66 protein-coding genes (2 of these 66 only partly in view) are annotated in these 56,350 nt (G+C 40.0%); 12 read left to right on the top strand and 54 right to left on the bottom strand.

The features are described 5' to 3' along the window. Both PASHI_RS10470 and PASHI_RS22010 read right to left on the bottom strand, forming a co-directional pair. On the bottom strand, nucleotides 1-202 hold the 5' end (the start) of the coding sequence (locus tag PASHI_RS10470) for a hypothetical protein (RefSeq protein ID WP_062565552.1). 218 nt of this gene lie to the left of the window's left edge; 202 of the gene's 420 nt are visible here — the first part of the coding sequence; the start codon lies at nucleotides 200-202; the stop codon falls past the left edge of the window. 100 nt (nucleotides 203-302) lie between these two features. Further along, the gene (locus PASHI_RS22010; protein ID WP_156426480.1) at nucleotides 303-470 is read right to left on the bottom strand and encodes a hypothetical protein; all 168 of its coding nucleotides are present in this window, start codon (nucleotides 468-470) and stop codon (nucleotides 303-305) included. A gap of 550 nt (nucleotides 471-1,020) precedes the next feature. Between PASHI_RS22010 and PASHI_RS22160 the strand changes: the two genes are divergently transcribed. Next, nucleotides 1,021-1,242 carry a phage integrase N-terminal SAM-like domain-containing protein gene (locus tag PASHI_RS22160; RefSeq protein ID WP_208855491.1) on the top strand — a complete coding sequence of 74 codons (222 nt, stop codon included), beginning with the start codon at nucleotides 1,021-1,023 and terminating at the stop codon, nucleotides 1,240-1,242. Between the two features lie 234 nt (nucleotides 1,243-1,476). Here the strand turns inward: PASHI_RS22160 and PASHI_RS21830 are convergent, their stop codons facing one another. The 15 genes from PASHI_RS21830 to PASHI_RS10545 form a co-directional block, all read right to left on the bottom strand. Then, on the bottom strand, nucleotides 1,477-1,878 hold the full coding sequence (locus PASHI_RS21830; protein WP_082710906.1) for a DUF4259 domain-containing protein: 402 nt from the start codon (nucleotides 1,876-1,878) through the stop codon (nucleotides 1,477-1,479). A gap of 124 nt (nucleotides 1,879-2,002) precedes the next feature. Beyond that, on the bottom strand, nucleotides 2,003-2,329 hold the full coding sequence (locus PASHI_RS10485) for a hypothetical protein (RefSeq protein ID WP_062565553.1): 327 nt from the start codon (nucleotides 2,327-2,329) through the stop codon (nucleotides 2,003-2,005). Between the two features lie 107 nt (nucleotides 2,330-2,436). Further along, nucleotides 2,437-2,889, bottom strand: a complete 453-nt coding sequence (locus PASHI_RS10490) for a hypothetical protein (RefSeq protein WP_062565554.1) — start codon at nucleotides 2,887-2,889, stop codon at nucleotides 2,437-2,439. Nucleotides 2,890-3,334: 445 nt separating this feature from the next. Further along, nucleotides 3,335-3,697 (bottom strand): hypothetical protein, encoded by a 363-nt coding sequence (locus PASHI_RS10495; RefSeq protein ID WP_062565555.1) that lies wholly within the window; start codon nucleotides 3,695-3,697, stop codon nucleotides 3,335-3,337. Between the two features lie 143 nt (nucleotides 3,698-3,840). Continuing rightward, complete coding sequence (locus PASHI_RS10500) at nucleotides 3,841-4,032, bottom strand: hypothetical protein (RefSeq protein WP_062565556.1); 192 nt, start codon at nucleotides 4,030-4,032, stop codon at nucleotides 3,841-3,843. Nucleotides 4,033-4,596: 564 nt separating this feature from the next. Next, nucleotides 4,597-5,100, bottom strand: coding sequence for a hypothetical protein (locus tag PASHI_RS10505; protein ID WP_062565557.1), 504 nt, complete (start codon nucleotides 5,098-5,100; stop codon nucleotides 4,597-4,599). 99 nt (nucleotides 5,101-5,199) lie between these two features. Further along, nucleotides 5,200-5,670, bottom strand: coding sequence for a hypothetical protein (locus tag PASHI_RS10510; RefSeq protein WP_062565558.1), 471 nt, complete (start codon nucleotides 5,668-5,670; stop codon nucleotides 5,200-5,202). Nucleotides 5,671-5,799: 129 nt separating this feature from the next. After that, nucleotides 5,800-6,156: a hypothetical protein gene (locus PASHI_RS10515; RefSeq protein ID WP_062565559.1), complete on the bottom strand. Its 357-nt coding sequence runs from the start codon at nucleotides 6,154-6,156 to the stop codon at nucleotides 5,800-5,802. Between the two features lie 116 nt (nucleotides 6,157-6,272). After that, on the bottom strand, nucleotides 6,273-6,923 hold the full coding sequence (locus tag PASHI_RS10520; protein WP_244269392.1) for a hypothetical protein: 651 nt from the start codon (nucleotides 6,921-6,923) through the stop codon (nucleotides 6,273-6,275). Further along, entirely contained in the window at nucleotides 6,896-7,216 is a 321-nt protein-coding gene (locus PASHI_RS10525; protein WP_062565560.1) for a hypothetical protein, read from the bottom strand. The genes PASHI_RS10520 and PASHI_RS10525 overlap by 28 nt, the downstream gene beginning before the upstream one ends. A 118-nt stretch (nucleotides 7,217-7,334) precedes the next feature. Further along, nucleotides 7,335-7,787 (bottom strand): hypothetical protein, encoded by a 453-nt coding sequence (locus PASHI_RS10530; RefSeq protein WP_062565561.1) that lies wholly within the window; start codon nucleotides 7,785-7,787, stop codon nucleotides 7,335-7,337. A gap of 262 nt (nucleotides 7,788-8,049) precedes the next feature. Next, a complete protein-coding gene (locus tag PASHI_RS10535) occupies nucleotides 8,050-8,547 on the bottom strand; it encodes a hypothetical protein (protein ID WP_062565562.1) in 498 nt (165 codons plus the stop codon). Between the two features lie 66 nt (nucleotides 8,548-8,613). Next, complete coding sequence (locus PASHI_RS10540; protein ID WP_062565563.1) at nucleotides 8,614-9,069, bottom strand: DUF4262 domain-containing protein; 456 nt, start codon at nucleotides 9,067-9,069, stop codon at nucleotides 8,614-8,616. An 89-nt stretch (nucleotides 9,070-9,158) separates the two neighbouring features. Next, complete coding sequence (locus tag PASHI_RS22080) at nucleotides 9,159-9,326, bottom strand: hypothetical protein (RefSeq protein ID WP_165385119.1); 168 nt, start codon at nucleotides 9,324-9,326, stop codon at nucleotides 9,159-9,161. 64 nt (nucleotides 9,327-9,390) lie between these two features. Continuing rightward, nucleotides 9,391-9,849 (bottom strand): hypothetical protein, encoded by a 459-nt coding sequence (locus PASHI_RS10545; RefSeq protein WP_062565564.1) that lies wholly within the window; start codon nucleotides 9,847-9,849, stop codon nucleotides 9,391-9,393. A gap of 327 nt (nucleotides 9,850-10,176) precedes the next feature. On the opposite strand from PASHI_RS10545, the gene rlmF reads away from it, so the two are divergent. Both rlmF and ltaE read left to right on the top strand, forming a co-directional pair. Beyond that, nucleotides 10,177-11,082, top strand: coding sequence for a 23S rRNA (adenine(1618)-N(6))-methyltransferase RlmF (gene rlmF / locus PASHI_RS10550; RefSeq protein ID WP_062565565.1), 906 nt, complete (start codon nucleotides 10,177-10,179; stop codon nucleotides 11,080-11,082). A gap of 10 nt (nucleotides 11,083-11,092) precedes the next feature. Beyond that, entirely contained in the window at nucleotides 11,093-12,100 is a 1,008-nt protein-coding gene (ltaE, locus tag PASHI_RS10555) for a low-specificity L-threonine aldolase (protein WP_062565566.1), read from the top strand. Here ltaE and PASHI_RS10560 read toward each other — a convergent pair. The 9 genes from PASHI_RS10560 to PASHI_RS10600 all read right to left on the bottom strand — a co-directional run bounded on the left by PASHI_RS10560 (nucleotide 12,083) and on the right by PASHI_RS10600 (nucleotide 21,232). Beyond that, on the bottom strand, nucleotides 12,083-12,667 hold the full coding sequence (locus PASHI_RS10560) for a thymidine kinase (protein WP_062565567.1): 585 nt from the start codon (nucleotides 12,665-12,667) through the stop codon (nucleotides 12,083-12,085). The genes ltaE and PASHI_RS10560 overlap by 18 nt on opposite strands. Before the next feature lie 108 nt (nucleotides 12,668-12,775). Further along, complete coding sequence (locus tag PASHI_RS10565; protein ID WP_062565928.1) at nucleotides 12,776-13,243, bottom strand: methylated-DNA--[protein]-cysteine S-methyltransferase; 468 nt, start codon at nucleotides 13,241-13,243, stop codon at nucleotides 12,776-12,778. A 2-nt stretch (nucleotides 13,244-13,245) separates the two neighbouring features. Then, nucleotides 13,246-14,595 carry a DNA-3-methyladenine glycosylase 2 family protein gene (locus tag PASHI_RS10570; RefSeq protein ID WP_062565568.1) on the bottom strand — a complete coding sequence of 450 codons (1,350 nt, stop codon included), beginning with the start codon at nucleotides 14,593-14,595 and terminating at the stop codon, nucleotides 13,246-13,248. 87 nt (nucleotides 14,596-14,682) lie between these two features. Then, a complete protein-coding gene (locus PASHI_RS10575) occupies nucleotides 14,683-15,294 on the bottom strand; it encodes a superoxide dismutase (RefSeq protein WP_062565569.1) in 612 nt (203 codons plus the stop codon). 15 nt (nucleotides 15,295-15,309) lie between these two features. Beyond that, a complete protein-coding gene (locus tag PASHI_RS10580) occupies nucleotides 15,310-15,816 on the bottom strand; it encodes a hypothetical protein (RefSeq protein ID WP_062565570.1) in 507 nt (168 codons plus the stop codon). Between the two features lie 122 nt (nucleotides 15,817-15,938). Beyond that, nucleotides 15,939-16,424 (bottom strand): GNAT family N-acetyltransferase, encoded by a 486-nt coding sequence (locus PASHI_RS10585; RefSeq protein ID WP_062565571.1) that lies wholly within the window; start codon nucleotides 16,422-16,424, stop codon nucleotides 15,939-15,941. 127 nt (nucleotides 16,425-16,551) lie between these two features. Continuing rightward, a complete protein-coding gene (locus tag PASHI_RS10590) occupies nucleotides 16,552-19,662 on the bottom strand; it encodes an efflux RND transporter permease subunit (protein WP_062565572.1) in 3,111 nt (1,036 codons plus the stop codon). Between the two features lie 9 nt (nucleotides 19,663-19,671). Further along, nucleotides 19,672-20,796, bottom strand: coding sequence for an efflux RND transporter periplasmic adaptor subunit (locus tag PASHI_RS10595; protein ID WP_082710907.1), 1,125 nt, complete (start codon nucleotides 20,794-20,796; stop codon nucleotides 19,672-19,674). A 58-nt stretch (nucleotides 20,797-20,854) separates the two neighbouring features. Beyond that, nucleotides 20,855-21,232, bottom strand: a complete 378-nt coding sequence (locus tag PASHI_RS10600; protein ID WP_062565573.1) for a hypothetical protein — start codon at nucleotides 21,230-21,232, stop codon at nucleotides 20,855-20,857. 169 nt (nucleotides 21,233-21,401) lie between these two features. Here PASHI_RS10600 and PASHI_RS10605 point away from each other — a divergent pair, with 169 nt between their 5' ends. From PASHI_RS10605 to bfr (PASHI_RS10630), 6 genes are all read left to right on the top strand, one after another. Next, nucleotides 21,402-22,262, top strand: coding sequence for a cation diffusion facilitator family transporter (locus PASHI_RS10605; protein ID WP_062565574.1), 861 nt, complete (start codon nucleotides 21,402-21,404; stop codon nucleotides 22,260-22,262). Between the two features lie 64 nt (nucleotides 22,263-22,326). Then, on the top strand, nucleotides 22,327-23,397 hold the full coding sequence (locus PASHI_RS10610; RefSeq protein WP_062565930.1) for a PepSY-associated TM helix domain-containing protein: 1,071 nt from the start codon (nucleotides 22,327-22,329) through the stop codon (nucleotides 23,395-23,397). A gap of 28 nt (nucleotides 23,398-23,425) precedes the next feature. Beyond that, nucleotides 23,426-23,761 carry a DUF3703 domain-containing protein gene (locus PASHI_RS10615; protein WP_062565931.1) on the top strand — a complete coding sequence of 112 codons (336 nt, stop codon included), beginning with the start codon at nucleotides 23,426-23,428 and terminating at the stop codon, nucleotides 23,759-23,761. A 221-nt stretch (nucleotides 23,762-23,982) separates the two neighbouring features. Further along, a complete protein-coding gene (locus tag PASHI_RS10620; protein WP_062565575.1) occupies nucleotides 23,983-26,118 on the top strand; it encodes a TonB-dependent receptor in 2,136 nt (711 codons plus the stop codon). Nucleotides 26,119-26,327: 209 nt separating this feature from the next. Continuing rightward, nucleotides 26,328-26,801 (top strand): bacterioferritin, encoded by a 474-nt coding sequence (gene bfr / locus PASHI_RS10625; protein ID WP_054552096.1) that lies wholly within the window; start codon nucleotides 26,328-26,330, stop codon nucleotides 26,799-26,801. Nucleotides 26,802-26,812: 11 nt separating this feature from the next. Continuing rightward, on the top strand, nucleotides 26,813-27,277 hold the full coding sequence (gene bfr, locus PASHI_RS10630) for a bacterioferritin (protein ID WP_062565576.1): 465 nt from the start codon (nucleotides 26,813-26,815) through the stop codon (nucleotides 27,275-27,277). 57 nt (nucleotides 27,278-27,334) lie between these two features. On the opposite strand, the gene PASHI_RS10635 is transcribed toward bfr (PASHI_RS10630), so the two are convergent. Further along, a complete protein-coding gene (locus PASHI_RS10635) occupies nucleotides 27,335-27,808 on the bottom strand; it encodes a mechanosensitive ion channel family protein (RefSeq protein ID WP_062565577.1) in 474 nt (157 codons plus the stop codon). Between the two features lie 58 nt (nucleotides 27,809-27,866). Beyond that, nucleotides 27,867-28,322, bottom strand: coding sequence for a hypothetical protein (locus PASHI_RS10640; protein WP_062565578.1), 456 nt, complete (start codon nucleotides 28,320-28,322; stop codon nucleotides 27,867-27,869). Nucleotides 28,323-28,506: 184 nt separating this feature from the next. Between PASHI_RS10640 and PASHI_RS10645 the strand changes: the two genes are divergently transcribed. Then, nucleotides 28,507-28,938: a hypothetical protein gene (locus PASHI_RS10645; protein ID WP_062565579.1), complete on the top strand. Its 432-nt coding sequence runs from the start codon at nucleotides 28,507-28,509 to the stop codon at nucleotides 28,936-28,938. A gap of 310 nt (nucleotides 28,939-29,248) precedes the next feature. On the opposite strand, the gene PASHI_RS10650 is transcribed toward PASHI_RS10645, so the two are convergent. The 7 genes from PASHI_RS10650 to hutH form a co-directional block, all read right to left on the bottom strand. Continuing rightward, a complete protein-coding gene (locus PASHI_RS10650) occupies nucleotides 29,249-29,806 on the bottom strand; it encodes a YbhB/YbcL family Raf kinase inhibitor-like protein (RefSeq protein WP_062565580.1) in 558 nt (185 codons plus the stop codon). Between the two features lie 75 nt (nucleotides 29,807-29,881). Then, entirely contained in the window at nucleotides 29,882-30,694 is an 813-nt protein-coding gene (locus PASHI_RS10655; RefSeq protein ID WP_062565581.1) for a helix-turn-helix transcriptional regulator, read from the bottom strand. A 176-nt stretch (nucleotides 30,695-30,870) separates the two neighbouring features. Next, nucleotides 30,871-31,233, bottom strand: coding sequence for a hypothetical protein (locus PASHI_RS10660; protein WP_062565582.1), 363 nt, complete (start codon nucleotides 31,231-31,233; stop codon nucleotides 30,871-30,873). 26 nt (nucleotides 31,234-31,259) lie between these two features. Beyond that, nucleotides 31,260-31,652, bottom strand: coding sequence for a hypothetical protein (locus PASHI_RS10665; protein ID WP_062565583.1), 393 nt, complete (start codon nucleotides 31,650-31,652; stop codon nucleotides 31,260-31,262). A 290-nt stretch (nucleotides 31,653-31,942) separates the two neighbouring features. After that, nucleotides 31,943-32,353, bottom strand: coding sequence for a GFA family protein (locus tag PASHI_RS10670; protein ID WP_062565584.1), 411 nt, complete (start codon nucleotides 32,351-32,353; stop codon nucleotides 31,943-31,945). A 121-nt stretch (nucleotides 32,354-32,474) separates the two neighbouring features. After that, nucleotides 32,475-34,475 (bottom strand): urocanate hydratase, encoded by a 2,001-nt coding sequence (locus PASHI_RS10675; protein WP_062565585.1) that lies wholly within the window; start codon nucleotides 34,473-34,475, stop codon nucleotides 32,475-32,477. Between the two features lie 11 nt (nucleotides 34,476-34,486). Next, on the bottom strand, nucleotides 34,487-35,980 hold the full coding sequence (hutH, locus tag PASHI_RS10680) for a histidine ammonia-lyase (protein WP_062565586.1): 1,494 nt from the start codon (nucleotides 35,978-35,980) through the stop codon (nucleotides 34,487-34,489). A 120-nt stretch (nucleotides 35,981-36,100) separates the two neighbouring features. Between hutH and PASHI_RS10685 the strand changes: the two genes are divergently transcribed. Beyond that, nucleotides 36,101-36,997 carry a LysR family transcriptional regulator gene (locus tag PASHI_RS10685; protein WP_062565587.1) on the top strand — a complete coding sequence of 299 codons (897 nt, stop codon included), beginning with the start codon at nucleotides 36,101-36,103 and terminating at the stop codon, nucleotides 36,995-36,997. Here PASHI_RS10685 and PASHI_RS10690 read toward each other — a convergent pair. From PASHI_RS10690 to PASHI_RS10730, 8 genes are all read right to left on the bottom strand, one after another. Next, nucleotides 36,975-37,472, bottom strand: a complete 498-nt coding sequence (locus PASHI_RS10690) for a hypothetical protein (protein WP_062565588.1) — start codon at nucleotides 37,470-37,472, stop codon at nucleotides 36,975-36,977. The genes PASHI_RS10685 and PASHI_RS10690 overlap by 23 nt on opposite strands. Then, nucleotides 37,465-37,854 carry a DoxX-like family protein gene (locus tag PASHI_RS10695; RefSeq protein ID WP_062565589.1) on the bottom strand — a complete coding sequence of 130 codons (390 nt, stop codon included), beginning with the start codon at nucleotides 37,852-37,854 and terminating at the stop codon, nucleotides 37,465-37,467. Before PASHI_RS10695 ends, PASHI_RS10690 begins: the two co-directional genes overlap by 8 nt. Nucleotides 37,855-37,903: 49 nt before the next feature. Continuing rightward, nucleotides 37,904-38,320: a DUF805 domain-containing protein gene (locus tag PASHI_RS10700; protein ID WP_082665559.1), complete on the bottom strand. Its 417-nt coding sequence runs from the start codon at nucleotides 38,318-38,320 to the stop codon at nucleotides 37,904-37,906. A gap of 498 nt (nucleotides 38,321-38,818) precedes the next feature. Then, nucleotides 38,819-39,346, bottom strand: coding sequence for a DUF4240 domain-containing protein (locus PASHI_RS10710; protein WP_062565591.1), 528 nt, complete (start codon nucleotides 39,344-39,346; stop codon nucleotides 38,819-38,821). Beyond that, nucleotides 39,343-39,537: a YwbE family protein gene (locus tag PASHI_RS10715; RefSeq protein ID WP_036971837.1), complete on the bottom strand. Its 195-nt coding sequence runs from the start codon at nucleotides 39,535-39,537 to the stop codon at nucleotides 39,343-39,345. The genes PASHI_RS10710 and PASHI_RS10715 overlap by 4 nt, the downstream gene beginning before the upstream one ends. Before the next feature lie 59 nt (nucleotides 39,538-39,596). Further along, nucleotides 39,597-40,043, bottom strand: a complete 447-nt coding sequence (locus PASHI_RS10720; protein WP_062565592.1) for a hypothetical protein — start codon at nucleotides 40,041-40,043, stop codon at nucleotides 39,597-39,599. A gap of 2 nt (nucleotides 40,044-40,045) precedes the next feature. Beyond that, on the bottom strand, nucleotides 40,046-40,318 hold the full coding sequence (locus PASHI_RS10725) for a hypothetical protein (RefSeq protein ID WP_055199120.1): 273 nt from the start codon (nucleotides 40,316-40,318) through the stop codon (nucleotides 40,046-40,048). Beyond that, entirely contained in the window at nucleotides 40,311-40,517 is a 207-nt protein-coding gene (locus PASHI_RS10730; protein WP_054563817.1) for a hypothetical protein, read from the bottom strand. The genes PASHI_RS10725 and PASHI_RS10730 overlap by 8 nt, the downstream gene beginning before the upstream one ends. An 88-nt stretch (nucleotides 40,518-40,605) precedes the next feature. Here PASHI_RS10730 and PASHI_RS10735 point away from each other — a divergent pair, with 88 nt between their 5' ends. Further along, on the top strand, nucleotides 40,606-41,412 hold the full coding sequence (locus PASHI_RS10735) for an ion transporter (RefSeq protein WP_171037160.1): 807 nt from the start codon (nucleotides 40,606-40,608) through the stop codon (nucleotides 41,410-41,412). Between the two features lie 74 nt (nucleotides 41,413-41,486). Here the strand turns inward: PASHI_RS10735 and PASHI_RS10740 are convergent, their stop codons facing one another. The 11 genes from PASHI_RS10740 to PASHI_RS10790 all read right to left on the bottom strand — a co-directional run. After that, entirely contained in the window at nucleotides 41,487-41,867 is a 381-nt protein-coding gene (locus tag PASHI_RS10740) for a VOC family protein (RefSeq protein WP_062565593.1), read from the bottom strand. A 346-nt stretch (nucleotides 41,868-42,213) separates the two neighbouring features. Next, nucleotides 42,214-42,897, bottom strand: a complete 684-nt coding sequence (locus PASHI_RS10745) for a hypothetical protein (RefSeq protein WP_062565594.1) — start codon at nucleotides 42,895-42,897, stop codon at nucleotides 42,214-42,216. 302 nt (nucleotides 42,898-43,199) lie between these two features. Beyond that, nucleotides 43,200-43,634, bottom strand: coding sequence for a GNAT family N-acetyltransferase (locus tag PASHI_RS10750; RefSeq protein ID WP_062565595.1), 435 nt, complete (start codon nucleotides 43,632-43,634; stop codon nucleotides 43,200-43,202). Between the two features lie 63 nt (nucleotides 43,635-43,697). After that, a complete protein-coding gene (locus PASHI_RS10755; protein WP_167542017.1) occupies nucleotides 43,698-45,155 on the bottom strand; it encodes an EAL domain-containing protein in 1,458 nt (485 codons plus the stop codon). Between the two features lie 240 nt (nucleotides 45,156-45,395). Beyond that, nucleotides 45,396-47,354: a methyl-accepting chemotaxis protein gene (locus PASHI_RS10760; RefSeq protein WP_062565597.1), complete on the bottom strand. Its 1,959-nt coding sequence runs from the start codon at nucleotides 47,352-47,354 to the stop codon at nucleotides 45,396-45,398. A gap of 285 nt (nucleotides 47,355-47,639) precedes the next feature. Beyond that, on the bottom strand, nucleotides 47,640-48,251 hold the full coding sequence (locus PASHI_RS10765) for an FMN-binding negative transcriptional regulator (RefSeq protein WP_062565598.1): 612 nt from the start codon (nucleotides 48,249-48,251) through the stop codon (nucleotides 47,640-47,642). 61 nt (nucleotides 48,252-48,312) lie between these two features. Then, a complete protein-coding gene (asd, locus tag PASHI_RS10770) occupies nucleotides 48,313-49,455 on the bottom strand; it encodes an aspartate-semialdehyde dehydrogenase (protein ID WP_062565599.1) in 1,143 nt (380 codons plus the stop codon). 119 nt (nucleotides 49,456-49,574) lie between these two features. Beyond that, nucleotides 49,575-50,471 carry a lipid kinase YegS gene (gene yegS, locus PASHI_RS10775; protein ID WP_062565600.1) on the bottom strand — a complete coding sequence of 299 codons (897 nt, stop codon included), beginning with the start codon at nucleotides 50,469-50,471 and terminating at the stop codon, nucleotides 49,575-49,577. Nucleotides 50,472-50,841: 370 nt separating this feature from the next. Continuing rightward, nucleotides 50,842-51,165, bottom strand: coding sequence for a hypothetical protein (locus PASHI_RS10780; RefSeq protein ID WP_130167573.1), 324 nt, complete (start codon nucleotides 51,163-51,165; stop codon nucleotides 50,842-50,844). A gap of 159 nt (nucleotides 51,166-51,324) precedes the next feature. Continuing rightward, nucleotides 51,325-53,958 (bottom strand): TonB-dependent receptor domain-containing protein, encoded by a 2,634-nt coding sequence (locus PASHI_RS10785; RefSeq protein ID WP_062565602.1) that lies wholly within the window; start codon nucleotides 53,956-53,958, stop codon nucleotides 51,325-51,327. 78 nt (nucleotides 53,959-54,036) lie between these two features. After that, nucleotides 54,037-56,350, bottom strand: partial view of a hypothetical protein gene (locus PASHI_RS10790; protein ID WP_062565603.1) — the 3' portion only. 440 nt of this gene lie beyond the right edge of the window; the window shows 2,314 of its 2,754 coding nt (coding positions 441-2,754); its start codon lies beyond the right edge, outside the window; its stop codon occupies nucleotides 54,037-54,039.

The raw sequence follows: 56,350 nt of genomic DNA on the forward strand, positions 1-56,350 counted from the left end.
AAGATGAGTCGACTTCACCTACTTCGAAGATTATTTCATCCGAATTAGACTTGGGAAAACTAGACAAATTTTCTGCGAGATCACGCAGCGATTGAGCATTAAAATACTGCTCCGTTTCTCCTGCGAATCGCTCATTGCATGCCTTAACCCATATTTTGGATGGATCATCTTGCAAAAACTCGAGCTCTAATCTGGGTTGCATCTATATGTACACCTAACGCCCAGCACAGCGGCTGGCAAAGCTGGCACGTAATTGCGCAGCAATTTGAGTGACAGGTTTGACAGTCCGTTGCTGCTGCTTGTTAAGCATTTCTTGCTCCTGAAACTGGATAACCCCACTCGTTTTCTTTACGGACTATGAAATACCATAAATCCGAACCATTTTTCGGTGTTTTAGCTGATGAGGTGTAAATACACTCGCCATTTGAGCTTGTAGTTAGAAGCACTTGCTCGATAACTTCTTCTTCCATTCTCGATCCTTTAGAAATTATCTTCAACTCGAACAGTTCGTCATTCCATGGTTCTCCGAGAGGCCGAGATAGCTTAACCTGAATATGCAATCTAGATTCTGAATCCAATTCACAACTAGTTTCAGTGCTTGGCATCCAGTCCGGCCTTAATCCCTCAGAAAACTCCTTCCTTACCTGAATTATGGATGGTTCATAGCCTTGGTCAGCTTCAATTTCACCTATGCATCCCCAGCAATCACCACCACAATCGATCGATAATGGATCACCCTTAACTTCTAGTTCTCTATTGCAAATGTGACAATGTGAATTCATAGGACTGATGCTTAACATGTTTATAGCGAGCGAATCGCGCGTTTTTCTTCTATAGCATCGCTCGCTTTTCTTATTAGATTATTTTTAACAAACTTGTTAACTAATTGCCAGTGTTATTAAAATTTAGGAGTTCTCGCTTTTACCTCAGGATAAAAACGAGCGATTGGGTCGTTTTCTTGACTATACGAGCGACTGAGCTAAAGCTGTATATATACAAATTCATTTCAAAGGAATGAAAATGAAAACTCGTTCTCCTTATTTAAACTACATTGCAGACTATATGCTCACTCGTCAGTATTCATTAAGAACAATTAACGCTTATTTAGGTTGGATCGCAAAATTTATTCTCTTTCACATCAAACGTCACCCAAGCTCAATGGGAGATGCAGAAGTCAAAGCGTTTTTAGACCATATTGTATTAAAACGTAATATGTCACCTAAACACAAAGCGCAGCTTTAAATGCGCTGGCTTTTTTATATAAACATATTGTCAAAAATGAGCTTTCTTTAAACTTGAATTTTGCACGAAGTAATCGACAACCCAAGCTGCCTGTAGTGATGACGCCTGATGAAGTAAAGCAATCTCTTACTCACCTGCACATATTGCAAAGAGCGACTTTGTGTAAAAAAAATGAGCGCCATAACAGACATAAACAAAACGGGCGTAGCAGTATGTGTCAGGTGCAGCAATTTATTAGCCGTTTAAGTTTGACAATATACTTTCTATATTCCCCTTCCATGCAGGGTAATCTTCTTCATTTTCTAGCCACAACTCATTTAGTTCTGACTCTCCTGATAAAACTCTCCGCAGGCCTTCAGAAATATCAGACTTTAAATTTTCAATTCCTTCTTTTCCTTGCTTTGATAGCCATTCGTCATAGTCTTCGGTATTATAATTATATTTTGTACCGTTTAATATGTAGTCCATTATAGAAGCAGCAACAATAACTTCGTGGCATTCGTCGTATTCCAGATACTCCGCATCTTTATGGTTTTGTGCTTTTTTGATAAAGCTGAGAGCGTCTGTTTCCATAGCTTCATAAAGTAAGTCACAAGAAGTATCATCATCAAACACTCCCATTCCCCATGCACCCATATTATTTCTCCTTTGTTGATTTGATTTCTGCCAAAGCCTTTATAACCGGCAGACTGCCGCGAAGCTGCGTTTAGTCTGTCTAGCGACGCAGTGGCGGTGGCTGTTAAACTTGTTAGGTGACTGGCTACGCATTTTTTATTACACCAAATTCATACTCATATGCCGCCCCACCCTCATTAAACACCCAACCTTCTTCGATAGCCCCTTTAATAATATTACGAATGATATTTGGGGTTATTTGAGTTTGATGACTAGATAGCCAATTATCTGGCCGATCAATATTCAGAGTAACATATAAAACCTTGGGCATTTCACAGTCCAATTCTTGAATACCTATGGTCATTGGGCTTTGAAATGCCCCCTGAGTGTAAGTTGGCTTTGAACGAATTAACCAACCGTATGTATGCCCTTCATACTCAATTTTTCTAATTCCTTTTTTAGGTAGTGCCATTCAACTTTTTAACCTAACGCCGTAATAAACGGCACAAAATAGCAGGCTAAAATTGGCGACGAAGGAGCACAAGCCTGCTGTTTTGCGTCCATTATTTTATGGCTTTGTTAGGTAGCGAAAACCTCTGCTTTACCAATCACTTTTACAGTAGGGCTTTCTCGACAAACAACCTCTAAACATTCGTCAGAAGTAACTATTAAGTGAGACCATTCACCATCATTTCCCATAAAAAAAGTGAGTGGACTTTCTTTGTGCCAGCCGTGACCTCTTATTTTAAAAGTATTGAACTTTGGTCGTTGTTCGCTCCAAACTTCAGTCAACCCATGCTCATCAAGACAACGAAAGCCATTTACAGATTCAAATAATAGCTCGTATATAGTTTGTGATTCTTCGTGAAATACACGAGCAACAAGTTCATGGTATTCGTGTTTTGCGTCGCCTTTAATCAGGTACTTTACACCATTCGATTTCTCTAACGTCCACTCTTTGGTACCCCATGACAAATCAACTAACCACAAACTGCCATTTTCAAAAGGTGTTGGCCAACTCTGAAATTCCATCTAGCTACCTAACAATTCAATAGTGAGCGCGTCACGAATCTTTCTGCCAATGTCACGCTCATGTATTTAATAAATCTATTAGTAACAAATAACTTAAGGCATCGGCAACTCGTATTTTTAATCAATCCTAAAGGGTTTCAGAAAAATAAAATGCGCTCGTTGCTCATTTTTTAATATATGTGCGTACTACATAGTTTGGAAACAAATTAACTATTATTTTAAGCCAACCTCAATGTTTAGCTATCTCTGAAAATAGACATTTAGGGTATTTGCGTTAACTAATTACTGGAAAAAACATTTTAGAGAGTCGGATGTATTAGGTGAATTTCGCATAAACATTTCTATTGGCTAGCGCACCACTGAAGAGCTAGAAATAGCAACAAAGTGACGCAACCCATTTGTTAGCGCCTCAGCGAGAGTATTTAGTGGTTTGTTATAATCCGAACTAAAGCCCACGTTGCCATCGCTTTGGATAGATACCTTTAAATACGATATTATTAAGTTCTTGCCTATCGATATGCCCTTTCTTGCACTTAATTCCATAGTAAATAAAGGCAGTTAAAGCACAAAATGCGTATAGTGATAAACAAAGAATTAATAAGCATATTGTGAACATTACAGATACTGTACCAACATCGTAGCTACGTATTGGGATATCTGACTCAATACCAAAGCTCGAGGCAATTATAAAGAATAACGGGTACGCTGCTGAAAGCCCAAGCAGGCAACCAATACCACCAACTTTAGCAGACTGCGAGTAGAAATATGGTTTTAGTCTTCTCTGACTATTAATCGCTTGAATTAGCACAAAGCTTTCCTATGGTGTATAACGCCGCAATATGGGACGTATTAAGTTTGGCTGAAATTTGAGAGGAACGAGTGCCAGCCAAGCTTTAGACATCCATTCATTGATGCGTTTGTTATATTTACTATGCTACTGAAAGCATAAAATCATACCCACAATTCACCACCATTTTTCAGAGCCTTAAGTTTTTTTAAAACCTCTTCAGCGTGCTCCCAGTCTCTGCAAGGAATAGAAATTTTGCCTTTACTTTTTTTTCTATTCCAGATCAAAGGAGTTCCAGCTCTGGATTCAATAATTTCGCATTCACCAACATTTTTAGGAATTTGATATTTAGGCACAGATCGAATCCTTAAGTAAATATAATGCTTAGCTAACGGACACAAATTGTAGCGCGAAAATGCCAAAGGCGCGCCCCGTTTTTCTCCCAGTGAACGTGTTAAGCGTCTTTTATGTTCAAAGCAGGAATTTAATTCATTATCTCGAAAACGCTAAAACTTTCACAACGGTTATTTTTTATAGAAATAATTAAGGATAAACCCGGTCTCTGTGGTTTTGATATCTCTACGAAAACATGCAGCTCACTTTGATTTTTACCAAGCAAGCGAGCATACTTGAAATGTTTATTTTCTGAACTTGTTAGCTCATTTATCAAGTCAAACTGCTTTTTACTGTATTTGCATTCTGAACCTTCATTTTTATGACTACGAACATCCTCAATCAGTTGATTTAGATAAACGATACCTACGTCTGAGTAGCAAAATGCCCGAGAGCTTCAAAATGCCAATAATAAAAATATACTAAAAGCTTTTCTCAAAAAACCTCCTTGTTAAATAAGAACATAACGACCGCATATGCGGCTGGTTTGGAGCGCAGCGTAAAACCAGTCCGACAATATCCGCTTGTTAGGCATTCTTGTACTCTTTCTTGGTTTTCCACCACATATAAGGCCCACCAATTAAAAATAGTACCAATATAAACGGCATAAGTAGGTTATCTGATTTCCACGCCTTTTCTGATTTGGCATAGGAACGGATTACATTTTGCTCTATCTTGACTTCAAATACATCGTGAAACTCTTTAGTTGTATATATTGGCTTCGTACTTTCTCTAGGTTCAAATAGAACCTCAACTCTTTTCCCTTTAGAGTTGAATAATGAGTCATAAACTATGCTCTGGCCGTTAGATTTAGAAGGGTAATTGAAATTATAATTATCATCTACAAATGCAAAGCGAATTCCGTAATCATACTCCTGCACCCAATCGATATACCCATCACGACTAACCAGCTCTTCTTTATAAGGGAAGCCACCGTTTTTTTGAGTTAGTTGAACATAGCTAATAGATATACCAAGAGCAACACAAACAGCAGCTAATATAAGATTTCTATAATATGTAAACTTGGACATGCCTGATTGCCTAACGCTATATTAACGGTTAAAAAATTGTGGGCTAAAATTGAGCGAAGCGAATAGCCCGCAAGTTATTTATCCCTGTTTAATTGCTTGTTAGCTCTCGTTTACTAACTTTGCCTCAACTAAAAATTCATAAAGCCCAGTAGCGATAAAGCGGCCATAACTATCCTGAGTGTAACTTTCACCATCATAAACCCGATCTACAACAACAAAATACATTTCACATCTTTTGGTAAGTGGAACCATCAAATTCAAACCTATGGTGTCGTTCTTTGTTTTAATTCTAATATATAGTTTGGTGTTTTTGGGTGGTCTATTAGCGGTTGATGCTTGCTCCGCACTAGTAATAGCATTAATTAATAGTTCTTTTGATTGGGTAGAATTTAATGCTGAATTTGTCACATTAATATACTCAGAATTTATCGCTTCAATTGAGACAATATCTTCAAGAGTAAGACTACTAAATTTAGCTAGTTTATTTGATCCTTCTGAATTATCCCAAAAATAACAAATCCAGCCATACACAATATAAGTGACAATTATAACAGCTAAAACTTTCCTCAATAGTCAATCCTTACTTTAAAAGCTAACGCCCGTATAATGGGCGGATTAAGCTTGGCTAAAATTTGAGAGGAACGAGCGCCAGCCAAGCGTTAGGCGTTCATTATTAATGCGTTTGTTATGTGCTCTCAGCTAACCAGTTACAATTCTATGTTTTTGTTTGATTGGTTCAGTTGATGACCAACCCATTTCTTCAGCAACCAGCTTGGCAAGTGACCTAATTTCTTCCCAATTAGGATCGTCAAATAAAGCACTACTTTCAAGATACATGGCTGAGAATTGCGCACCTGAATGCTGATTAATAAAAACATCTAACGCCTCAATAGATGCTACTTGTTTAGGTGTTAAATCACTAACTTTCAAGTCGTCTAAGCATTCACTAAACTCAAGCACCAATTCATCACCAACAGCCGCGAAACTTGGATAAAGTGCCTCTTGAACTTTTGCTGATGCGGCAAGTGCCATAATCGAATTTTTCAGGTTGTCCATATTTCTACCGGAATACATAACGCCCGGCTCAACAAGCAAATTTTTGATGGCTACTTTTTTGCCACGCCAAAAAGGTGACAGCGGAAATTTGTCTGGTCCAGCCGCTTGTTAAGCCTTTATTGCAACAATGAACGTAATAATGGCGCACGATAATCATTGTCCTTTTCATTGAACTCCAGCCTTTTCTCAGAAAGATCAATGTTTATGAAAACCTCAGAATACAGTTCTTCCTCTCCGTCAGGATTGAAGAAGAGCTTCATTTTGCAAGGTGAGACCTCAAGCTGTTCAGGATTGCATGCAAGCCCAACCACTTGGGCGTATACCTCATTTGAAACCGATGCACCACTTACGGTAGCTCCGTAGAGACTAGCTAGTGATCTTATAAAGGCAACTGACTCCGCCCCGGTGTTCTTGAAGAATGCCTCTCCCCAATAAAAGGGATCATCAATACCTTCTACTGCTTGCGGGTTCCACGATGGCAACAGCTCGATTGCAAACCCAACTATATTGCCTTTCAGGTTGCCTTTAACGACAACTTCATATGAACCAGATTCGAGCTTCTTGGAGTTTGAAATTGTAAAGGTCAGATCGACAAAACCATCTTCCTCACCAACAACTACTTCAGGATAGTCTTTGGCGGAAGAAAAAATACTCCAAATCATTATTAGCATTCCTAAAACGTATTTCATATATGCGCCCCAGCCCGCTTTCTGGCGACATAATTTTTTGTTACGCGTAATCATTTTATTGAACCACCATGCGCCCATATGCCTACTTTATTACCCGATGGATCAATTAGCTCCAAAAAATCTCCAGCAATGTTGTTTTCGAAAGAATAAACAACTCCAGTCTTTTCGAGAGTTTTTAGAATAGTTATTTGTTTATCGCCTATATGAATTCCAAACTCTGCGCATGGGCAAGAACCATCTAAATCTAAAATTAACTCTCCTGCTAAGCATATTAGCCTTGTTTCAGATTGAGCTTTAAATAAAGACAACGTCGTGCAATAAAACTCTTTGGTTTCCTTAAAGTTATTTGAGTTAAGTGTTAGATAAATCATTCGTTTATGATGCTTCCTTGGGCATATTTCCTTACTAATTGGCGCGTAAATGCTTTGCTAAAATCAGCGACAAAGGACCACCAGCCTGCTGTTTTGCGTCCATTGTTTTATGGCTTTGTTAGGTAGCGAAAACCTCTGCTTTACCAATCACTTTTACAATAGGGCTTTCTCGACAAACAACCTCTAAACATTCGTCAGAAGTAACTATTAAGTGAGACCATTCACCATCATTTCCTATAAAGAAGGTGAGCGGACTTTCTTTGTGCCAGCCGTGACCTCTTATTTTAAAAGTATTGAACTTTGGTCGTTTTTCGCTCCAAACTTCAGTCAACCCATGCTCATCAAGACAACGAAAGCCATTTACAGATTCAAATAATAGCTCGTATATAGTTTGTGATTCTTCGTGAAATACACGAGCAACAAGTTCATGGTATTCGTGTTTTGCGTCGCCTTTAATCAGGTACTTTACACCATTCGATTTCTCTAACGTCCACTCTTTGGTACCCCATGACAAATCAACTAACCACAAACTGCCATTTTCAAAAGGTGTTGGCCAACTCTGAAATTCCATCTAGCTACCTAACAATTCAATAGTGAGCGCGTCACGAATCTTTCTGCCAATGTCACGCTCATGTATTTAATAAATCTATTAGTAACAAATAACTTAAGGCATCGGCAACTCGTATTTTTAATTAATCCTAAAGGGTTTCAGAAAAATAAAATGCGCTCGTTGCTCATTTTCTTGAATATAAGAGCGAAATAACTATGCTGTGTATTTTTACAGCAACTGATATTGGTACCACACAAAACGTCTCATCTGCATTTTGATTCATCTAGTCATGTGGTGACTTACACAGTTCATGATGCCTGAGGCGGTTACCAAACATCGAAGTGAGTCTATCTGTACCACCTGTTTTTTCATAAAACTCTTGTACTGTTATTTCTTTTTTTTCGTAGCTCATTAGCTGCCAAAAACCGTAAAAGCCTCTAAACCAAAAATAATAGAACACAGCTCCTACGCCTAATAAAAGATATACCGCTTTACCTGCTTTTTGTTTGTATTTTATGGCGCAATAAAAAAACCAGATACAACTTAATACAGCGACAATGGAAAACCCTAAAAAAGGTGTCACTACAGAGTTGGCATTATCCCAAAGCGAGCTTAGACAGGTTGAATGCCAATTTAACTGCATAGAAAAAATTAACGTAATTTTAAAAAGGAAGTACAATAAAACAGTTGTAAATACAGCATATAAGATACAACTTTCCTTGCTTTGTTCTTTATTCAAACCTTTCACTTTCGAGTTATAAAAACCTTTTGAAACCATCATGAATTCAGCTAACAAAGGTGAATGAACATACCTCGCTCAAATGTTAACTAAACGACCTTTTAAAAATTACCACGCACTCTTTGTTGCTAGGCAAGGCTGAAGTGTTAAAAAGCTCTGGTTTGCAGCAGCATCCCAAGGCCAAATACCACTAGTAGTAGGGTACACCAACTGTAATGCTTCAAATTTGTCATTATTATACCAACAAGCTGAAAGCATAAACTCTTGTTTATTTTCTTGTGATACCTCACAGAAAGTAACATCAAAACCTTCTAAGAACCCCTCATAGAATTCACCAATTGAGAATTTCTCACCATTTTTTAAACGTCCTTCATAATTATTTACTATTGAGTGAGCTAGTTTGCTGTTTAAACCGATTATAATAAGTTCGGGTGCATCATATGTTTTACTGATACCTGTTGAATATGTAAAGTTGGGGCTCTCACCTTCAGGATCAAAAACTGATGTTACATAACACCCATATTGCTCAATGACTTGTAGGATTTTTTTCTCTGCTTCATTCATAGTTTAAACTAACTCCATATTCATAAAGCATTATTTAACGTAACGGCTGCTTCGTATTTATAACATCAATCAACTGTCGCTATTCTCTATTAGTCTTTACACTCAAAACCTTTAGAGTCGACTTTAGCGATGTTGTCTTTATTGCCACACTCTTTAATTGCCATCTCTGTGTGATTGTGCTCATTGTATTGTTTAGCAATTGCGCCAAGGCTTAGCACAATTACTACAGCTATCACTATTTTTTTAATTTTAGACATAAACATTCCTTTGAAAATAAACTATTTAAATACAACCAGTTGCGCTTGCTATTTTTGATAAAACTTAATCAATAAGCGCCATCGAATTTAAATTGAAGTTATAAATAGAGAATGACTCACCTTCTTCTTTTAACGTGACGGTTATTTTTGCGTCTCCATTAGTGTATGAAGCTGGAATTAAATAAGTAACATAAGTACCAGAACCACCTCCAGTAACAGCTTTAGAGCTAACATTTATAAATTCAAATTCACCTAGTTCTTTTAATTCGCCCAACTTTGAAAATGCACGCATGATTTTAGAAATATCTTCATCTGTGGCATTTTCAATTGATGATGGGGTCATATAGTTTTTTAGAGTTTGAGCATCCCAATTAGAAATATCTACAATTGCTGAATTTAGGTAAGGAATAGCAGTTTCTTTGTAAGCAGACGATTTATTCGCAGTCCAAATTGCTAAAAGTACAAATAAGCTAATTAACACTAAAAATGTTATACCAATTCCTTTAAGTATCTTTTTAACCATGATTTTTATTATTTTTCCTTGATTGAATCACTTACGAATTTATCAGCTTTAAATGTCTTATGGTAGTACCCAATGTGACCCAATTTGTGTCAAAATTTTATAAACACAAACCTTAGTTGCTTGTATCATGGCCAATATGCCCGTTCTTTCGCTCTTAACCTCAACTAGCCCATACTCTGAGTAAATCCACTCAATCAGTTCTCAACTTATTTTTACTCACCATGTATTAATGCTACTAAGCAAAAATATCCACCGCAAACTAACTCAGAGCAAAGATTTATTTGGTACAATCAGCCTTTGATATGGCTAACAGATAGGTTTTCCTTAATGCATCCGCGAAATCGCCACTTAAATGGCTACGACTTTACTTTGCTATGCAAAGATACTCCTGCCCTAACACCTTATATAACGCAAACGCCAGCGGGCACTGATACCATTGATTTCACCAATGCATTAGCGGTTAAAACCCTCAACCAAGCGTTATTAAAAAGCCATTATAAAATCGATTTTTGGGATTTGCCCGACAACTACCTTTGCCCACCGGTTCCTGGCAGAGTGGATTACATTCATCACTTGGCCGATTTATTAGCAAGCGATAACCAAGGTCATATTCCGACGGGTAAGCAAGTAAAAGTGCTTGATGTAGGCACAGGTGCAAATGTGATTTACCCGCTTACTGGTAATCACGAATATGGCTGGCACTTCACAGGCTCCGATATTGATGCCTTGTCTGTTAAAATTGCCAAACAAATCGTGCAATTCAACCGCCTGAAAATTAATGTTAAGCAGCAAAACAACGCCAATAAAATGTTTACGGGCGTGATATCGAATAAAGATGTTTTTCACCTAACTTTATGTAACCCACCGTTTCATGCCAGCGAGCAACAGGCCAAAGCAGGTACTGAGCGTAAATGGAAAAACCTTAACAAAGCGCCACAAAAAGCGCTTAATTTTGGTGGCCGCCAAAACGAGCTTTGGTGTGAAGGCGGTGAGCGCGAATTTATCAGTAAAATGTGCGTTGAGAGCCAAGAGTTTGCAGAGCAATGTATTTGGTTTACATCGCTTGTTTCTAAGTCTGACACTTTACCGCATGTAAAAAAGCTACTTAGCACACTTGATGTGAAAGAAGTAAAAGTTATAAAAATGGCACAAGGCCAAAAAATTAGTCGCTTTATTGCTTGGAGCTATTTTGACCAAGCTGACCGCGAAGCCATTCTTAACGAACTAGTATAAGGATAATAAGATGATCGACTTTCGTTCAGACACAGTTACAAAACCAACAGCAGCTATGCGCGCGGTCATGAATGACGCCCCAGTAGGCGACGACGTTTATGGTGACGACCCAAGCGTTAATCAACTTGAACAATTTGCTGTTGAGCGCCATGGCTTCGAAAGCGCCCTTTATTGCAGCTCTGGCACGCAAGCAAACTTACTAGCATTAATGGCGCATTGTGAACGTGGCGACGAATATATTTGTGGTCAACAAGCACATAACTACAAATTTGAGGGTGGCGGTGCTGCTGTATTGGGTTCTATTCAACCACAACCAATTGAAAATAATGCCGATGGCAGCCTAGATTTAAACAAAGTTGTGGCTGCAATTAAAGCTGATGACTTTCACTTTGCTAAAACCAAACTACTTAGCTTAGAAAACACCATTGGTGGCAAAGTTCTCCCGCTAAGTTATCTAAAAGAAGCCAGAGAGTGTGTTGATAAACATAACCTTGCTCTGCACTTAGACGGTGCCCGCGTGTATAACGCGGCGGTTAAGTTAGGTGTTGATATCACTGAGATCACCCAGTATTTTGATTCAGTGTCTATTTGTTTATCAAAAGGACTCGGTGCGCCTGTTGGCTCACTATTATTAGGTAGCAAAGCACTGATTGATAAAGCGCGCCGCTGGCGTAAAGTACTTGGTGGTGGTATGCGCCAAGCGGGTATGCTTGCAGCCGCTGGCCAGTATGCACTTGAGCATCACGTAGCAAGGCTTGCTGAGGATCACGATAACGCGGCGTATTTAGCTGAGCAGTTAAACACGTTAACTGGTTTTGATACGTCAACTTTTCAAATCGATACCAACATTGTTTACGCAAATGTTGCCGAACATATCGATTTAAAAGCAGTGGCACATGCACTAAAAGAGCAAAATATGCTGTTTTCACCGGGTAAACCACTGCGATTAGTGACCCATTTAGGCGTCACTAAGCAAGATATTGATAGTTTTATCTCGGCATTAGCGGCCGAGATTTAACGCTTCTTTATAATGTTTGCGGCACACCGATACATATCGGTCGTTGCCGCCAATTTCTACCTGATTACCGTCTGCAATCGCATTGCCATGCTCATCGGTACGCAGTACATGGTTAGCTTTACGACCACAATGACACACTGTTTTTAACTCAATTAGTTTGTCTGCCCAGGCAAGTAGGTATTGTGAACCACTAAATAACTCGCCTCTAAAATCGTTACGTAAGCCATAACACAGCACCGGAATACCAAGCTCATCAACCACATCTGTTAATTGCATTACTTGGTCTTTTGATAAAAACTGACACTCATCAACTAAAATACAATGGCGCTTTTGCTCTGCATTTAATGATTTGATTAGCTCAAATACATCTTTATCTGCATCAAAAATATGCGCATCAGCCTGTAAACCAATACGTGAAGACACCTTGCCAACACCTGCTCTATCATCAATAGCCGCTGTTAAAATAACCGGTTCCATACCACGTTCGCGGTAGTTAAATGCAGATTGTAAAAGTGTGGTAGATTTGCCTGCATTCATTGCAGAATAATAAAAGTACAGCTGTGCCATGATGTTGCCCAAATTTTAAAGTCGCAATATGCTACCCTAATCGCGCGACAACATCATCTATTACCTTACTCTTATTACCTCAATCGTTGTCCCAGTAAAATTGCTGTTTTATAACAAGCCTTCGTGTTTCAGTAACCACTCTTTTCTTTCAAGGCCTCCTGCATAGCCTGTGAGTTTACCGTTTGCGCCAATAATTCGATGGCACGGCACAATAATGCTAATTGGGTTTTTTCCATTTGCAGCGCCCACTGCACGCACCGCTTTTGGGTTATTAATGGCAAGTGCAATATCTTGGTAACTCTTGCTTTGACCAAACTCAACATCTATAAGCGCACGCCACACTTGCCTTTGAAAGTGAGTACCTTGGGTATCAAGGGGTACTGTAAAACGTGTACGCTCACCGTTAAAATATTCATTAAGCTCACTTATACAAATTAAAATGGGTGTAAGAGTGTGCTCATCAACAACCTCTGTTTGCATTGCAACCACCGGGTAAAAGCCGACGTAACTGACGCCTTTTGATGTACTTTGAATGGTAATATCGCCAATCGGGCTTGGCATAATAACTTGTTGCATACTCATAATTGTTGCCATAGTTGAAAAGTTAAATAAGAGCGAAATGGCGCGCAGTGCTCGCTATTAAATTCGCTGATTCCAGCGAGGGCTTTTTTAACCCCTAAGCCGCCTGCCAGTAAAATATCGGGGTGGCTTTGACCGCGTAGCTTGGCGTAATTAACTGTCCACGGGCCAATACCTTTGAGCTCAAGCCAATTATTAAGCTCTTGATTATCTGGATTTTGCTGACAATAAGCACTTAAACGCCTTAGCGCATCTTTGCGTGATTGTGGCATTTTAAAAAAATCGAGTTCAGAATTGGCAACCCATTCAGGGCTTGGAAAATAGTGGTTATTACTTTGCTGATTAAACTCACTTACAAGCTGTGTTACTAGGTTATGAGCCGCTGTAACACTCACTTGCTGACCAAGTACCGCACGTATCCCCGCTTCATAGTCTGACCAAATTCCCGGCAAACGCAGCCCAACACAAAGCGGCATCGCGCCTTTAAGCTCTGCATCTAAATGCTGTTCAATAGTGTGCGTGTCGGCGTCTAAATCAAGCACACGGCGAATGTTATGGATCACTTGCTGTAAATAGCGGGTGTTATCAATATCAATTGCTACTTTAAAATGGTTTTTATGCTCAACAAAATGCGCTGTGAATTGCCCTTGGCAATATTTATCTTTAAAAGTGCGACCATAGCTTGTTGCGCTCAACCATTCTAGGCCGCTAATTAAACGGCGCTGCAAAAAATCATGGAGTGCTTGCCAGTTATAAGGCGGCCTAAATGCCAGTGTTAAAGTTAATGTTGAGGCTGGTTTTTTATCTGACTTGCGTAACTTTGAAGGGGCAATATTTAACTGCTTTAAAAAAGCATCATTAAAACGACGAATACTATTAAAACCAGAAGCAAATGCGATATCTGCCACCGACAAATCTGTTTGTTGTAATAGCTGCTTGGCAAAATTGCATTGGTTAAATAATCGATATTGGGTGATCGACAGTCCAAAATGTTGGTTAAACAAACGGCGTAAATAGCGGCTCGACACGCCGAGTCTGTCGGCTAAAACCTCACAGTCGTAAGCCTCGCCTTTATCAATCAGTTGTTTGGCACGTAATGCGGTGGTTTTAGTACCTAGCCAAGCGGGGCTATTCGGTGCACTATCTGGACGGCAGCGAATGCAGGGTCGAAAACCATCTTGCGCAGCTAAGTGCGCGTATTGGTAGTATTCAACGTTCTTTTCTTGTGCTGTTGGTGCGGGGCAAATGGGTCTGCAATAAATGCCTGTACTTTTTACCGCCACAAAAAACACCCCATCAAAGCGTGGGTCGCGGCTTTGCCTTGCAGTTTGCCATTGTTGGCTAGTCATAATTCTTCTCGTTACACGCTAATACCGTTAGCTTAACTGAATATTATTTTTTGACTAGCCAGTTTCGGACCTTAACTATTTAAACAGCTATTTAACTGCGGCTAAATATCGGCGTTCAACTTCCGGCCAATTGATCACTTCGTAAAATGCTGCAATATATTCAGGGCGACGATTTTGATACTTTAAGTAATACGCATGCTCCCACACATCAAGCCCTAAAATAGGCGTATGATTATGCATTAATGGGCTATCTTGATTAAGGCTACTTTCAACGACCAATTGGTTATTTTCATCAACACATAACCAAGCCCAGCCACTACCAAAGCGGCTTACCGCGGCATTAGTAAATTGCTCTTTAAATGCGTCATAGCTGCCAAATGTATCAACTATTGCAGTGTTTAACTCTGCACTTGGCGTACCACCGCCATTAGGAGACATAACTTGCCAAAATAATGAGTGATTATGATGGCCACCCACATGCTCTTGTACTGCTTTTTGTAAAGACTCAGGCATTGATGAAATAGTGCGGAGTAATGTTTCAGCATCTTGCTCTGAATAATGGCTGCCCTCTAGTGCAGCATTCGCTTTATTAATATAGGTTTGATGATGCAAGGTGTGATGTATTTCCATGGTTTTCGCATCAATGTGCGGTTCAAGTGCATCATAGTCATACGCTAAATCGGGTAATGTAAAAGGCATACTGATTCCTTATCGTTAATGTAATAACTGCGTTTTATGGGGATGGTCAGCTAATAGCTGGTTGATTCGGTTAATGAGTGTCGGAAATGCCGATGCCATGCTCGCAAACTTAACCAGCTCATAATAGGTTTTATGATGATGGTGCAGCACCAAGGTGCGAACTTGCTGCTCTGGGTGATTTAATAGCACGCTTAATCGTTGATGAGCATGACAAAGCCAGGTGCATGCTTTATCGGGTTTTTGCATGACTTTAAAGGTGTCGGCAAGATTCAAAGTGGCAACAACAAATGCTGCAATACAATGCTCTAACGAGCGAGTTACCGAATGGTTGATTGGAATATTAGAAAATTGCGCCAGAAGTGTTTCGGCGCGGATGCTTGCAACCGTGTAATGATCACGCGCAGTAATAAGCTCGCCAGATTCAAATGCTAAGTTGCCTTGATAAATAGCACTTTGCCAAGGAGCAAGCGCATCATCAATGGCGTGCGAAGTTAACGGTGTGTGGCGTGTTGTTTGAGTCATAAAAATCACCTGCACTTATACCAATCATTCTATGTGTATTTAAACTACACACAGAAAAGATCAAATGCAAATGATTTTTATTTATATTGTTATTTGATAATTTTTATTTATAGCAACATTACTTATTGATGCGCAAAGTCGATAAGCTCTTGGCCTGTTAGGCGGTAAATAATCCATTCGTTTTGTGGTTTAGCACCAATGCTGTCGTAAAAATCAATGGCTGGTTTATTCCAATCAAGTACCACCCACTCAAAACGACCACAGTCTTTTTCGAGTGCTTGCTTAGCTAAGTATTGCATAATTTGCTTACCAGCACCTTTACCACGGCTATCTGCACTGACGTAAAGATCTTCTAAATACAAACCATTTTTGCCAAGCCATGTAGAGTAATTATAAAAATACACTGCAAAACCAATTGGTGTGTCGCCGTCTAAACAAATAACACTATGCGCCGTTGCGCCTTCACTGAATAACGTTTTTAAAATAGCTTGCTCGTCTGTTTTAACTGCGTCGGGTTCTTTTTCGTAAATAGCAAGTTCGGTAATAAAATGTAGGATTGTTGCAGCATCACTTGCGACTGCCGGACGAATTGTAATTGCGTTACTCACTCTGTATTCCTTTTTTACATCATTATTGTAACGCCCAGTTTATAAGGGCTTTAGCATGGTGTAAACGCCCTTTACAGAAATACACGGCATTTAAAAAGGGGCTACTAAAAGTTAGCCCCATTATGCTTTATTTACTCATCGACTTATAAAGTACCGGAAGTACAAATAAAGTTAAGAAGGTTGCACTGACCAAGCCGCCAACAATAACCGTAGCAAGTGGCTTTTGTATTTCGGCCCCTATTCCTGTGCTAAGGAGCATTGGAATTAGCCCAAGCATTGAAGTAAGCGCGGTCATGAGTACGGGTCTTAGCCTTGAAACAGCGCCTTCAAATACTGCTTTATCTTTGCTATCTCCTGCACTAATCCTTTGATTAATGCTTTCGACCATCACAACACCATTCAATACAGCAACACCAAACAGTGTGATAAATCCTACTGAACTGGGTACAGATAAGTATTGTCCTGACACATACAATGCAATCACCCCACCAATTACAGCCAAGGGAACATTGACAAGAATCAGCACCACTTGCGATAGGTTACTAAAAGCAAAATAAAGCAATAACGCAATCAGTAATAAGGCCACTGGCACTACTATCATTAGCCGCTTTTGTGCCCGTTGTTGGTTTTCGAACTGACCGCCAATCGCCACACTGTAACCACTAGGTAACTGCATTTTATCGGCAATGGTAGCGCGTATATCGGCAACTACAGATCCCATATCTCGCCCCTGCACATTCGCTTGAATAACCACCCGCCTTTGAACATCATCGCGACGAACTTGCGGAGCGCCAGACTCAATTTGTACATCGGCTACATCCCCCACCCTTACAATGGCACCCGTGGGGGTTTGCAGTCGAAGATCAGCAATCACATTCGGGTTTTGCCTAAATCTTTGGGCTATGCGTACATAAATATCATAGCGCTCATTGGCATTAATGATTTGCCCTGCGGATTGCCCACCAATACCATGCTGAACTACATCCATCAAATCAGCCACCGATAAACCAAAGCGCGACAATGCTAAACGGTTAGGTTTAACTATCAGCTGTGCTTCACCGCCTATTTGCTCCATCGCGACATCTTTAGCACCAGGTATTTGCTGAACTAACTGCTCAATTTGTTGGCCTTTTTCAGTTAAAACGCCTAGGTCACTACCAAATAATTTTATGGCCAATTGCGCTTTAACACCGGATAAAAGCTCATCTACTCGCGTTGCTATAGGCTGTGAAAAGTTAAACAAAAGCCCAGGGAACTGCTCAAGCTTGGCTTCCATTAGCTGCTGTAATTCGACCCGAGTTTTCGCGTTTACCCATTGCTCATGAGGTTTTAAGCCTAAATAGATTTCAATGTTGTTAACTGGTTCAGGATCGCCTCCCACTTCAGCCCTACCGATTCGGCTCAGCGCATATTCCACCTCACTAAATTCAAGCAACATGGCTTCAAGCTTAGGCGCCACTGAGATTGCCGTATCGAGACTTGCAGATGGGGAAAGTGTCACACGTAGGTTAATAGTGCCTTCTTCAAGCTCTGGCACAAATTCAGTACCCAGCCTAGGTAGCATAACGGCCGCAACAATCAACAATAACCCTGCTATAGCTAAAACGCTGCGTTTGGCCTGCAATGCTTTTTGTAAAGCCCGTTGATAAAGCATATCGATAGGTTTTAACAAAATACTTTGCTTTACTGTCACGCCTTTAGCAAATAAGTACACACACAGAGCTGGCACCACAACCAAGGCAACGATCACAGCGCTAATAATCGCAAGCATAATACTCACTGCCATTGGCTGAAATAACTTAGCCTCAACGCCTTCAAAGCTAAACAGCGGTAAAAATACCGTTAGAATAATCAAAGAGGCAAAAAAGATAGGCCGTGCCACTTCTTTTGCAGCAATAGCCACCAGCTGCGAAGAAGGCTTATGTTGATTATGCTTAAGCCCTAAGTGTCTAAATACATTCTCAACCATCACAACTGAGCCATCTACCAGCATACCGATTGCAACAGCAATCCCACCTAACGACATTAAGTTTGCCGACAAGCCAAGCCATGCCATTACACTCAGCGCTAAACCAATCGAAATAGGGATCGACAACAACACCAAAAATGTTGCTCTTAAATCCAACAAAAATAGCGCTAATACAATGATAATAAACACAAAAGCTAAAAGCAGTGCATCAATAACCGTTTGTACCGCTTGGCTAATAAGCTCTGCTTGGTCGTAAATGGCTTTAAATTCAACCCCCTTTGGCAGCGCTTGATTTATCATCTCGACACGCGCGTTAATGCCATCAATTGTTTGCTTGGTATTAGCGCCCATTCTTTTCAGCACGATACCAGTCACCACTTCACCACGATTGACTATTTCGCCTTGTTCATTGCGTTTAGATAAGGTGACAGCGCCTTGTCGAATTTCACTGCCAAGCTCAACATTTGCAACATCTGCCACTTTAACGACTGTACCATCAATGGTTTTGATAGGTGTTTGCGCAATCTCAGCAAGCGCTTTGTCTCCTGGGGTAAACCAACCTGTACCACGAATAACAAGCTGCTCTTGACCACGATTCATATACCAGCCACCCACATTACTGTTGTTAGCATCTAGAGCTTCACTAACATCTTGCTGTGTTAGGTCATAAGCAAGTAACTTATTGGGGTTTATGTTCACTTGATACTGCTTAACCTCACCGCCAAATGACAGAATATCGGTCACACCATCAATAGGTAATATAAGTAATTTAACCACCCAATCATTTAAGCTACGCAGTGCCATGCTATCTATGTTGGCATCTGGCTTTGCTTCAAGTAAATACTGATAGACTTGTCCAAGCCCTGATGTATTAGGGCCCATGGTTGGCATACCCACACCAGCTGGGATCAGCTCTTTAGCAGACTGCAAACGTTCAAAAACCAGTTGCCTAGCAAAGTAAATATCAACACCTTCTTTAAACACCACAGTGACGCCCGATAACCCCGTTTTAGAAATAGAACGCACCTGCTCTACATCGGGCAGCGCATACATAACTGCTTCTATCGGGTATGTGATCAGTTGCTCTACTTCTTCAGCCGCAAGCCCTGGTGCTTCGGTATTCACCGCAACTTGCACATTCGTCACATCAGGAAAAGCATCTAAATTAAGTTTTGGGATCATAAATGCACTCACTGCAATCGCTGCAAGTAAGGCCAATACCACGAGTAGACGGTTCTTTATCACCGCCTCAATTAATAAATTAAACATGCGTCACCTCTAGTGGTTATGCGGATCAAATCCGCCTTTAGCTAGCTGTGATGCAATAAAAAAAGCACCTTGGGTGACAACTTCAAGCCCGGCTTTAATACCTAATACTTCACGATAATCACCAAAACTTCTGCCAAGGGTTACTTCTTGGGCAGCAAAGCCACCATCGTCATCAACGACAAATAACTGCCAGTCACCATCTGCACTACGTGTTAACGCGTTTTCAGGTACGGCAAGTACCTCTTGGTCTGTTTCAAAATGAAAATACACATCCGCAAACATGCCTGGGTGCAAACTATGCTGGGTGTTTTTTACCTCGAGCCTAACGGTTCGTGAGCGTGTTTGTTCATCAATGGTATGTGCTTCTTGAATGACTGTTGCTTGATAGCGATTACCGTTTACTTCTAACAGCGCTGTCGAGCCATTATTAATAATACGGTCTTGGTTCGATGAAAGCTGAGCTGCAACCCAAAGCGCTGATTCATCAGTAATCAGCATCAACTCAATCCCCGAATCAACTCGCTGACCTTGGGCAAAGTTATCGGTTAAAACAGCACCGGATGTTTGTGCAAATAAGGTATATTCGCCGAGTTTTTCTGGGCTTATAGTCAGTGTTTGAGCTATAGCTTGTTTTGATAAACCAAAGGCAACTAAGCGGCTATAAGCTACTTCATACTCGGCTTTGGCAGTTAAGATTTGCTTTTTGCTCACCGTGCCTGGTGTCATTTTAGTTAGCCGTTTTAACTCTGCTTCGGCCAATCTAAATTCAGTTTGCTGGCTGGCAACTTCGCCACTAAATAAGGTGACTAAAGAGTCACCTTTATTGACATGTTGCCCTAACAAGGCATGGCGCTTTACAACGATTGAATCAACGCGCGGTGACACCACATAACTGGCATAACCATTGGCTTTAATTTCACCCGGTGCATATAAGGTTTGATTGTGTTTTTTCAGTACAAGGCGCTCAACCTTGATATTAGCTAGTTGCTGTTGCTGCTCAGTTAAATTGACTTCATTAGCATGCTCAGCTTGTTCATTTTCTTGATGTTCATGTGCTTCTTTCGCAGAATTATTTGTCACATACATAAAGCATACGCACAGTAATGCGTAACGCATAAAATTTCTTAAAAACATATATCGTCTCTTACTTAAAATGGGCTAAGCCCAAATAAAATCTAAAAAGGGTTTGGGATTAAGTAAGATCTAAAATAGGTGGGCGATGTAACGGTGCTAAATCTGCTGATGTGAAGGTTAAATCGAGAGATTCAATTTTAGTAAAATAGGTATCAGCAGGCTCGGTCAATTGCAGCGAATCGACAAACGCTGGGCTGTGACAAACATGACAATGGCCTTTTTCGGCTGAATCAGACAACTGTTTGCTCAGTTCGGTGTGCTCTAATTGGTGTAACAGGTGATCGCCATTGGCTGCACAATGGGCTTCAAGGTCAATTTCTTCTGATAGCAGTACCGAGGTGTGATTAAACGCAGCATTATGATCGGCCACATCAAAGCTATCCAGCAAGGGCTGGAGCAATAATACGCTAATCAAAATAATAAATGCAGCTTTCACATTGAGCCTAAAAATTAGAACTAAGATTGGTACAACGGCGATAAATTAACAAATCCACCGGCATTTGAACAGTAAATTATAATCTGTACACGAACAAATCATTACAAACATTTCAATACCACGGCACGCATGGTATAAAAATAAAGCAAATCAATAACTCGGTATTTTTATGGGACACGGACACCACCATCATCACGATACAAATAACCAAAGCACCCGCCAACTCATGCTGGCAGTTGCAATCAATGTGTTATTAACTGTCGCTCAGGTGATTGGCGGCCTTGTTTCTGGCAGTTTATCGTTAATTGCTGATGCACTGCATAATTTAAGTGATGCCTCGTCGTTATTCATTGCCCTAATCGCCCGAAAAATAGGTGCCAAACCAGCTAATGATCGTTATCAATACGGCTATAAACGCGCTGAAATTTTAGCAACCCTATTTAACAGCTTAAGTTTAATTGTGATTGGTGGTTACTTAATTGTTGAAGCGATCTCCAACTATTTAAACCCTGAGCCCATTGACGGTTGGATCATCATTTGGGTCGCTGGACTTGCGCTCATTATTGACCTTGTCACCGCCCTTTTAACTTACAAAGCAGGCGCAAAAGACAGTATGAATATTCGTGCTGCGTTTATACATAATGTGTCTGATGCATTAGCTTCTGTGGTGGTGATCATAGCTGGTACCTTAATCATTCTTTATCAATGGTATGTTGTTGATTTAATTGCCACTATGCTGATTTCTGTGTATGTCATTTATCATGGTATTTTGCTGCTAATAGCGAGCAGTAAAATTTTAATGCAAGCAGCCCCTGATAATTTTTCTTTAACAGCAGCTATTACTGAGCTTAAAGCCCAATTTGCCATCACTGATGTTGATTACCTCAAAACGTGGCAAATAGATGATCATCACTTTCATTGCGAGCTCAAGTTTAGTGCCAAGCAAAACATCAATAACGATGAAATACGTCACTTTTTACATGATAACTTTGCAATTGAGAGCTGCACCATTGAACAAGTTTTAGTGTAAATGTTACGCGTTATCATTTACTATTCAGTTTTGTTTTAACAGCAAACTGAAGGAACAAACCTTGTTGAAGTTGTGGTTACGTCGTACGCATTTATTGCTTGCCTTAGTAAGTGGTTTATTTTTGATTTGTTTAAGTTTGACCGGTGCGTTGCTTATTTACGCAAAAGACATTCAATACCTTACTCAAAGCGATAAATGGACTGTAACACCTGCGGCTTCAGCACTTGATTTTGATGACCTCATAAAACACGTTTCAGCTTCAACTAAACAACCAGTTACCCTGTTAATACCTGAGCAGCGCAGTGATCTTGCTTGGCAATTACAGTTAGCAAACAACCGCTATGTCAGTGTAAATCCTTACAACGGCCAAGTGTTACATGAGTACGATTACTACAGTACGATTTATGGCTTTACCATGGCTTTGCACCGCTGGCTGCTATATGAAGATGGCGATAAAAACCGCCCGTTAAGAAACTGGGTTTCGGTGTGTGCGCTCATTCTTATTATTGAAATTCTGCTCGGTTTTTATATTTGGGTTAAACCAAAAAATCGCATGAAGCGCTTGGCTATTAAGCGTAAAGCTAAATTTAGAGTGTTGATGTATCAGCTGCATACCGTTCTGGGTGTTTACTTTTTAATTCCCCTCATTTTAATTGCTTACACAGGTATGGCGTTTCATTGGAAAGAACAAACCAAAGCCGTATTAGAATTTGTGATGCAAGGCACTGTTGAAGAGAGACCTAAACCGCCAGCCGTTATTCCCCCTTTAGCAGACACGCCTTTACAAGTGCAAAAAGCGTTTGATAACGCACAAACTGTATTTCCTGAGGGTAAGTTATTTAGAATTTATTTACCGAAAAAACCAACTGATAACATAGGCTTTAGAATAGAGAACCCGGGTGAAAGCCATGCCTATAGTTGGGTATGGGCAAACCCATATTCAGCAGATATTGTTGCAAGCTATGATGCCAGCCAAAGCTCATGGACCACGCAAACATGGAACTTTAAATATAAGTTTCATATTGGTGATTTTGCAGGCCCTATCGTGCAATTACTGTGGTTACTATTGGCTTTGTCACCGTTATTTTTCACAATTTCAGGTATTTACTTTTGGTACAAACGGCATTACAAATAAACAACCATTACTGAAAATGACATTCGCCATGAATAGTGAGCTCAAACATGCCTTTAACACCGAAATGATATTGGCTAAAACGAGTTATGAGAAAGCAGATTACACAACCGCTTTTTATCACTTAGAGCGAGCTCATATTCTGGGTCAAAGCTATATCATTGCGCATACTTACTCGCATTGGTGGATGTGTAAAATTGGTTTTAAAACCCATAATGCCAAGGAAATAATTGGTCAGTTTGCTCGCATGGCTGCTTCAATTGTGTTTTCGCGTATATGGGTCCCACTCGGTAACACCGGCGGCACTAATGTTAGCCCTTTCAAACCAATGCCTATACCTGATGACTTGAAACGTTTTTTAAGCTAAAGCCGCTTTAATCTGCAGTTACTTGGTAGCTATTAAACACGACAATCCCCTATTTATCATGACTCTCCATTTAAGCCCTTTGGCTTAAGCAAGCAAATACAAATGACTAAAACCCGCCAACTTATTATTGCAAATAATTATCATTAGCCTTGCCTTTACACTTCTTTACATTTAGACTGCCGCACAATCACATAATAAATACTGATTTAACAAGGACAAGCATGTTAAAAACTTCACTGACTCTGGTCGCTCTTGCACTAAGCAGCCAATCATTTGCTGATGATGCCATCAATAAAAAACTTACCGCAGAAGAAATGGAACACGTTGTTGTATCAGGCAGCCGTGTATTTGAAAGCATTGATGAAGTACCCGCTTCCGTCACGATTATTAGCCAACAGCAAATTGAAGAGCATTTAAAAGTTAATCCAGAACTACAAAGCTTACTTGCGCAAATGGTACCAGGCCTTGCTCCAGATACGGGTAGTTCGAGTAATACAGGTCAGAGTTTACGCGGCCGTGCACCACTTGTGATGATTGATGGTGTGCCACAATCTACACCTCTCAGAAACGGCTCGTTAGGAGTTAAAACACTCGACCCAAGTGCCATTGCGCGTATCGAAGTAATTAAAGGTGCTACCTCTGTTTATGGTAATGGCGCATCGGGCGGTATTATTAACTACATCACAAAACAAGCAACAAGTGATGGTCAGCCAGAAGGTGAGATCAGCCTATCGTCACGCTTTAGTGCAGTTAAGTTAGAAGAAAGCGCTGGTGCGCGAGTCTCCGCGGCAATTAATGGTCGTGCTGATAAAATTAGCTATTTATTCACCGCAAGTTACGAAGAAAATGGCGTTCAACGTGACGCTGAAGGCGATATTCTTGGCTTACAGTACGGTTTATCTGATGCAGTAACCGAAAACTACTTCACCAAACTTGGTTATGATTTTGACGATGAGAAGCAACTGCAATTTAGCTATAACTACTTTAGCTCTCAACAAAAAACTGATTTAGGGGATGTTGTAGGGGATCTTAATGATGGCGAAAAAACCTATGCCATACATGTACCTAAAGAGCTGCAAAAGCAAGGTAAACCACAAGGCCCAGACGGTAACGAAAACATTACCTTAAAATACACAGACTACGCCCTGTTTACTAATACCCAAATGACACTCGACCTTTACATGCAAGACATCGAGAATGTGTTTTTCTTTTCTACAAACTTAGCTAACCCAGACGAAGGCTACGAAGGCGGCCAATCAATTATTCGCTCTGAAAAGAAAGGTGCACGCGCTACCTTCAATACCCTTGTAGATTTTGACAATGTTGAAGCTACCTTCATTTATGGCCTAGATGCACTGAATGATGTGACGTCTCAGCCACTTGTAGATGGCCGTGTTTGGGTACCAGAAATGGATATGGAAAGTCTTGCTGGCTTTTTACAAACAAAATGGGTTATCAATAATGATTTAGTTATTAAAGCGGGTGTGCGCCAAGAGAGCATTGATTTAACCGTTGATGATTACAATACCTTAAAGCTTTGCCGCTCTGAAACACAGTGCTCAGTACCGCTAAGTGTAAAAGGTGATACCATAGATTACGATGCAACCACTTATAACGTGGGTGTGAAATACAATTTACTTGAGACTTTCAGCCCGTTTGCCAATTATTCTCAAGGGTCTGATATCTCAGATATTGGCCGCCTATTACGTGCTGCAACGGTAAACGATATTGGTTTAATTCAAACAGAAGCATCAATCATCGATAACTATGAAATTGGTTTTACCTCACAGTTTGATGACTTACGTTTTGAATTTGCAGCCTACCGTAGTACATCAGAATTTGGCACCACGAATAGCTTTAATGAAGTAACCGGTGTTTATGAGCCGGTACGTGCACCGCAAGAGATTTGGGGTTACGAAACACTGGTTGATTATAAAATTAACCCAACTCTAAAACTGGTTGCAACTTACAGCTATGTTGAAGGTAAAAACACCGAAGACGACATTTACTTAGGCTCGCGTCAAATTAGCCCACCTAAAGGCACTGCTAACTTAAACTGGCAACCTAATGATGAATTATCACTAACGGTAAGTTATTTATATGTGGGTTCTCGCAAACGCTTTGAACCAAATGCAGACGGTGACTATGTTGGCGACCAAGGGCCAATTAGCAGTTACAACCTATTTAATCTAAGCGGTCGTTATAACTTTAGCAAAAACTGGCAAGCGTTTATGGGGGTTGAAAATCTATTTAACAATGATTACTACCCTGCCCGTGCCCAGTCATACACCTATGGTGGCTATAACATTAAAGGCTTAGGTACCACTGTTACACTTGGTGCAACTTATAGCTTCTAAATTACTTTAATGAAGAACAACAAGCCCTTCTTAGTAAGGGCTTTTTTCATTTAAGAATAGAAACGATAGATTGTTCATTTATCAACCATTAACGCAAACTTAAACGAGAATCACACTCAATAGTAAACAACTGATTTACAAAGGAAAAAGTTTGCAATCTTGTTTTTATATACTACAATTACCGCAACTTGGAATTCGAGGACAGCATTATGAAAGGTAACCAAAAAGTCATCGATAGTTTTAACAAACTACTCGCAAACGAATTAGCCGCTATAGATCAATACTTTATTCATTCTCGTATGTATGATGATTGGGGCCTAAATAAGCTGTATGAGCGTCTTAACCACGAAATGGAAGAAGAAAAAGATCACGCTGATTGGTTGATCAAACGTATTCTATTCTTAGAAGGCGTACCAAACATGACTAAACGTCGTGATCTATTAATTGGCTCAGACGTGAAAAGCATGATGCAAAACGATTTAACACTTGAACTAGAAGTGGTTGACTGTGTTAAAGAAGCAATTGCAATCTGTGAACAAGAAAAAGACTATCAATCACGCGAAGTGCTTGAAAAGCTATTATTTGATACAGAAGAAGATCATGTTTACTGGTTAGAACAACAGCTTGGTCTAATCGACAAAATTGGTAGCCAAAACTACCATCAATCTCAAATGGGCGAATAGAGGCTAATTGTATGAAAGGCGATAAAAGCGTCATTGCTGCACTTAATAAAGTATTAGCGAATGAATTAGTAGGTATTAACCAATACTTTTTACACGCTCGTATGTTTAAAGATTTTGGCTTTTCAAAATTAGATAAAGCTGATTACAAAGTATCTATTCAAAAAATGAAAAACGCCGACCGTTTAATTGAGCGTATTTTGTTTTTAGAAGGTTTACCAAACTTACAAGATTTAGGTCGCCTACGTATTGGTGAAAACTCTGAAGAAATGATCGAAGCGAATATGAGCTTTGAACTGGATTCATTACCTGATCTTAAAGCGGCAATTAAACTTGCTGAAGAGAAAAAAGATTACATCAGCCGTGAAGCGCTTGATCACATCTTAGATGAGCAAGAAGAACAGATTGATTGGCTTGAAACACAGCAGCAGTTAATCAAAACCGCAGGGCTTGAGAATTACCTGCAATCTCAAATGTAATTTGCTAAAACTTAAAAAAGCAGCCTAGGCTGCTTTTTTTATAGCTAAAATTTGTGATTAATCGTCTTCGCGATCAATGATTGACACTTTATTACTTAAAATTAAAGAGTTAGGAATTAAATGCACAGCTCCCTCGCCTTTAATTGTGATATAGCGCAGATTAAGGTCAATCACAGTGCCCTTTGAATTACTCACTTCAATGTAATTACCAAGTTTAATGGGCTTATAAAGCACAATCATGACACCTGCTACTAGGTTTGAAATAGCATCCTTCAACGCAAAACCTAGAGCAAAGCCTGTTAGGCCTAAGCCGGCAACTAACGCGGCTACGTCAAAACCCAGTTTCGATAACGCCAGAACAATACCAATGAATAATAAAATAGCTCGCTGCGAGTTAGAAATAAGCCGGAAAGTTTCAAGTGCAGTTGAATCAAACCGACGTTGAAACTGTTTAATTGCCCGGTCAATAATAAGGCTTGCTATGTAAAAAGCAGCAAGTACTAAAAATGCTTGAATAAGTTGGCTAGTCATAAGATTTTCAATTAAAAATAAAGCCCATCATAGGCTTAAAATTGTATGAGGAAAACTATTATTGCTTTTCAAACACACAAGAAACATCAGGTTTACTCAGTGTATAAGTGATATTGCCATTGTCTTTAAAACGCAGATCTTCTGTTGTTGAACCGTTATCGTCTTCGTTTTCACAGCGAAAATATCGCTTGGTTCTAACAATGCCATTTACGAAGTATTTTAACTTCGAACTGACAACGCAAAAGTGTGGTATCTTTTTTACCTGCGTGCCGTTATGTAAGTCACTAAAATCGATTAACGTCCCTAAGCTAAAGCCTTGCGTTGATTCTTTTATCAATGAAAAAGATGCGTTTTGGCAAACCGCATCACTGCCCTCTTTTGTTTTGTAATCACCTTGTTTGTCTTTTATCAGTGCCAAAAACTGCGTTTTATTGCTCGGCTTTACATCCAGCAGAGCGCTGGCAATTGATGAGGTTGATAGTAAAAAAGCCACTAAACAAAAGTAATATCTCATTGAAAATCCATAAACTTATAGACACTTTACTAGCATAGCATGCTGATTAAGGTTGGTGAATTTATAACGTATTAGTTAATACGATTAATAAATGCTTTTGGTTCTATTTTATGAACTTTGCATAGGCAACCAATCTGTTTATATGCTATAAATTTTAATGATGATAATTTTTGGAGGGAATCAAATGAAAATAGTCAAACTCATCGCTTTAACCACATTTTTGGCCTTAACCAGTACTCAAAGCCTAGCGGGTGATGACGACTGGAAAACAATTGCAGAGAAAAAGGTCAGCTACAAAAGCGAAACCGATACCGTAAACCCTATTACCAGCAGCCGTTATAGTCACATTAAGGTTAAATGCACACATGGCACAGTGAACCTTAAAAGTATTAAAGTCATCATGAATAATGGTGAAGAAAAGGTATTTGAAAACCTGGGTGTTCTAACCAAAGGGATGTCATCACGTAGCTTAAGTTTACCAGACAAAAACGACGCTAAACTCGATAAAATAAAACTTGAATATGAATCGGTAGGCAGCACAGCACTTAGTATGGCTGGTGTGACCGAAAAAGCCGAAGTTGAAATCCTCGCGAAAAAAGCAAAGAAAGATGATTAAAGTTGCGAGTCAATGATGTTTGAGGCCATACACTTTCACAAGTAGCGGCCTCTTTATGTCGCAACTTTTTTAAGAGCAGACGCGCGAAACAAGTTTCACGCCTTCGAGTGCCCTTGTAGGTCGCCATTTATGGCGACAAAAACCGTGGAGATTTTCACGTAGGAACGGCTTCAGCCGTGAACCTTAGATGTTCGGCTTTAAAACGCCCTTGTAAACTTGTAACTCGATAACTTTACCCTTAATCGCGCTAAAGCACGACCTACAAACGCTCGAAACTTGCTAACTTTACCCTTGCAGCTCGCTAACTCTCTCAACGCTTATAAAGCGCCTCAATTGTTGCTGAATCAAGCGAATAAGCATTGATCATATAACCTGCTAACGCACCTGATGCGTTCTCTGGTAATTCAAGCTTTTGTGATAACGCATGAAGTGTAAATTGATATCTGTGAGCGCCATGACCTTCTGGTGGGCAGGCACCGCCAAAGCCTTTAAAACCATAATCATTTGTTATTTGTACACTCCCTTTAGGCAAAGCATTCTTGTCAGCATTTCCAGCACCGCTCGCTAAGCTTGATACTGATTTAGGAATATTCACAACTTGCCAATGCCACCAGCCACTGCCTGTAGGGGCATCAGGATCATAAACGGTCAATGCGAATGCTTCAGTTCCTTTAGGTGCATTTTGCCAAGCGAGTTGTGGAGAAAGGTTATCGCCATTACAACCAAACCCTTTAAACTCTTGCGCACTCTCCATAAAGTCACCATGGGCAATGTCTTTGCTTGTTAAGGTAAAAGACTCAGCGAATGTGGTGCTAGATAAACATAGCAAAAATAACGGTGTAGCAATTTTCAATGTTGATGATTTCATAATATTCTCCGATTAATAAGAATAATCATAATACCTAGCAAAGACAGATCAAATTAGTACCAAAACTGTCAATTATTAGCCTGCTTCGCTCATGATTGTTTTACGAAGGGCTGTTGGAGTCGTATTAAACAAAAGTTTAAACTTATCGGTGAATCTAGATTGCGACGAAAAACCACATTGCTGGGCAATAGTGCCAATAGATTGTGAGCTACTTTGAATTAAGTGTAGTCCATGGCTTAAACGCGCGTTATCTTTAATTAACTGAAAACTACTGTCTTCTGCGGTTAGCTTTCTTCTGAGTGTCGATTCGCTCATCGCTAACGTCGTTGCAATACTGCTTGCATCCCAATCACGCGTTAAATCACTCGCGATAATAGTATGTACTTTGTGAGTCAGTGTAGGTGGCTCAATAATTGAACCTAAGTCTTTGAAGCCCTGCGAAAATAGTACTTGCAGCAGCTCTTGTCTTCTAATTGGCCATAATTGTGGTGGTGTTACTGCAGCCCATTCAATAAATTGTTTTAAGGTCATTTGAAACAGTGGATCGACTTGCCCAGTAATAAACTTTTTCTTTGCTCCCGATTGATACTTCAAACACTCAAAGTCGGTGTAATCAAATTCAATCAATAACGCAATATAGCCAAAGTTTTGCGGAATATTGCGCATCGCAACCTGTGGTGTATTTGCCATAAAGACAAAATCACCTGCATCACAGTTAACTTCTTCTGTATCTATTAGCGTTTTGCTGCCAGATAACACAACGACAAGTAATGGGTTTGCGATAGGCACATTTACAATATGTTGTTCATCATTAGCGCAGTAAATCGAAAACGGTAAAAACGGATGTCGCTTTACAGTGCTTAAACCTATCTCTATCAATTCATTCATAATTTACAGTGTTTTTTATTGCTCTGAGCGGAACGGCATCATCCGTGAATTTTAGTTATTCGGCGTTGAAACGCCTCCGACCAACTTGTAACTCGCAAACTCTACCCTTCTATGTCGCTAACTTTACTCTCGTATCTCGCTAACTTTACTCTCGTAACTCGCTAACTTTACTCCAATTAAACAAGCATATTGTTTAACATCATTCCTGGCATTAAAAATACCATTGCAAAAGAGAATGATCCGGTGAGTGCAATTGCAAGACAGCAAAATGCCGTTTGCATTAAAAAGACGTTGGGTTTACCAGAGGCACTTTTTTGAAATGACACATAGGCAAGTAACAGATTTTCTCTAATTTTTTGAAGGTAAGAACGCACGACTCTGATGATAGGCAAGCTGTACATTGCTAAAAACGCAAATACAACTTCTATTCCACCAAAATGAAATAACAGTGCAATCTCAGGTGAGAACCAACCAACAATAGCTATCAAGCACCAAAATGCAGCTTTTTGGTATTTATTTAGTTCGTGCCATTTGATCATCGTCTTCCTTGTATTTCCAATTATATTTAAATTAAGTGAGCAGCTGATTTATCTAATTTAGTTATATACGCTTTAAGCTCTGCAAGCTTAAGTTTTTCGCCTTGGTGAGCATTCATCGCTTTTGCAAAGTAGCTATTGGCTTGATGCTGATCACCTTCATGCTCATAAATGAGTCCAATGCGCAAATAAGTAAAAGCAAGATTATTAGGACCTAATTCTGTTTGCAGCGTTTTAGCGCTATCAAGCTCAAGAATTCTTGCTAGTGCATTTAACGCATAAAGCGCACTATCGCTCGAACCTCTGATGTACTGAGAATGAGCAAGTTCAAGCTCTTTTTTAAGAAACTCAGCTGTAATTTCATTTGCGTTTGTAGGTACAGCTAACGAGACTAAAGCAGCTAAGGTTAAAACTTTAAACATGTTAAACCTCCTTTTAAAATGTGTTTTACAGATTAATCAAACTCGATTAACTGGTCAAACTTTACTCTCGTATTTCACTAACTTCTCTTTTGACGCGCTAAAGCACGTCCTACATAGTATCGCGCGAAACAAGTTTCACGCCTACGAAAGAAAACATTAGGCGCTAGGATTCAGGCTATGGGACGCGATGTAAAATCGCTGCTACTTGTTCGGCGTTAAAACGCCTCCTACAAACTTGAAACTCGCTAACTTTACTCTCGTATCTCGCAAACTTTCCCCTTTAATGGGGCTTAATCGCGACCAAAACCTATCTGCTTTTTGCCATTTAATCCTTTTTTATGCCATTCGGCTTGCTCTTCGCAGAATATTTGCGCGTCTAATTCCTTACTTGGCTCTTCATTTAAACTGCCTGCAGGTACAAGTAGATATTTACTGTCTTGTGATTCAAATGGCAGCGCTGAGCCACAGGTTTTACAAAACGCTCTAGACAATGCACGTCCAGGGTAATTAAACCGCGTGATGTGATGTTGGCCTTTACCCCATTCGATAGCATCAGGCGAGGTAAACAAATTTGCAGCGTGAGCAGTGCCAGTTAGTTTGCGGCATTGTTCGCAATGACAGAAGAAAAAACGCCTAAAGTTATCAGCGACTTTAAAGCTGACTTCGCCGCAGCAGCATCCACCAGTAAGTAGTCTAGTCATATCTATCTCCTTATTCGCCAAGCTAAAAATTTATTCCCTAAACGATGCGCTATTTAATAATTTTTGGCAATAAAAAAGGCCATGTTGCGTTTACAACATGGCCTTTTTGCATTGACACAACTTAGAAATCTAAGTTTGATAAAACTTCATCATCAACGTTATTAGACAAGGTCACTTTAAGTTTAGGGGTACGAGCCATTTCACGTTTAATCGCAAAATTAGCTTCTTCGTTACGCGCCCAACTACGACGAGCAATACCGTTGTTTACATCAAATAATAGCATAGATTTCAAACGACGCTCGGCAGCTTCACTACCATCTAGTAGCATACCAAAACCACCGTTGATCACTTCGCCCCAGCCTACACCGCCACCATTGTGAATAGATACCCAAGTAGCACCACGGAAACCATCACCAATTACATTGTGAATCGCCATGTCTGCTGTGAAGCGGCTACCATCATAAATATTTGATGTTTCACGGAAAGGTGAATCAGTGCCACTTACATCATGGTGGTCACGCCCAAGTACAACCGGACCAATTTCGCCACGATTAATGGCATCATTAAAGGCTTTAGCAATTTCAGCGCGGCCTAGTGCGTCTGCATAAAGAATACGAGCTTGCGAACCAACAACCAGTTTGTTTTGCTTCGCATCTTTGATCCACGTGATGTTGTCTTGCATTTGCTGTTGGATCTCTTCAGGTGAGTCCGCCATGATTTTATTTAAAACGTCTGCAGCAATCGCATCTGTTTTATCAAGATCTTCTGGTTTACCTGACGTACATACCCAGCGGAACGGGCCAAAGCCGTAGTCAAAACACATTGGGCCAAGAATATCTTGTACGTACGATGGGTATTTAAAATCAATACCATTTTCAGCCATTACATCGCCACCAGCACGTGATGCTTCTAGCAAGAACGCATTACCGTAATCAAAGAAGTAAGTACCTTTTGCTGTGTGCTTGTTAACAGCATCGGCGTGGCGCTTAAGCGTCGCTTGTACTTTTTCTTTAAATACTTCTGGCTCTTCACGAATTAAACGATTTGACTCTTCATAGCTGATATCAACCGGGTAGTAACCGCCTGACCAAGGGTTATGAAGTGAAGTTTGGTCTGAACCTAAGTGAATGAAAATATCTTCTGCTAAGAAGTTTTCCCATACATCAACCACGTTACCGATAAAGGCTATTGAAACCACTTCTTCATTTTGCTGAGCCGTACGTACACGCTCAACAAGCTCTGGCATGTTATCGATTAGCTCATCAACCCAACCTTGTTGATGACGCTTAATAGCTGCCTTAGGGTTAACCTCAGCACACACGGTAATACAGTTAGCAATGTTACCCGCTTTAGGCTGCGCACCACTCATACCGCCTAAACCAGCAGTTAAGAAGATCTTGCCTTTTGGTGATTCGCCTTTTTCGAGCACTTTACGGAACGCATTCATTACGGTAATAGTTGTACCGTGAACAATACCTTGTGGGCCAATGTACATAAATGAACCCGCAGTCATTTGACCGTATTGAGTTACACCTAGTGCATTGAATTTTTCCCAATCATCCGGCTTTGAATAGTTCGGGATCATCATACCGTTTGTTACAACCACACGCGGTGCTTCAACTGATGATGGAAATAACCCCATAGGGTGACCCGAGTACATGTGTAGCGTTTGGTCTTCTTCCATTTCGCTTAAGTACTTCATAGTTAATAAGTACTGCGCCCAGTTTTGGAATACCGCACCGTTACCACCGTAAGTGATTAGCTCTTCAGGGTGCTGTGCTACTGCAGGATCAAGGTTATTGTCGATCATTAACATGATAGCGGCAGCTTGTTCGCATTTAGCTGGGTAATCGTTGATTGAGCGCGCTTTAAGTTCATAGTTAGGCTTAAAGCGATACATATAAATACGGCCAAATTGCTTAAGCTCAGCGGCAAATTCGGCGGCTAATTCTTTGTGCCATTCTTTAGGGAAATAACGCAATGCGTTACGAATAGCTAATTGCTTTTCGTCAGCCGATAAAATGTCTTTACGTTTTGGAGCACGGTTTGCATCACTTGGATACGGTTTTGGCTCTGGCAATACGCTTGGGATACCTTGCTTAATTTGTTCTTGAAAAGTCATTATTTGCTCCCTTAGTTAACTTTAAACGCTTGCGATTTAACAAGTTCTACCATGGCATCAATGTCTGGCTTAAGTAAACGGTCTTCTTCTAGTTTGGTAACTTTGCTGCGAATTAACGCAAAGTTTTCTTCAATGATGTCTGAACACTTGTTAGGACGTCTAAATTCGATTGCTTGCGCTGCATACATCAGCTCAATAGCAAAGATTTTATCAAGGTTACCTAAAATCTGGTTTAACTTACGACCAGAGATACTACCCATAGATACGTGATCTTCTTGACCCATTGATGTTGGTACGCTGTCTGCTGATGGCGGGAAACACAATGATTTATTTTCTGTTACCAGTGCCGCAGTCACATATTGCGGGATCATCATGCCAGAGTTTAAGCCACCCGATGTCGTTAACAAGCGTGGTAAGCCGTGTAAGCCCTCAAGCAATAAATAACAACGACGATCAGCAATGTTACCAAGCTCTGCCGCTGCGATTGAAGCGTAATCTAAAACCATAGCAAGTGGTTGGCCGTGGAAACCACCACCCGAAATAGCTTCTTCTTCGCTGATCACAATTGGGTTATCTGTTACAGAGTTCATTTCTGTTTCAGCAAGCTCTTTTAAGTGGTAGTACGCGTTACGTGATGCACCATGAACTTGTGGAATACAACGCAGTGAGTAAGGGTCTTGAACACGGTCACAATCAGTGTGTGAAGCCATGTTTTCAGAGCCTGCAAAAAAGCTACGCATGCGCGCTGCAACTTCAACGTTACCTTTAAAAGCACGAATTGCGTGTAACTCTTCACGGAACGGCGATTCGCTACCTTGCATACCTTCAATGCTCATAGCGCCTGCAATATCTGCAAGGTCTAATAAGTAACGCATTTTAGTAAGCGCTGTAATGGCGTGCGATAAAATAAACTGAGTACCGTTGATTAACGCAAGACCTTCTTTAGCGTGCAGATCAAGCGGCTCTAAGCCATGCTCTTTTAATACCTCTGCCGCGGGTTTGATTGTGTCGTTTACCCAGAACTCGCCTTCACCTAAAAGAGGTAAGAATAAGTGTGATAACGGTGCTAAGTCGCCCGACGCGCCTACTGAGCCTTGCTCTGGAACAACTGGGATAATATCAAGTTCAATAAACTTAAGCATACGCTCAACAACGGTTAAACGAATACCTGAAAAACCTTGGCTTAATGCATGTACTTTGGTGATTAGCATCAGCTTTGAAATAGGTTTAGCGATTGGCTCCCCCACACCAACAGCGTGTGTGATTAATAAGTTTTTTTGTAATAGGTTGGTTTCTTCTGGAGAAATTTGTGTATCACATAATGGGCCAAAGCCCGTATTGATACCATAAATGGCTTTATCTGAGGCAGCCATTTTGTCTACGTTTTGGCGGCTTTTATTAATTTTATCAATTGCTTCTTGGCAAAGCTCTGCCTGTAACGTACCGGCTGCAATAGCATTAACGCTGTCTAACGTTAATTGGTCAACACCATACTTAAATGTCATTTATAACTCCTAAAGAACAGGATTAAGTTTTATTTAGATGGAGTCTAGCTTGCTCTAGTTGTTTTACAAATGCATAATTATCGTTATTCATTCCAGATTTATCGAACTAAAAGAAGAGCTATGCAAGTTCATGACGTAGACCTGCGCTTATTGCGCGTTTTTGTAGCAATTGTTGAGTGTGGCGGGTTATCAGCCGCAGAGTCACGTTTGAATATTGGCCGCTCCACCATCAGTGCGCATTTATCAGATTTAGAAGTAAGGCTTGGTATTAAATTATGTAAACGTGGCCGCAGTGGTTTTGAAATTACAGACGCTGGCGCCATCACTTATCAGGCATCGATAGAACTGCTTCAGCAATGCGAAGCCTTTGCTAATACCGTAGCCAGCTCTAAAAACGAGTTATCGGGACGTTTAAGTATTGCCATGATAGATACCATGGTCAGCGACCCACGCTGTGCCATTCCCCGCGCGATAGCAAGGTTAAAAGGCAAAGGTAAAAACATTCAGTTCGATATTAATGTGTGCGAGGCACGAGAGGTAGAAACCGCAGTAGCCAATGGCCGCTCGTTGGTGGGGATTGGTGTTAGCCGCCATCATATTCGCGGATTAAATTACACCGCCCTACATAACGAAACTAACTTTTTGTATTGCGCAGTCGGTCATCCATTATTTGAGTGTGAAGACAAACAAATAGATGAGCTCATTAAAGAAGCCGAAGTCATTACTAGTAACTACATGCGCGATAAAGAAAGCCGAAACGACGGATTAAACTATCAAAACAGTGCTGTTGCTTATCACGATGAAGGTATTGCACATTTAATTTTATCGGATGAGTTTATTGGTTATTTACCCGATCACTACGCACAGTTTTGGGTTGATAAAGGCATTTTCAAAGCTATCCAGCCAAAAAAATATCACTACGATATTCCAGTGGTATTGATCACCTCAAAAACAAACGCCAGCTCGCCTTTAGCAAATGCCATGATTGATGAAATTAAGCGTTGTTATTCGGTTTAGCTTTAAACTTTTTTATTAAACTAAAAGCAATCAAAATCAGACCAAAAATACCAAGCAATATACGAGCTATGTTGCTTTTAAATAGCGCCTGTTCATAACTTTGAATCATTTTACCATTAAGTTTTAATTGATGGACTTTATACGCTTCGGCACTTTTATCATACGAAGCCAAAATATGAACGTTATCATTTAAGCTAATTGGTAAGTTAGTTGGTCTAAGGAATGTAGTCGTCTTCTCAGTACCAACAACTGTCATGAGTTTACATTTAAATTTGCCACAATTTCTATGTGAATCATAAAAGCGTTGTACTACGCCCTGCTCATCTATTAGTTGCTCTTTTATAGGCAAATCCAAAAAATAGAACGCGGCAATAATCTGTACTAACCCTATAAAAAATAAATAAGAAGATAAAAATTTTTTTTCTTCTTTTTTTGTGAATTGAGTTATTGGTGACTGGTGCGGCGTATTAAGCATTGAGCTGTGGTTCTTTGAGTTCTTTAATTAATACGAGGCTAAAGGCGATCAAAGCAAGGTTTGTAGTCACAGGATTAAACGCTTCGACTAACAGTGCTGGTTGTAAAACAGCAACAAACAGCATTAGCCCTACTAAAGCAGCTATGTTGAGAATATTGATTAACATTGAACGATAGAAAATAAAAAACAGCACGGCAAATATAATTTCACCTATGCCAGCTGCTCGGGTAATGAGCGTTGAGATTTCAGCATTAAAACCAAAACTGGCCGTCATTTTTAGTTCAAGGGGGGCTATGTGAATAAGTTTTGGCATCAGCCCATGATAAAGCCAACTAAAGCTGATAATAAATCGAGCGATTTGAATCGTAGTTAAATGCTTCATCGGGTAAATTTACTTTGTGTGCTCTAATATTCAGAGCACACAGTATAGCTTATAAGCTAGTAGGTTGACCGAAACGGTTCTCAGCTTCATCACCTGCTAAAAAGCCATTTTCGATTAACGCCCAGATACCACCAATAACTGGAACTAAGCCAATCAATACCCACCAACCTGATTTATTACGGTCATGCCAGCGCTTTACTTGAACCGCAAGCGAAACCCACATAAGTGGGATATAAAAGATTAGTGTGATCACAGAGATTGCTGTTTCATTACCACCTGTTAATAATGCAACTACGAACATAAAAACAAATGAAGCTACAATAATACCTAAGAAAGAATACCAATAGGTCTTACGAGGAATACGACCTTTAAAAGAAAACAAAATTTCTTTCATGCTTAAAGTGGTTGTTTCTGTTGATGCTGTAGCAAGGTTTGATTCTGGGGCTTGATATACGTTTTCTGACACTGTCATTTCCTTTGATATGTGTTGTAGCAAACAGTTTTAATCTAGTCTGCTGATTTATGTTGTTAATAGTGCTGAATTAAGCATGAATAAGATAACACAAAATGATTGAATTTGGGTACTAAGAAATTGCTGGTAAACTTTATGCCTATGAACGTTATAATTTAGAAAATGGGTCTGAAAGCAACTCAGCTTTGAAATAACTTATCGCATCTTCAACATCAGAGAATGTTTTTTGCTGAAACTTAACCCCTCGTTCGAAGTAAAAAACCTCAATATGACTCTTTGCGTCGTAAATACAATGCCCTTCAATTCTTGGTAAAGTATCAATCGCATAGGTTTCTCTTTTAATGCCTTTTTTATTAAATACTGCTTTAGCTCAATAAGCTCCTGACGCATGTTAGCATTCACTTTATTAATATTATTTAATAACTTACTGAGTTTTCATGGTAAAAGCAAGTAACCTAAAGACATAAAAAAAGCACCCTTAGGTGCTGTTAATTAACTCGGTTGTTGCCAATATTTGGCGTATAAATTTGGGTAGGTTTGTTTTAAAAACTTAGCTTTATCTTTAAAACGTTTACCTTTTGGTTGCTCAAGGCCTGATGGCACAAAGGGTAATTCGTCATCATTACGTTCTTCGTAAAGCATACCAGCAATTAAATCGTACTCATCTAAATACGGGTAAGGCTGTTCGTTTAAATGATAAACTGGCGTACACTCGGCAATTGAGTCCGGGTTTTCAAGCGCCTTTAAAAAAGCCTGTTCACCACGTGAAATAAGCCAACATAAAAACTCAGAAAAACCATAATCATCGTTACAACCGGCCATTACATAAGCGGCACCAAATAGATCCCAGGTATAGGCTTTACGCATACGTAGGTTAAACTGCTTATCAAATTCCATCAGCTGCTGGTCAGATAAATCAGTCAGCTTTGCTTTTAATGCGTTACAAACAGACTCAGGCTCAGCAGTTTTATCTTCGGCGGTCACAAGTTGCCAAAATTCACTTTCGCTTAAAACACTCATGATAAGATCTCTTTCACGCGCCCTACTTGACCATCATCAAGTTGAACTTTAATACCATGCGGGTGGTTTGGGGATTTAGTTAATATACGTGACACCACACCTTGAGTTAACTGGCCTGTTCGTTGATCTTGTTTTAAAACAATGTTGACTTCGCAGCCAATTGAAATTTGTGAACGCGTAGGCACTGCCATTGCTATATCTCTTTCAATAATTTTTGCCGATTATAGCCATTTGCGGCTGGCTTACCAAATTAAACCTGTTTGATTGGGCTGTTTTTAAGCAGCGCCTTTGGCAATATCTCATTTAAACGTTTAGTGATTGCTTCAGCTTTGCCTTTTATTTGAAAGTCATAACCTTGGCCGTTACCATCTAAAATTACGGCTAAATAGTTATCAGCAACTTTCAGTTGCGTAATACGGCTTAATTCAAGAGTCTCTTCTTTATCGCCATAATAAACCTGCTTAACCGTTAAGCTTGTGCCTGTTGCCGTCAGTGTTTTACTAAGCGCTGATTTGGCAGCAAGTTTCTCTGTTGAGCGGTAGGCCTGTACCATAAAACCGATAGCAAATATAAAACCGGTAAAACTTGAAATAGGTAATGAGTCTGATTGCAAGCTGTACACACCTATACAAATAAATAACATAGCAAGGGCTAGATTTAACCTAACCATCTGTTTAGGGGTTAAATTTACGTACATTATTATTCCTTTAAAAACGCAATTGCTTTTGCATTGATAGCTAAATCTATAGCGCTCAATTCTTTGATAATTAAACTGGAAATTAACTGGGTTTGCTCAGCGGTTATCGGCAGCTCTTTACAATAACAACTTACTTTTAGTGATTGCGGTAGCTTTTTTAGGTCAGCAGTATGCGTTAACCATGAAAATTCTTGTACTTGTTCTTTTGCTTGTTCGCACGCTTGCGTTAATGCAACTCGAATAGCCTTATCTAGACGTTTTTCAGTTTTAGTCATGTTCTGCTTGTTGTTTTTTAAATTCTTCGTAGCTGTCTTGCTGGCGCTTTACGCACTCATGGTACTCTTTATCTGCCATATGATTGCATTCACTTAAACGCGCCGATTGAATTTCATGATAACGGGCATCTGAGCTACAAGCTGATAAAAGTATTGCAAGGGTCGCAATCACGGCCAATTTTAAGGCATTTAAAAACATTAAATTTCCTTTATGTAGTTATACATTGGTGCTGCGTTTTCCTGTATATTGCGTGGGTTTAAATATTATTACCAAAGGGTTCTATATGATGTTGTCGCAGTTACAACAGCTGTTTCAGCGTATCGATAAAAGTAAAATTTTTCAATCATTTGTTATTGCTGTCATTGTTATTTCAGCGCTAACAGTGGGTGCACACACCTACTCTTTACATCCAACTGCTGAGCTTGCCTTACATTGGATGGACTTAGGTATCACGGTATTCTTTTTAGTTGAGCTCGTGATACGGTTTATCGCAAGCCGTGGTTTTAAAGACTTTTTCACCAAAGGTTGGAATATTTTCGACTTTATAATAGTGGTGGGTAGCCTTTACCCCGCTGCTGGCTCTACGATTTTTATCGCTCGATTACTGCGTATTTTCCGCGTGTTGCGACTTGTATCTATGATCCCAGAGCTTAGACTGCTGGTTAACTCGCTTTTAAAAGCCATTCCACAAATGGGCTATATCGCCCTGCTCATGTTTGTAATCTTCTATATCTATGCCGCCATGGGTAGCATGCTGTTTGCTGATATAAATCCAGTACTGTGGGGTGATGTGTCTATTTCTATGCTCACATTATTTAGGATTGCCACGTTTGAGGATTGGACCGATGTTATGTATGAAACCATGGCTGTGTATGAACTCAGCTGGATTTTCTACCTAACGTTCATCTTCTTAACAGCCTTTGTATTTTTAAACATGATGGTTGGTGCAATTTTAGAAGTTATGTCTGAAGAGCATCGTAACGCCCGTGAAGAGCAAACATCTGATGCCGACATGCCTGCAACCAAAGGGCAAATTGCTCAGCTACAAGCTGAAATGGCTGAACTCAAACAACTACTGAAAGAAAAGCAGTGACGTTTTTGGAGCTAAGCTTTTTAGATAATAGTTTTTAGCTATTAGGCGCTAGGACCTAGACCCTAGCGCCTTTTTTACCCTCGCTTTTCTACCTTCCATGGTGGGTTTAAGCGGTTTTCTCCGGCCCAATATAATTTAATTTTATTCCCTGATGGGTCTTTTAGAATTGCTTCTGTCCATAAATAACGCTGGGCTGTTGGCGGCTGTTCAAAGCTAATACCTTTTTTAACAAGGCTTGCATAGAGCTCATCGAGCTGCTCATGTTCAAAATAAATGACCGCACTATTACTAAACTCTTCAGTTTCTAATGACAGCGAAAATGTAGCATCACCATCTGGGCATTGAAAGCGTGCGTAATGCGGTGTATCTACTATCTGAATCATTCCTAGTGTTAAGTAAAAAGCTACCGCTTCATTCATATCCTTTACAGGTAACGTCACCTGATTGAGATTCATTTGCTACTCCCATGTAATGCTTTATTCGTTACATCAGCATATCGCGTTCATTAAATTAAGCAAAAGATAAGTTATGAGTTAGCGAGTTGCGAGAGTAAAGTTAGCGAGTTACGAGAGCAAAGTTTGTAGGAGGCGTTTCAACGCCGAACAAGTAGCAGCGATTTTACATCGCGTCCTAGAGCCTTAATCCTAGCGCCTAATGTTTTCTTTCGTAGGCGTGAAACTTGTTTCGCGCGTTTGTTTATAAGAGGCGTTTCAAACGCCAAACATTTATGGTTCACGGCAAAAGCCGTTCCTACATAAAAATGTTTAAGGTTTTGTCGCCATAAATAGCGACTTACAAAGACTAGCCATTGGTAAAAACTAATTGAGATGGGTTGTCTGTTTGAATAAACAAGACTCTTGTCACTGTTGAACCTGATTCGTCTTTTGATGTGTTTGTGAAAAGGTAGTTTTCATCAAAAGTACTCAACTTATCAAGATCAAAATCAGAGTTAGCCTCATGGTGAAATGACATAGCACAGACTTTACCTCTGCAAGCAAAGTCTTCAGCATAAACATCGTTTGTGCGAATTTGATTCAACATCTCGAGCAGCTTAACTTCTCTTTCTATTGAATTATCGGTTTCTTCTGCACCTCGTACATTATTCAAAAAGTCATGAAATTCAGGAATTGTGATTGCGCCAAATACGCTTTGCTGTTTAATTTGCTCATTATCAGTGATGAATAAATTGGTAACAGATTCTGATGATGAAAAATGTCTATCAGCTAAATTCGTTTGTTGACCTTGCTCTTCACTCACCTTATTACCTTCAGGATCTGAACTGGCTAATTGTTTAACTTGAATAGTGCTTTGATGTGTATCTTTGTTATTCGCCGAGATCACTTCTTTATTAGAATCACTGTTAACTTGACTCTCTATTACGGTAGCCGTCACCTCACTATTGTTGCTCGATGAAGTAACCAAATAAGTTATTAGCGAACTGATAGCAATCAAAATTAAAACTGTGAATCCATTTAGTTTAACCATTACTAAAATCCTTTTATTTTTAAACCTTAATTCCTTGAAAATACAATAGATTATTTTGTATGACAAGTAATGATTTTTTAGTTTATAAGATACAAGGGGAAGTTTGTAGGAGGCGTTTCAACGCCGAACAAGTAGCAGCGATTTTACATCGCGTCCCAGAGCCTAAATCCTAGCGCCTAATGTTTTCTTTCGTAGGCGTGAAACTTGTTTCGCGCGTTTGTAGGTCGTGCTTTAGCGCGTAATTTGAAAAATGTTCAAGGTTTTGTCGCCATAAATGGCGACCTACATGGCTGAAGCCGTTCCTACACGAGCTCCATATGCAATATTGGAAAAGGCTTGCCCATATCATCTAAAGGGGAACGTGAGGCAACTTTAAAACCCATATGCTGATAAAACCCAACTGCAAGTGGGTTTTGCTCATTTACATCCACTTTGTTGGCGGCTAATTGCTCAACCGCAAAGTTAAGTAGGGCTTTACCTATGGCCTTACCTCTTGCGGCATTTAAAATAAACAACATTTCTATTTTGCACTCATGTACGCCAACGAATCCTAAAATTGTTTTATTTTCATCCTTAATGCACTTTAAAGTCACATTAGGAAACGCCTGCTCAATGATGATTGGCTTAAAAAAGGCTATGTCGTCTTCTGTTATAAAATCATGAGTTGCTCGTACTGAGTTTTCCCATACAGCAAGTAGCTCTGGGTAATCTTGAGCGTTCACATTGTCTATTTTCATTATTTGCCATTTTGTTCTACATTGATTGCCGGTTACATACTAATGTGTAACAGCAAAATAAGTCTAGAGCGTTTGAGCATTGTCATTACCAACTAAAGCACTTTGTAACTCTTGCAAAGACAATGATTTATAAAAATACCACCCTTGTATTTGGTAATCCTGGTTATGACTCTCGATAAAATTGTACTCGTCCACAGTTTCAACCCCTTCAAAGATAACAGTTCGGTTCAACTCTGAGACTAATGACATTATCGCCAAAATCATTTTTTGCTTAACACCATCTGTAATTGATTGGGTAAATACCTTATCTATCTTGATTACATCAAAGTTGATTTCTGTAAGCCACACAAGGTTAGATACCCCGGTTCCAAAATCATCGAGCGCTATTTTAAAGCCATATTTTTTAGCCTTTAAAGCGAAGCAAGCTAATAAAGTTAATGGCAGGCCAATGCGCTCTGTGATCTCTATCTTTACTTGCTCACTCCTTAGCTCATGCTTACTGCAAAGCTGATGTAAGTAATCTAAAAACTCGGGGTTTTCAATTTCATATGCATTAACATTAATTGCGACAGAAAAACCATGATCGGTTTTCATAATTGGTGCTAATTCTTGAAGGGCCTTCGTCGCGCATTCATAGGCCAACATAGGATACAAAGATAACTGCTCAGCAACACCTAAAAATAGTTCCGGTGAAACCTGGCCATGTATTTCGTCTTTCCAGCGGACTAAACTCTCAACACCAATTATTTTGTTAGTTTTAACATCTATGATGGGTTGATACTCAAGATACAACTGTGCATTTTTGATTGCACTTCGAAGTCTGAATTCCATGGAGTTTTGCATATCAAAATATGAGCTCAAAGAATAGGCTATTAAAAAGCTAATTAAACCAAGCATACATATGATCAATACAGATATATACAGCGGGAAATACAAAATACCTGGGCGATTATTCTCAGTGACAACACAATAAGAAAATTGTGTACTACACGTTTCTACCTGTTGCGTTGGTAAAAATGTTTTGCTGTTAAATTGATATTGGGTTTCATAGTGATGAAAAACATACTCTTTATTTTTAGAAATAATTTTAAATTCAAAGTGCTTATTTAATTCATCAATATGTTTAAAAGGCTTGTTTACAGTGAATGCGATGATATCGTCACGTTTAGTGACGTCATACTTTGTTTCTACCGGAAAAACACCCGCAACCTCTGCTGCAAAATCATATCCTGAAGATGAATTATATAATTGCTGAGTAAGTAAAGTTGTTTTATCTAACTTACCCCAATTTGCAGAGCACTTAACCTTACCTTTTCTAATTAAACCTAGATCATGAACGTATTCATAATTTGCCAAAATCACCCGTAATTTATTAATGGTTTGAGTGTCACATTGACGAGATGATATCTGTGACGCGGCATTTATTGCTGATGAGATATCTGCAGATATATGCTCAGCCTTATTTAATAAAACGTTCGAAAATTGCTTTTGGTGTCTTACCTGAAAATAACTTACAGACACATGAAAAACGCAGGTTAGAAAGAACATTAGTAAACAAACAATAAGTGGCAATTTGTTAAAGTTGAATGTTCTTCCCTGCATAGCTCATTACTGTGTTGTTGGTTGCTGTTAAAAATTAATCATATTGTATTATTAAATCAAGTCCTAGAACCTAAAACAGGTAATTATTATTTGATAAATTGATCCAGCTCGTAAGTCTACTTAAAAACAAATAGCAACAATGTTTCAATAATGCCTCACTTACACTTTAAATTTACCCACTAAATCTGTCAGTGTATTCGATAACAGGTTTAGTTTCTCTCCATTGCCTCTTGCACTATCGGCAATTTCGCTTACATCATCAGCCGCATTTTTTATTTCAACAACATTGCGGTTAATGTCTTCGGCTACATGCTGTTGCTCTTCGGCTGCAGTGGCAATTTGTGTATTTAAATCGCTAATATTGACGATAGACGCGGTTATTTCGCTAAATTGTTGCTGTGCTGAATGAGCTAAATCAACTGTTTTGTTTGTACGGTTTAAGCTGGTTGTCATCTCTTTAGACACTTGATCAGACATTTTACGTAACGTATCTAACTGACTTGCTATTTCTTCTGTTGATTCTGAGGTCCTTTGTGATAACGCACGCACCTCATCTGCAACTACCGCAAACCCTCGACCATGGTCGCCTGCCCTCGCCGCTTCAATTGCTGCATTTAAGGCTAACAAATTGGTTTGCTCTGCAATGCCTCTTATCACGCTTAATATCGACATGATGTTTTCGCTTTCAGCGTCGAGTTGGTTTATATCTTGGGTTGCTTTGGTGATCACCTCAGACAAAGACACAACACTATCAACCGTTTCAGATATAACACTTTGCCCAAGCTCAGAGGCCTGCTGTGTTTGCGATGCAAGCTCGGCTGCATTGGCACAACTAGCAGATACTTCATTAGCAGTCGCTGCCATTTCATTAATTGCTGTGGCCGCCATTTCAAGGGCTTGTTGTTGCTGTGATGTTGAGCCAGATAACTGTGCCGCCTGTGATGATGTTTGCGCTGAGGTATCACTAACATTTTGCGCACAATCATTAATTTGCGTGACTAAATCCGATATTAGATTCAAAAATAAGTTAAAGCTGTTAGCCAGTTTGGCCGTTTCATCGCGTGTTTTAATCACTAAACGTTTAGTTAAATCACCACCACCTTGCGATATCTCGGTAAGACCATCACTTACTTCAACAATAGGTGCAGAAATTAATTTAGAAATATAGCTAGCAACTAAAATGAACACAGCAATCAAGATTGCACTGATGACTAAAATAGTAATCGTCATTGCGTTTGCAGCACTCATCACTTCAGATTTTTCAACTAAACCTATAAATTTCCAGCCTAGTTCTTGCGAGGTGTAAATATTCGCTAAGTAATCTTTGCCATTAATGTCAATTTCAAATTGCCCCTGATTATTATCAGCGAGCTGTTTGTATTTTCCGTTATTGACTTGTGCTAGCTGCTTAAACCTGTAATCAGCATTTTTAATGTCAACGAGTATATTGCCACTATCTTCAATCAACATTAAATAGCCAGTTTCACCAAGTTTAATGTTCGCAATAATATCGGTAAGGCCCTGCAAGGATACATCCATGCCCTGCACACCAATAAACTCTCCTGCTTGTTTAATCGCTTTAACAGTAGAAACAATGACCATGTCATCGGCTGCCCAATAATAGGCATTGGTTCTTACCGTTTTACCATCTGCTGCTTTGCCTGTTTCGTACCAAGGCCTTACTCTTGGATCATAATTCGCTGTAACTTCACCCTCTGGCCATTGAATATAACCGCCTTGCTCATTACCCATATAAATATAAGCAAGTCCCGGGTGGGTGGCGCCAAAGTGATCAAACAAACTAAAGGCGTTTTGTTCGGTGCTACTACCACTTAAATGATCAAGCTTTTCTGCACTAGGTGACTGTATATGGGTTTTAACGCCTTGCTTGGCGTCTAAGATAGCGGCATGGGATGCAAGGTAATCGACGTTTTTTTCGATTTCGGCAAAAAACATACTGATACCATTATCGACTTGTCTTGCTTCTCTTTGACTAAGCTCGGCAAAACTATCGAGGGCTTGCTGTCTTGTTTGTGTAATTACAAGCACAGCAATGATGATGAGTGGCAGCACAATTGCTGACGCAAAGGCGAGTTTTAATTTTTTTGAAATGTTCATAGCCAACTTCCAACTAAGCACTTAAGAAAATATAGTGAGGCCTTGGAAGTTCGGCAAATAATTAAGTGTTTATTTTTTCGGAGCAAAGTAGATTAGACTAAATAAAATCAATGAGTTTTACATATCTTCTAAGATTGCTTTAACTCGAATCTTACTTTCTCAAAATATGACATTTAGTTGACAGACACATGGAATGTACTAACTTTAACATTAGTAATTAACATGCTTTTAACAAAGCCATGCTAGATACTTTCCAACCAATTGGCAGCATTTGCGGGATGCAAATTAGCTGCCTATTCCTACTTTATGTTTAAGCATATAGCTAAGTAAAGCTTGGGCATCTGGGTGTTTATCTGATTTTAACCCTGTTACAACACCTTGTTGATCCGCCGCCGATTTATGCTGGCCTAACTTCTCTTTTGCCTGAATTGAATCAAGTTCGATTTTAATACCCACTATGCCACGAAGTAACTTGGCTTGATAATCAACTGGCAACAAACTGGTGTCGTTTAAAATACTTGGCTCGTATTGGCTAATTAGCTCATCTAGGCAGACTAAGGTGTTGTCATCATCGAGGTATTCTACTTTGCCCTGGGCATGCACCGCAGCGTAGTTCCAGGTCGATACAGCTGGCTTCTCACTATACCAAGTGGGTGAAATATAACTATGCGGCCCATTAAAAACCACTAATACACGGGTACCTTGCAAGCTTTTGCCATGACGATTCGCTCGTGACACATGACCATATAAGGTACCAAACTCGCCCTCATCGGGTTTATACACTAATGGTAAATGAGTTGCCTCAAACTCACTATCAACCATCAATGCAAAGCTGTAGGTTTTGATGAACTGCGATACTCGCTCTGGTGTCATTTTCCATTTATTAGGGGTGTGCATTACTTTCCTTTAGTGCTAAAAAAGGCCAGCAAACTGCTAGCCTTAATATTGAGTTGTGTGATTAATGTTGACCATCAACAATAATGCGTAACATACGACGAAGTGGCTCAGCTGCACCCCATAACAGTTGGTCACCCACTGTAAATGCACTGATGTATTCTGGTCCCATCGCTAATTTACGAATACGACCTACCGGAATAGACAGTGTGCCAGTTACTTTTACAGGCGTTAAATCAGTTGATGTAATGCCACGATCATTCGGGATCACTTTTACCCACTCATTGTGAGAAGCAAGAATTTCTTCAATTTTCTCAACGCTAATGTCTTTGCGCAGCTTAATTGTCATTGCTTGTGAGTGACAACGCATTGCGCCAATGCGAACACATAAGCCATCAACAGGGACAGGTTGTTCGCTACTACCTAAAATTTTGTTCGCTTCAACTTGCGCTTTCCACTCTTCTTTACTTTGACCGCTTGGCATTGGTACATCAATCCAAGGGATAAGGCTACCAGCTAGAGGAACACCAAACTGGTCTTGTGGTAAATCGCTTGAGGCAATTTTTTCGGTGACTAACTTATCAATCTCAAGAATCGCAGCATTTGGATCTGCAAGCTTGTCTGCCACTGTTTCGTGAATTGCACCCATTTGCGCAATTAACTCTTTCATGTTGCGTGCGCCTGCACCAGAAGCCGCTTGATATGTCATTGGGCTTACCCATTCAATCAAGTCTTGCTCAAATAAACCGCCTAGGGCTAATAGCATAAGTGATACGGTACAGTTTCCGCCCACATAGGTTTTAACACCTCGCTCTAAGCCTGCACTGATAACGTCTTTGTTTACTGGGTCTAGCACAATAATACTGTCGTCACTCATACGCAGTGCCGATGCCGCATCAATCCAATAACCTTGCCAACCTGATTCACGTAATTGCGGGTAAACGGCTTTGGTATAGTCACCGCCTTGGCAAGTAACAACAATATCCATCTTCGCAAGCTCAGCGATATCATTGGCATCTAAAAGCGGTTTAGCAGGACCCGCAAGATCAGGACCTAATTGACCGGTTTGTGAGGTGGTGAAAAAAGTCGTGTCGATATTAGAAAAATCATTTTCTTGCTGCATACGTTCTAATAACACAGAGCCAACCATGCCCCGCCAACCGACTAATCCTACTTTTTTCATTGTTTGTTCCACTGTTTGATTCATTCAAATTACCTAAACTGTTAAAAATTAAAGTCCATTGCGTGAGAGTTTAATTTTTACAGAAGTAATCTAGCATTGCGGCCCAAGCAAAACCAGCGCTAACCGAGTAACATCAAAAATTTTCATCTTAGCATCGGGCAAGCCTCTGGCAGCACTAAGTTAAGCGCACCAACATGCACTTCAAAACGCTGTTGTTTTGAGGTGATTGGCTCGCCATCTAAGTTTATTGGCATTTCTGTTTGTGTTTGCCATTCGAGCCATGGCACTTGAAAGCGTTTTACCCACTGTTGTGATGAATTAGGATAATTGCTTAGCTCTTCGATAACCGCTGGTACATCTGAAATTGCAAATGATGTAAACGCCACTAAATCAACCAAGCCATCATTTATGTACGCATGTGGCGCAAGTGACTGGCCACCGCCCGCTTGGCGGCCATTACATACGGCAGCGGCAATAATATCGCCCGAAGTACGTTCACCATCAGGCAGCGTTAACTCGCCACTGTAAGGGACAAAACTCAGCGCTTGTACAAGACCAGCCAAGGTATACGCCCCACCACCGAGTAAGTTTTTCAGTGCAGGCGGTGTGGTTGCGGTAATTTTTGCCCCAAAGCCAGCACTGGCTACGTTCACAAAATAACGCTTATCAACCTCTACGGTATCAATTGCATGCGGCTGACCATCTGCGGCAAGTTTCAGTGCTGGCAAGTACCCATGAGGAATATTAGCGGCTGTAGCAAAATCATTCGCTGTGCCCATAGGTAAAATAGCAAGCTCTAAACGTTGTGACTTTTCCAGTTTCATTAATGCATTAACGGCTTCATTAACGGTGCCATCACCACCAGCTACGACAACACGTTTTACACCCTCTGCCACGGCTTCATTAATAAAGCGCTCAATGTCACCGCCTTCATAAGTAACACGCACTGCAAGTGGCTGACTGGTTCGAAATTGACCGATAGCGTCACGAAGCTGCTCATCAGCCGCTTTTTTGCCATTTATAATTAACCGTAAGTCCATTTTTAATCCCTGTTTTAACACTTAGAACTACCATAACACGCAATGGTTTAATATACCCAAACTACCTCAAGATGCGAGTTTCAGTTGGAATTAAAAGCGATTTAGGCAAGGCATTGATTGCAAGTAATAGTGGTTCTATTGTTAAAATCAATAACGCAGTATAAATCGCTTTTAAACCAACCCTTTGGGCGCTTCACAGGCACTTACTCTCATCGTTGTTACTTCTTAAAAGGGACTGCCATTCTTGCAAAGTAACGCCTTGATATTAAGCACCTGTGAAACGCTGAATTCTGCATCTTGAGGTGGTTTGGGTATAGAAACAAAAAAGCCCTGCTAGTGCAGGGCTAAATCAACGTTAGGATTTATACAATTAAAAATCTAAAGATGTAGCTATTACTGTTAATTGATCATCAGCATCATTATCACCGCAATTTGCATTTGAATTAGTAATAACGCTTCCATCCATCTCAACAACGGATAATTTTAAAATCTTATTAGCCAATGCTGCATTTGTAATTAAAATCAAATCACTTTCATCTTTAATATCATAAGTATTTGAAAATTGAGCTAGTGAAACCTTTACCTTACCATTTGAAAGCTTATACAGCTTATCTACATATCCTTCACATTGGGTTGCATTAACTGAGAATGAGCATAAAGCACTTAAAATCACTACTGATAACATGTTCTTCATAATTAACTCCATTGTTCCTTGTTAAATCAGCTATAAATACTCATATATTTCCATGACAGTTGTATATTATTTAAATTACAAAAAAATTAAAAAAGCCCTGCTAATGCAGGGCTAAATCAACGTTAGGATTTATTATTGTATCCTTCCTTGGTCAGAGATTTAAAACTGATATTTGTACTCAATTGAGAACTCAGTGCCTTTCTCTTTAGAACGAGTTAAGGTACCCGCTGACTCTATTTCAGATTTTGCGCCCAAGATATTCGTCACTTTGAACTTCAAGCTTGAGTTGAAATCAGGGAAATAGGTGTAGTTAAAGTCTAGAGAGTGGAAAGGTTGCTCCATCCAGTCTTCTTGACCTTCAATGCCAGGAATTATAATTCGCTCACCAAATACGTTATAGATTAGTGTTGAAGCATGTTGCCCACTAGGTGCGTCATAACCTAACTGCATATTCACAACATATTTTGAATGACCCGTCATGCGACGTGTTGTATTTGTAACCGCTGCAGAAACCCCTGTTTGTTCAACAATCGCCTGACGGTCCATGTTGATTTCTGAGTCACTTAAAGTCACGTTACCTGTCATGAACACGTCTTGCCAGAATCCACCTAAGAAAGCGAAATCTTTCAGGTATTCAAATTCAACACCAGCAACATAACCATCTTCTGCATTAGCAATACGTACCAATGGTGGACCATCTTGTGCAGGTGATTGAACAGACTCAATTGGATCAACCATGTCTTTATAGAACACACCAACAGAGAAGTTCTCGCCCGTATCAAAATAGTTTTCCCAGCGGAAATCATAGTTTTTGATTTGCGTTGTACGTAAACCAGGCGTACCACCTACAGGGTATTCAGTAAGCGGATCGATGTAAGTTGCATCAGAAATCTCACGTAAATCTGGACGAACAACTGTTTCACCATAGCTTAATCGCCACTGCGTTTCGTCGTTTTGCACATAAGTTAAAGCAAGTGCGCTATAAACGTCATCTTCACGGAATGCGAGCTGATCTAACTCATCATAATCGATTGAAGATGCAAGGCCACCAGTAAATGGGTCAAGAGGAACAGATACTTGACGGAAATCTTCCCAACGTAAACCACCGGTAATACGCCATGTGTTATTGAAGAAGAAATCAGCTTCGAAGTAGTATGCATCCACTTTCTGCGCTGACTTATAGTCATCGCCTGAAACCGTTGTGTCGTTTAAGATTGGCTGCGTTAGTGACGCGTTTGTAAGTACATCATCAGATAAAATGGTGTTTAACTCATTTCCGTTTAAGTCAACATCTGAGAATGCACGTGTATTGATATCAAAACGACGGTTAGTTGCTGAACGCTCTTTAGATATAAAGTCAGCACCTGATTTAAGCTCAACATCCACGCCATCTAACATAATAGGCAACGTAAAGTTAAAACCGTAGTTCTCTACTTCATCATCCAAATCTTGGAAAGTGTAACGTGCAGCTGTTGTTGCATTGGTTAATGCGCTTTCGTTTACTGTATCGTAAAACCCATCTTCGTTAGCATCAGTAACGATGAAACGAGTTTCCATGTTACCTGGTGCGTAACGGTTTGAGCGACCAATTGAATACTTCCAGTCAAAACCCGCGTAATTCAACCAATCAAAAGTATGCATACCTTTTAACTGATTAACGATCAGCTCACGCTCTTCATAACGAACATCGTACGAGCGTACACGCTTGTTGTCTGAGGTATTGTTGTTTTGGTCAATACCTAAACGGTCTGAAATTTTATCTTCAGTATCACGTAAGATTAATGCTGTGTAGTCAATTTTATGCGCTTTGTCATACTCAACACCAACAGTAACCATACCTGATGTTTTAACCGTGTGTTCTGTACTTAGTACTTGGTCATAACCACGGATCATGGTTGTTGAGTTTTCACCAATCAAGAAGCCTTGACCTTGATACTCATCTGCAACAACATGCTTATTATCATAACTAAGCGACGATAAGAAACCATAGCGCCATTTATCTGATTCGAAGCTATTACCTAATGTGGCAGTGAACTTCGTATTCGGATCAACCTTTGCTGATTTTGGATCATATTCGCGATTTAACGACAGTGCTAAAGCACGGCTTTGCTCAGGTGTTAAATCATCAAGCGATTGACCACTTTGGTATACATCAAGGATAGGACGTGGAATTTCGCGTGTGCCATCGTCAACACCGTACCAGTCATCCGAACCACCGCTGTATTCAAGACCATCATCAAAGTTATTGGTGTTGTAACCAAGCTGACCCGTCACATCAAATACAAATTGATCTGGAATTGATTTCAAACGAATATCAACGTTACCACCACCAAAAGACGCTGGCATTGACGGTGAATACGATTTTTGTACTGATAAACTTTCGATAATACCTGATGGAAATAAATCCAGTGGTAATACCGAACGCGTTGGATCTGGGCTTGGTACAGCAGAGTTATTTAACTGTGTACTTGAATATCGCTCACCTAAACCACGAACATAAATAAACTTACCATCAACAAGTGTTAAACCTGTTACACGGCGTAGCGCTGCAGCAGCGTCACTATCACCACTGCGTGAAATTTGCTCTGCACCCATAATATCAGCAACGAATGCTTGCTGTTTACGCTCTTCTAGAACAGCTGTTGCAGTGCCTTTTAAACGACTTGCACTAACAACAACTTCTTCAAGAACAGCTTCTTCGTCTACTTCAGCTGCGTGTGCTGAGACACTCAAGCCGCATAAGATAGCTGCGCTTAGTGCTGTTAAGCTGAACTGTTTTGAATATTGTTTCATGTTTACCTCTATCTGAAATAAGTTACAGAAAGTTGTTTAAAGGTGCTAAACACGTTGTTTAGCACCTCGCTTACTGTGTTATTCCAGACCTACCGTCCAACCTTCAGTCCAGTTGTTATCAGCAGATACTGCACCAATGTGCGTTGTTGTATCGAAGAAACCGTCGATTGCTTTAACGTCTGTCGCTGTTGTTGTATCGATAGTAAAGATACCATTTACAACTTGCGTTTGACCTGTAGCAACTAAGTTACCTAATGTGTTTGTCCACCAGTTCTCAACACTGAAATCTACACCGCTTGGGTCTTTGAAGTTTTCAGAACATGCAATCACTGATGATTTAATCATTAAAGTACCATCTTGGGCATTGTTCACTGTTTCACTTTCACCTGAAGCAGCACCTTCAATCTCAAGACATTCGCCCATACCTTCAGGGCCCGTTACGATTGCGTTATAGATTTGCGCTCCCGTACCTTCACGGAAGTACATACCTTCTGAGTCATCTTCACCATCAAAGGTATTACCGATAATTGTTAAGTTAGCAATTGTTGGGTTTGACTTAGGTGTTTTAGACGGTGTAGAACCATCGTTGTCTGCTTCAATACCACGGTTGGCGTCTGAGTTATCAGCTGCTTGCTTAACAAGAATGTGCTGCATTTTACCTTGGAAACCATTGTCCCAGTCGATGCTGTCATCTTGAATGCTTGTTAGTACTAAGTACTTCGCTTGTACGTTACCACCGAAGAACTCAACACCGTCATCCGCATTTTGGTGTACTTGTACATACTCAACAGTTGTACCAGAACCAACACCACCGAACGTGATACCGTTTAATTCGTTATCTGGTGCGATTTCGTAACCACCATTCATCACACGAACATAACGCAGCGTACCTGAGTTATCCGTTGTATCAGTACCACCGAACACGGCACCTGACTCAACACCTTCAACTTGAAGCGCACAATCGCCTTCTGCTGGACACTTGTTTGATGGTGCGTTACCAAGAAGAACTAAACCGCCCCACTGACCAGCTGCTGTAGTACCACCCATAACATCTTGGCTTGAAGTGAATGAGATTGGCTCATCTTTAGTACCGTTAGCATTAATTTTTGAACCACGGCTAATTACTAAGTAATCATCGCCTGTACGACCATATACTGTTACACCTGGCTCAATTGTTAAAGTAGCTGAATCTGCATTATCATCACCTACAAATACTGCACCGCTTAATGCGTAGTAGTTACCCGCAGTAAGTGTTAAATCTGCGGTGATACGACCAGACACTTCACATGTTGTTGTGCTGCCATCAACTGGAGAAATTGACGTTGTACCTGATGGGCAACCTGCTACTGCTGGTGGTGCAGTTACTTCACCGCCACCGTAACCAAATGCCCAACCTTCACGCCAATCATCTGAGTCATTTAATGCACCAACAAAGTCAACTGTATCAAAGAACGCATCAACAGTATTCGCTACATCTTGGCCCGCGCCTAGTAATGGAGAACCTGCAATTGGTTGACCGTTTGCACCAAGCATTGGCTTATCATTAATTACGTTGCCAGATTGAGCTGTAAACCATGTTTCAAGCTCAAGTAACGTGTTGCCGCTACCATCAACTGGGTTTTTGAAGTTTTCGCCATTAGTACACGACATAAACGTATTTTGCATTAAGATAGTGCCATCGTTAGCGTTGTTAACTGTTTCGCTAGCACCGTCTTCCGCACCTTCAATTTCTAAACACTCACCCATTTCGTCAGAGCCAGTGATCACAGAGTTGTAAAGGTGTAAACCTGTACCTTCACGAAGGTAGATACCCTCTGCATCATCTTCACCGTCAAAGTTGTTTCCGATGATTGTTAAGTTAGAAATGATTGGTAATGATTTTGGTTCTTTAGACGGTGTGCTACCGTCGTTATCTGCTTCGATACCACGGTTTGCATCTGTTGAATCTGGATCTTGTTCAACATAAACGAATTGCATTTTACCTTGGTAACCATTGTCCCAGTCGATGCTATCATCGTCGATGCTTGTTAATACAACGTGTTTAAGGTTTACAGCACCACCGAAGAATTCAACACCATCATCTGAGTTGTTGTGAACTTGTAAGTATTCAACTGTTGTACCAGAACCTACAGCACCGAACGTAATACCATTTAGTTCATTATCTGGGGCAATTTCATAACCAGCGTTTTTAACAACAACATATTTTAATGTACCTGAATTATCTGTATTGTCTGTACCGCCAAATACAGCACCTGATTCAACACCTTCAACTTGAAGAGCACAATCGCCTTCAGCAGGGCACTTATTAGAAATACCATTACCAAGAAGCACCATACCGCCCCATTGGCCTGCAGATGTTTCTTCACCAACTACGTCTTGCTTAGAAGTAAAG

It is taken from the genome of Pseudoalteromonas shioyasakiensis (assembly GCF_001550135.1).
Classification (GTDB): Bacteria; Pseudomonadota; Gammaproteobacteria; order Enterobacterales; family Alteromonadaceae; genus Pseudoalteromonas; species Pseudoalteromonas shioyasakiensis.

What these genes read in the sequence shown, in the direction of transcription:
- PASHI_RS22010 (WP_156426480.1), bottom strand. Translation starts at nt 470, where the DNA reads ATGGAAGAAGAAGTTATCGAGCAAGTGCTTCTAACTACAAGCTCAAAT.
- PASHI_RS22160 (WP_208855491.1), top strand. Translation starts at nt 1,021, where the DNA reads ATGAAAACTCGTTCTCCTTATTTAAACTACATTGCAGACTATATGCTC.
- PASHI_RS21830 (WP_082710906.1), bottom strand. Translation starts at nt 1,878, where the DNA reads ATGGGTGCATGGGGAATGGGAGTGTTTGATGATGATACTTCTTGTGAC.
- PASHI_RS10485 (WP_062565553.1), bottom strand. Translation starts at nt 2,329, where the DNA reads ATGGCACTACCTAAAAAAGGAATTAGAAAAATTGAGTATGAAGGGCAT.
- PASHI_RS10490 (WP_062565554.1), bottom strand. Translation starts at nt 2,889, where the DNA reads ATGGAATTTCAGAGTTGGCCAACACCTTTTGAAAATGGCAGTTTGTGG.
- PASHI_RS10505 (WP_062565557.1), bottom strand. Translation starts at nt 5,100, where the DNA reads ATGTCCAAGTTTACATATTATAGAAATCTTATATTAGCTGCTGTTTGT.
- PASHI_RS10515 (WP_062565559.1), bottom strand. Translation starts at nt 6,156, where the DNA reads ATGGACAACCTGAAAAATTCGATTATGGCACTTGCCGCATCAGCAAAA.
- PASHI_RS10520 (WP_244269392.1), bottom strand. Translation starts at nt 6,923, where the DNA reads ATGGGCGCATGGTGGTTCAATAAAATGATTACGCGTAACAAAAAATTA.
- PASHI_RS10525 (WP_062565560.1), bottom strand. Translation starts at nt 7,216, where the DNA reads ATGATTTATCTAACACTTAACTCAAATAACTTTAAGGAAACCAAAGAG.
- PASHI_RS10530 (WP_062565561.1), bottom strand. Translation starts at nt 7,787, where the DNA reads ATGGAATTTCAGAGTTGGCCAACACCTTTTGAAAATGGCAGTTTGTGG.
- PASHI_RS10535 (WP_062565562.1), bottom strand. Translation starts at nt 8,547, where the DNA reads ATGATGGTTTCAAAAGGTTTTTATAACTCGAAAGTGAAAGGTTTGAAT.
- PASHI_RS10540 (WP_062565563.1), bottom strand. Translation starts at nt 9,069, where the DNA reads ATGAATGAAGCAGAGAAAAAAATCCTACAAGTCATTGAGCAATATGGG.
- PASHI_RS22080 (WP_165385119.1), bottom strand. Translation starts at nt 9,326, where the DNA reads ATGTCTAAAATTAAAAAAATAGTGATAGCTGTAGTAATTGTGCTAAGC.
- PASHI_RS10545 (WP_062565564.1), bottom strand. Translation starts at nt 9,849, where the DNA reads ATGGTTAAAAAGATACTTAAAGGAATTGGTATAACATTTTTAGTGTTA.
- rlmF (WP_062565565.1), top strand. Translation starts at nt 10,177, where the DNA reads ATGCATCCGCGAAATCGCCACTTAAATGGCTACGACTTTACTTTGCTA.
- ltaE (WP_062565566.1), top strand. Translation starts at nt 11,093, where the DNA reads ATGATCGACTTTCGTTCAGACACAGTTACAAAACCAACAGCAGCTATG.
- PASHI_RS10560 (WP_062565567.1), bottom strand. Translation starts at nt 12,667, where the DNA reads ATGGCACAGCTGTACTTTTATTATTCTGCAATGAATGCAGGCAAATCT.
- PASHI_RS10565 (WP_062565928.1), bottom strand. Translation starts at nt 13,243, where the DNA reads ATGCAACAAGTTATTATGCCAAGCCCGATTGGCGATATTACCATTCAA.
- PASHI_RS10570 (WP_062565568.1), bottom strand. Translation starts at nt 14,595, where the DNA reads ATGACTAGCCAACAATGGCAAACTGCAAGGCAAAGCCGCGACCCACGC.
- PASHI_RS10575 (WP_062565569.1), bottom strand. Translation starts at nt 15,294, where the DNA reads ATGCCTTTTACATTACCCGATTTAGCGTATGACTATGATGCACTTGAA.
- PASHI_RS10580 (WP_062565570.1), bottom strand. Translation starts at nt 15,816, where the DNA reads ATGACTCAAACAACACGCCACACACCGTTAACTTCGCACGCCATTGAT.
- PASHI_RS10590 (WP_062565572.1), bottom strand. Translation starts at nt 19,662, where the DNA reads ATGTTTAATTTATTAATTGAGGCGGTGATAAAGAACCGTCTACTCGTG.
- PASHI_RS10595 (WP_082710907.1), bottom strand. Translation starts at nt 20,796, where the DNA reads ATGTTTTTAAGAAATTTTATGCGTTACGCATTACTGTGCGTATGCTTT.
- PASHI_RS10605 (WP_062565574.1), top strand. Translation starts at nt 21,402, where the DNA reads ATGGGACACGGACACCACCATCATCACGATACAAATAACCAAAGCACC.
- PASHI_RS10615 (WP_062565931.1), top strand. Translation starts at nt 23,426, where the DNA reads ATGAATAGTGAGCTCAAACATGCCTTTAACACCGAAATGATATTGGCT.
- PASHI_RS10620 (WP_062565575.1), top strand. Translation starts at nt 23,983, where the DNA reads ATGTTAAAAACTTCACTGACTCTGGTCGCTCTTGCACTAAGCAGCCAA.
- bfr (WP_054552096.1), top strand. Translation starts at nt 26,328, where the DNA reads ATGAAAGGTAACCAAAAAGTCATCGATAGTTTTAACAAACTACTCGCA.
- bfr (WP_062565576.1), top strand. Translation starts at nt 26,813, where the DNA reads ATGAAAGGCGATAAAAGCGTCATTGCTGCACTTAATAAAGTATTAGCG.
- PASHI_RS10635 (WP_062565577.1), bottom strand. Translation starts at nt 27,808, where the DNA reads ATGACTAGCCAACTTATTCAAGCATTTTTAGTACTTGCTGCTTTTTAC.
- PASHI_RS10640 (WP_062565578.1), bottom strand. Translation starts at nt 28,322, where the DNA reads ATGAGATATTACTTTTGTTTAGTGGCTTTTTTACTATCAACCTCATCA.
- PASHI_RS10645 (WP_062565579.1), top strand. Translation starts at nt 28,507, where the DNA reads ATGAAAATAGTCAAACTCATCGCTTTAACCACATTTTTGGCCTTAACC.
- PASHI_RS10650 (WP_062565580.1), bottom strand. Translation starts at nt 29,806, where the DNA reads ATGAAATCATCAACATTGAAAATTGCTACACCGTTATTTTTGCTATGT.
- PASHI_RS10655 (WP_062565581.1), bottom strand. Translation starts at nt 30,694, where the DNA reads ATGAATGAATTGATAGAGATAGGTTTAAGCACTGTAAAGCGACATCCG.
- PASHI_RS10660 (WP_062565582.1), bottom strand. Translation starts at nt 31,233, where the DNA reads ATGATCAAATGGCACGAACTAAATAAATACCAAAAAGCTGCATTTTGG.
- PASHI_RS10665 (WP_062565583.1), bottom strand. Translation starts at nt 31,652, where the DNA reads ATGTTTAAAGTTTTAACCTTAGCTGCTTTAGTCTCGTTAGCTGTACCT.
- PASHI_RS10670 (WP_062565584.1), bottom strand. Translation starts at nt 32,353, where the DNA reads ATGACTAGACTACTTACTGGTGGATGCTGCTGCGGCGAAGTCAGCTTT.
- PASHI_RS10675 (WP_062565585.1), bottom strand. Translation starts at nt 34,475, where the DNA reads ATGACTTTTCAAGAACAAATTAAGCAAGGTATCCCAAGCGTATTGCCA.
- hutH (WP_062565586.1), bottom strand. Translation starts at nt 35,980, where the DNA reads ATGACATTTAAGTATGGTGTTGACCAATTAACGTTAGACAGCGTTAAT.
- PASHI_RS10685 (WP_062565587.1), top strand. Translation starts at nt 36,101, where the DNA reads ATGCAAGTTCATGACGTAGACCTGCGCTTATTGCGCGTTTTTGTAGCA.
- PASHI_RS10690 (WP_062565588.1), bottom strand. Translation starts at nt 37,472, where the DNA reads ATGCTTAATACGCCGCACCAGTCACCAATAACTCAATTCACAAAAAAA.
- PASHI_RS10695 (WP_062565589.1), bottom strand. Translation starts at nt 37,854, where the DNA reads ATGAAGCATTTAACTACGATTCAAATCGCTCGATTTATTATCAGCTTT.
- PASHI_RS10710 (WP_062565591.1), bottom strand. Translation starts at nt 39,346, where the DNA reads ATGAGTGTTTTAAGCGAAAGTGAATTTTGGCAACTTGTGACCGCCGAA.
- PASHI_RS10715 (WP_036971837.1), bottom strand. Translation starts at nt 39,537, where the DNA reads ATGGCAGTGCCTACGCGTTCACAAATTTCAATTGGCTGCGAAGTCAAC.
- PASHI_RS10720 (WP_062565592.1), bottom strand. Translation starts at nt 40,043, where the DNA reads ATGTACGTAAATTTAACCCCTAAACAGATGGTTAGGTTAAATCTAGCC.
- PASHI_RS10725 (WP_055199120.1), bottom strand. Translation starts at nt 40,318, where the DNA reads ATGACTAAAACTGAAAAACGTCTAGATAAGGCTATTCGAGTTGCATTA.
- PASHI_RS10730 (WP_054563817.1), bottom strand. Translation starts at nt 40,517, where the DNA reads ATGTTTTTAAATGCCTTAAAATTGGCCGTGATTGCGACCCTTGCAATA.
- PASHI_RS10735 (WP_171037160.1), top strand. Translation starts at nt 40,606, where the DNA reads ATGTTGTCGCAGTTACAACAGCTGTTTCAGCGTATCGATAAAAGTAAA.
- PASHI_RS10740 (WP_062565593.1), bottom strand. Translation starts at nt 41,867, where the DNA reads ATGAATCTCAATCAGGTGACGTTACCTGTAAAGGATATGAATGAAGCG.
- PASHI_RS10745 (WP_062565594.1), bottom strand. Translation starts at nt 42,897, where the DNA reads ATGGTTAAACTAAATGGATTCACAGTTTTAATTTTGATTGCTATCAGT.
- PASHI_RS10750 (WP_062565595.1), bottom strand. Translation starts at nt 43,634, where the DNA reads ATGAAAATAGACAATGTGAACGCTCAAGATTACCCAGAGCTACTTGCT.
- PASHI_RS10760 (WP_062565597.1), bottom strand. Translation starts at nt 47,354, where the DNA reads ATGAACATTTCAAAAAAATTAAAACTCGCCTTTGCGTCAGCAATTGTG.
- PASHI_RS10765 (WP_062565598.1), bottom strand. Translation starts at nt 48,251, where the DNA reads ATGCACACCCCTAATAAATGGAAAATGACACCAGAGCGAGTATCGCAG.
- asd (WP_062565599.1), bottom strand. Translation starts at nt 49,455, where the DNA reads ATGAATCAAACAGTGGAACAAACAATGAAAAAAGTAGGATTAGTCGGT.
- yegS (WP_062565600.1), bottom strand. Translation starts at nt 50,471, where the DNA reads ATGGACTTACGGTTAATTATAAATGGCAAAAAAGCGGCTGATGAGCAG.
- PASHI_RS10780 (WP_130167573.1), bottom strand. Translation starts at nt 51,165, where the DNA reads ATGAAGAACATGTTATCAGTAGTGATTTTAAGTGCTTTATGCTCATTC.
- PASHI_RS10785 (WP_062565602.1), bottom strand. Translation starts at nt 53,958, where the DNA reads ATGAAACAATATTCAAAACAGTTCAGCTTAACAGCACTAAGCGCAGCT.